The organism is Pseudomonas sp. AC247 (assembly GCF_979258015.1).
In genome coordinates this window covers 5,600,941-5,658,611 of the sequence record NZ_OZ409829.1, presented here as the reverse complement: position 1 = coordinate 5,658,611, position 57,671 = coordinate 5,600,941, and the positions used below count along the sequence as shown (strand labels likewise).

Below are 57,671 nucleotides of genomic sequence, written 5' to 3'. Positions count from 1 at the left end.
GTCCAAGTTTAAGGTGGTAGGCTGAGATCTTAGGTAAATCCGGGATCTTAAGGCCGAGAGCTGATGACGAGTGTTCTTTTAGAACACGAAGTGGTTGATGCCATGCTTCCAAGAAAAGCTTCTAAGCTTCAGGTAACCAGGAACCGTACCCCAAACCGACACAGGTGGTTGGGTAGAGAATACCAAGGCGCTTGAGAGAACTCGGGTGAAGGAACTAGGCAAAATGGCACCGTAACTTCGGGAGAAGGTGCGCCGGTGAGGGTGAAGGACTTGCTCCGTAAGCTCATGCCGGTCGAAGATACCAGGCCGCTGCGACTGTTTATTAAAAACACAGCACTCTGCAAACACGAAAGTGGACGTATAGGGTGTGACGCCTGCCCGGTGCCGGAAGGTTAATTGATGGGGTTAGCTAACGCGAAGCTCTTGATCGAAGCCCCGGTAAACGGCGGCCGTAACTATAACGGTCCTAAGGTAGCGAAATTCCTTGTCGGGTAAGTTCCGACCTGCACGAATGGCGTAACGATGGCGGCGCTGTCTCCACCCGAGACTCAGTGAAATTGAAATCGCTGTGAAGATGCAGTGTATCCGCGGCTAGACGGAAAGACCCCGTGAACCTTTACTATAGCTTTGCACTGGACTTTGAATTTGCTTGTGTAGGATAGGTGGGAGGCTTTGAAGCGTGGACGCCAGTCTGCGTGGAGCCAACCTTGAAATACCACCCTGGCAACTTTGAGGTTCTAACTCAGGTCCGTTATCCGGATCGAGGACAGTGTATGGTGGGTAGTTTGACTGGGGCGGTCTCCTCCTAAAGAGTAACGGAGGAGTACGAAGGTGCGCTCAGACCGGTCGGAAATCGGTCGTAGAGTATAAAGGCAAAAGCGCGCTTGACTGCGAGACAGACACGTCGAGCAGGTACGAAAGTAGGTCTTAGTGATCCGGTGGTTCTGTATGGAAGGGCCATCGCTCAACGGATAAAAGGTACTCCGGGGATAACAGGCTGATACCGCCCAAGAGTTCATATCGACGGCGGTGTTTGGCACCTCGATGTCGGCTCATCACATCCTGGGGCTGAAGCCGGTCCCAAGGGTATGGCTGTTCGCCATTTAAAGTGGTACGCGAGCTGGGTTTAGAACGTCGTGAGACAGTTCGGTCCCTATCTGCCGTGGACGTTTGAGATTTGAGAGGGGCTGCTCCTAGTACGAGAGGACCGGAGTGGACGAACCTCTGGTGTTCCGGTTGTCACGCCAGTGGCATTGCCGGGTAGCTATGTTCGGAATAGATAACCGCTGAAAGCATCTAAGCGGGAAACTAGCCTCAAGATGAGATCTCACTGGAACCTTGAGTTCCCTGAAGGGCCGTCGAAGACTACGACGTTGATAGGTTGGGTGTGTAAGCGCTGTGAGGCGTTGAGCTAACCAATACTAATTGCCCGTGAGGCTTGACCATATAACACCCAAGCAATTTGAGTCGAAAGGCCAGATTGCGGTGTGTGAAGACGAAACGAACCGAAAGTTCGATGTTCACAAACACCGAAAGCTGTCACATACCCAATTTGCTGAAGCGAGGCCATCTGGCCACGACTCAGTACCCGAATTTCTTGACGACCATAGAGCGTTGGAACCACCTGATCCCATCCCGAACTCAGCAGTGAAACGATGCATCGCCGATGGTAGTGTGGGGTTTCCCCATGTGAGAGTAGGTCATCGTCAAGATTAAATTCCGAAACCCCAATTGCGAAAGCAGTTGGGGTTTTGTTTTAGTAGAAGTATCCGTTTTTGCTGGCCTGTTACCGTGTTGACGGGCCAGATACAGAATTTCTTGACGACCATAGAGCGTTGGAACCACCTGATCCCATCCCGAACTCAGTAGTGAAACGATGCATCGCCGATGGTAGTGTGGGGTTTCCCCATGTGAGAGTAGGTCATCGTCAAGATTCAATTCCGAAACCCCTGTCTGCGTAAGCAGACAGGGATTTTGTCATTTCAGGTTCACTAAAACACACGGTCAAATGGCTTTACGAGCCTTGCTGATGCGTCGAGCCTGCCACTTGCGCCACCAGATGTAGACGCCAGTCCCTGACAATCCCGCAATTAAAATGCCTAGCAGCGCAATCATTATTTGCCCGGTGATACCTATGATCCGTCCACCGTGTATCGGTAACTGCAACCGGTAAAACTGTTCCCCCAACGTTCCCTGCCCTGCAATCTCCTGCCCTAACAATCGCCCGTCCGTACCGTGAAAGAACAACCAGGATTTGCCATGTGCCTCTGTGTCGTGCTGTCCGAATCCTGCCCCGTAGAAGTTGTACTCAAAGCTGTAATACAACTCCCCGATCGCCGCTGTCAGCCCTAGCCTTTCACCCTCCTGTAATGCCCTTTCGTACGCCTGTTGATAACTCAGTTGGGTCACCCCAACCTCACTGGCAGGTATTCGCCCTCGGGCTTCATAGACGCTCGGTTCAATGGGTGAAAACAGCGACACCACAGGTTTGAACACTTGGCTCGGCAAGTTCATCGCCACACTGCTGACAGCGATCGGCAGCAACAAAAGCCATAACCACAATCCGCCAGCCCGATGCAGATCGAAGTTAAGCCGATAGGCGTGTCCGCCCTTGACCTTCCACGCCGTCGACCACTTCTTCCAGAATGGTTTGCCGCGCGGCAAGGTCAGCCACAACGCCACAAAGCAATCGATCACCCAAGCGATTGCAACCAGGCCCATCAACAGCAATCCCCAGTTGCCTGGCAACGTCAGGTTGTAATGAAATTCCAGAATGAACGGGACAAAGTTCTCCCGCTGAAAACAGCACTCACCCCAATAACGCTGACCCTTCTGTTCAGCCGTCAGCGGATCGAGATAGAACACCTGATTGCGCTCATCGAACGGCTTGCCGGTCGCTGGGTCATTGCGCGGCACCGCCGCCAACAGCGCCGTGTGGCCAGCCTCATGCGGATACTCCATGTACCAGACCTGCATCTTCGGATGCGCAGACTGCACCGCGTCGACCAACTCGCCCGGAGGCAATCGTGAACCCTGCGCAGACGCTGAGTAGAACTGTGGATTGAGCCACTCATCCAGCTCATGATTGAACGCCAGAATGCTTCCGGTAATCCCGGCCAACAGCAAAAACACCGCCGTGGCCAAGCCGATATAGCGATGCAACAACACCAGAAACGCACGCATTAAAATTTCCCCACTGAAACGACAAAGCCAGCCCCTGACATTTCAGGGGCTGGCTTTTTTATGCACAGGACAAAGGTTTAGAACTGATAGCTGACCGTCGCCGCGACGTTGCGCTCTTCGCCCATGTAGCAGAAGTTCAGGCTGGCACAGGAAGCCACGTAGGACTCGTTGGTCAGGTTGTTTGCATTCAGCCGTACATCGACGCCCTTCAGGCCAACCTTGCCCAGGTCATACCCGATCGATGCATCGAACAGCGTGTAAGACGGCACCTTCAAGGTGTTTTCCGCATCCGCCCAGCTATAGCCGACATAACGCACACCGCCGCCCAGACGCAGGCCATCCAGCGCCGCGCTGTCGAACTTATAGTCGGCCCACAGCGACGCCATGTGCCGCGGTGCCTGAGTCGGCGAGTTACCTTTGTTCTCGATCACATCGGTCGGGGTGCTCAGCGTGCTGACCATCGACTTCGAATATTCGATGTCGGTGAAGGTGTAGCTGCCGAGCACTTTCAGGTTGTCGGTCAGTTGCATGTGCGCTTCCAGTTCCAGGCCTTGGGAGCGGACAGCACCGACAGCGCGATAGAAGTTTTCCTGCGGCAGTTTGGTCGCCAGGTTTTCCTGATCGATGCGGAACAGCGACGCGGTGAACAGGTTGTCGGTGCCCGGCGGCTGATACTTCAAGCCCATTTCCCACTGCGTGCCATCGGTAGGCGCCAATGGATTGCCGGCGCTGTCGGCATAGGAGTTCGGGTTGAACGATTCGGAATAGCTGACGTAGGGCGCCAGACCGTTATCAAACAGATACAGGGCGCCAGCGCGGCCGGTCAATTTGGTGCGACGGTCATTGATTTCGGTGCCCAGCGGACGCCCCGCTTCGGCAATGCGGTTTTCATCCGACGTCTCGACCCAGTCCTGGCGCAGACCCAGCGAGAAACGCCATTTGTCCATCTCGATCAGGTCTTGCAGGTAGACGCCGGTCTGCTCCAGGGGGCGCAGGTAACTGGTCTCGCCGTACATATCGATTGCCGAGTTGCCGTACACCGGGTTGAACGCGTTAATCGGCGCCAGACCGCCGCTGGTCCAGTCGACCACGGTTTTACGCCGCTGATAATCCGCGCCCATCAGCACCGTGTGTTTGGTCGCGCCGGTGAAAAATTCCGCCTGCAGCATGTTGTCGACGATAAACGCATGCAGACGCTCATCACCGCCGGTGTAATAGCGGTTCAGTTCGTTACTGGTCGGCGTGGTCCAGCCATAGGCGTAGACCTGGTCCATGTTCACCTTGGAATCGAGGTAGCGGAAATTCTGCCGCGCCGTGAAGACATCGTTGAAGCGATGCTCGAACTGATAACCGAACGACTGTTGATCACGTGAATAACCATCGATGCCCGGCTCGCCCTCGAAGAAGTGCGGCGAGATCCGGTTGCCATTGCGCTGATGGATCGTGCCGTCGGCCGGGACGCCGCCGTGATAACCGCCATCCGGGTCATGTTGCAGATACGCCTGCAGGGTCAGCGAGGTGTCTTCACTGAAGTCGATGCTGACGGTCGGCGCCAAGGCAAAGCGTTTTTCCTTGTTGTGGTCGAATTGCGTGTCGGACTGATCCGTTAACCCGGTCAGACGATAGGCAACGCGCTTGTCGTCATCGACCGGTCCGCTGAAGTCAAAACCGACCCCGCGCTGACCTTGCGTGCCGACCGTGGCTTGCACCTGATGGTAAGCCTCGTACAACGGTTTCTTGCTGGTCAGTGCGACGAGGCCGCCGGGCGAGCTGCGACCATACAGAACCGACGAAGGCCCCTTGAGAATGTCCACGCGCTCAAGGAAATACGGGTCGACCTGCATGGTGCTGTAAGTGCCGCTGTCGCCCATCGACTTGAGGCCATCGAGGTAGATGTTGTCCACCGAGCCATCGTTGAAACCGCGCATCGCCACATAGTCGTAGCGATGCGTGGCGCCGTAAGGATTGGTCAGCACGCCGGGGGTGTAGCGCATCGCCTGGGAGACCGTTTGCGAGCCCTGGTCGTCCATTTGCTCACGGGTGACCACGGACACACTTTGCGAAGTCTCCAGCAGCGCGGTACTGGTTTTGGCGGCGATCTGGCTGTGCGTGGCGTTGTAGCCGTCCATGCTGCCCAGCGCGTTGCCGAGGGCAAAGCCTTTGATATCGGTGGTCGGCAAGGCCAGCGCTGCGGATTCAGCGAGCGGGCGCAGGGTGTAGCTGCTGCCATCCTGGCTGACCGCTTCGAGGTCGGAACCACCGAGCAGATGACTTAGCGCCTGATCGGTCGAATACTCGCCCTGTACGCCGGGCGACTGCTGACCCTGAGTTTGTTGCGGCGTCATCGACAAGGTGATGCCCGCCTGACGCGCGAACTGATTCAGCGCCTCACCCAAAGGGCCGGCAGCGATGTTGTAACGATGGCTGACTTCACTGGCAGCGGTTGCGGCCGCCACACTCAGGTTAGGCAACACCGACACGCCCAGCGCGGTGGACAACAACGCAGCGCGAACCGCGTGGCGCAACACGGCCGATTCGGCAGTGAAATTCAGAGAGTTCTTACAGGTGGCGCGGACAGTCATTGTAGGTTTCCGTAGGAAGTCGCAAACGCTTGAATTGAAGTGCTTACTGACCAAGCCGGATTGACCGCGAAAACCCGCCAAAATATTTTCAGACCGCACGTTCCAGCGTCACCCACCAGCGTGTGCGATAGCGCAATTGCACCGGCAAGGTCTGCGGCAGAATCGCCAACAGCTTGTCGGTGTCCTCCAGTCGGAATACCCCGGAAAGACGCAGGTCCGCAGCATCCGCCGCACAATTCAGAAAGCCCTGCCGATAGCGCCCGACTTCACTGAGGAAGTCGCCCAGACGCATATTGCGGGTGACGATCAGGCCGTCGACCCAGGCGCCGACATCCATATCCAGCGCCGGCGCTGGACGCACCTGATGGTGATCGATCAGATAGCTTTGTCCGGCCAGCGCTTCAATCGATGTTCCGCCGGAATGAATGGCCACCCGGCCACTGGTGACACTGAGTTGCGTGCAATCGCTCTGTTGACGCAGGACGAACCGCGCGTCTTGTGGCGCATAAATACCGTGGCGACTTTGTACGCGCAGGGGCCGTTCAAAGGTCGCGCCTTCGTCAGCGCCGCCGCAGGTGACGACGATTTCACCGCGGGTCAGTTTGATCAGGCGCTGCTCTGCGGTGTAATCGAGATCCACTGCACTGGCGGTGTTGAGCTCGATTCGCGTGCCGTCTGGCAACTGAAAACCGCGCCGCTCGCCGGTCGCCGTGGCGTAATCGGCGCGCCACTGCTGCCAGGCAGCGGTGTCTTTCGCCAACCACGCGGCAGAGCCCATCAGCAATGCGCCGGACAACAGCTTCAAGGCCTGACGACGGCCCAGCCCCTGCGCACTGTTTTCCAATGTGTTGAACGCCACATGCGCACCGGGTACCGCGCGCAGGTTGTTGCTCAATTCGGCGTGTAATGACTGCACCCGTTGCCAGGCCAGTTCATGTTCATGATGCTCGGCACGCCACTGCTCGCACTGGCGGTTCAGCCGTGCGTTGCCATGGTTGTTACGCAGGCGCAGCAGCCAGTGAATGGCTTGCTTGACCACCTTCTGTTGCGGTTCGGCGCGCCGGCCCAATGAGAGGTTATCCACAGCCATCAGCTTTCGTACCGCAGCACGTAGCAGTGATACAGCGCGTCGGCGACATAGCGCTCGACCGAACGCAACGATACGTTCATCTGCTCGGCAATCTGTTTGTGGCTCAAACCTTCGCACTGCGCCAGCAGAAACGCCTGACGCACTTTTGGTTTCAGTCCTTCAAGCATGCGCGCGATGTGTTCCAGCAGTTCGATCACCAGTGCCCGGGATTCGGCACTCGGCGTTTCAGCCTCGGGCAAGTGAGCGATGGTTTCCAGATACGCCCGTTCGATCTCTTCACGGCGCCAGTGGTCGATGACCAGACCGCGCGCAATCGTGCGCAGAAACGCGCGGGGTGCTTTCAGCTCCAGGCGTTCGGTGCGTTGCAGCAGACGCACGAACGTGTCCTGCGCCAGATCCGCCGCATCCGCAGCGTTGCCCAGCCGCGCACGCAGCCAGGCATTGAGCCAGCCGTGATGAGTACTGTAGAGCGCCTGTACTGCAAACTCAGGTGAGGACATGAACGCGACAGCCCGAACGTCACAAATGATAATTAGTCGCATTGTCAGCAAGGGTTGGCGAATTTGCAACTGCCACTCGAACATCGCTCGGAAAAAAATCATCAGCGGACGCTCTGGCACGCCGTTCGGCGGGAATTCGGCAGAAATGCCATCCATTTCCTACATAGCCCTAAGATTTCTCCCGCGCGTGCCGACAGACTGGTGAGACATGCGTGCACCAAAGTAGAGCGGCCAGAAGAACGCTGCCTGCGCTGTACATGGAATGTTGCATCCGGAACGCATCCCCACTTTTCGCATAAGAAGTCCCATGAAATGAATCTCAAGTTCAGCCATAAAATCCTGTTGGCCGCCTCGGGCGTCGTGGTCCTGGCGTTCGCGCTATTCACCCTCTACAACGACTATCTGCAGCGAAACACCATTCGCCAGAACCTCCAATCCTCTGTGCAGCAGGCCGGCGATCTGACCGCCAGCAGCGTGCAGAACTGGATGAGCGGGCGAATTCTGGTGCTGGAAAACCTCGCGCAGAACGTTGCCCATCAGGGCAAGGACGCCGATTTCCCGGGGCTGGTCGATCAACCGGCGTTTACCTCGAACTTCCAGTTCACCTACGTCGGCCAGGCCAACGGTGTCTTCACCCAGCGCCCGGACGCGAAGATGCCGGACGGCTACGATCCGCGTCAGCGCCCTTGGTACAAGCAAGCGGTCGTCGCCGACAAAACCATGCTGACGCCGCCGTACATGGCTGCCGTCGGTGGTCTGGTGGTGACGATTGCCATGCCGGTGAAAAAGAACGGCGAGCTGCTCGGTGTGGTTGGCGGTGACTTGAGCCTGGAAACCCTGGTGAAGATCATCAATTCCGTGGACTTCGGTGGTCTCGGCCATGCGTTCCTGGTCAGCGGTGACGGCCAGGTGATCGTCAGCCCGGACAAAGATCAGGTGATGAAGAACCTGAAAGACATCTACCCGAACTCCAGCGTACGCATCGAGAAGGGCAACCAGAACGTCGTGCTCAGCGGTCAGGAACGTATTCTCTCGTTCACCCCGGTCACTGATTTGCCGAATGCCGAGTGGTACATCGGTCTGTCGATCGATCGCGACAAGGCCTACGCCGCACTCAGCCAATTCCGTACCTCGGCGCTGATCGCGATGTTCGTGGCCGTGGCCGCGATCGCATTGCTGCTGAGCCTGTTGATCAATGTGCTGATGCGTCCGCTGACCACCATGGGCCGTGCGATGCAGGACATCGCTCAGGGCGAGGGCGATCTGACCCGCCGTCTGGTGGTTGAGAGCAAGGATGAGTTTGGTGAGCTGGGCAGCGCGTTCAACCAGTTTGTTGAGCGAATTCACGCCTCGATTTCCGAAGTGTCCTCGGCCACTCGCCACGTACATGACTTGTCGCAGCGGGTAATGGCCTCGTCCAACGCTTCGATCGTCGGCTCCGACGAACAAAGTGCGCGCACCAACAGCGTCGCTGCGGCGATCAACGAGTTGGGCGCTGCCACGCAGGAAATCGCCCGTAACGCCGCCGATGCTTCGCAGCACGCCAGCGGCGCGAGCGAGCAGGCTGACGATGGTCGTCAGGTGGTGGAACAAACCATTCTGGCGATGACCGAGTTGTCGCAGAAAATCAGCCTGTCGTGCACGCAAATCGAAACACTGAATGCGAGTACCGACAACATTGGCCACATCCTCGATGTGATCAAGGGCATCTCGCAACAGACCAACCTGCTGGCGCTCAACGCGGCGATCGAAGCGGCGCGTGCCGGTGAAGCCGGGCGTGGTTTTGCCGTGGTCGCGGACGAGGTGCGCAACCTCGCCCACCGTACTCAGGAATCGGCGGAAGAGATCCACAAGATGATCACTTCCCTGCAAGTCGGTTCGCGTGAAGCGGTGAGCACCATGAACGCCAGTCAGGCGTCGAGCGAGCAGAGCGTGGAAGTGGCCAATCAGGCCGGTCTGCGTCTGGTCAGCGTGACTCAGCGCATTGGCGAAATCGACGGCATGAACCAGTCGGTAGCCGCCGCGACGGAAGAGCAGACCGCCGTGGTCGAGACCCTCAACGTCGACGTCAACCAGATCAACCTGTTGAACCAGCAGAGCGTCGCCAACCTCAACGAGACGTTGAAGGATTGTGATGCATTGTCGCAACAGGCCAATCGCCTGAAGCAATTGGTTGATAGCTTCAAGATCTGAGTGAAGGTCGGTTAGATCGCGTTATCGTTCATCGCGAGCAGGCTCACTCCTACACATTAATCGGGTTTCCGGTAGGAGTGAGTCGCGATCTTAGTCTGCGGCTTTGCGGGTTTGTCCGGCAGGGCTGGCCAGGAAACGCGTGATCACTTCGACACCCCGGTTGAGGTGTTGCACCAGCAACGTCACCGAACCCTCGACATCCCCATCACTCGCCGCTTGCAGCAGGGCGCGGTGGTCATCCTGAGAAATCTTGCCCAGGCCCATGGCTTCGAGATTGAAGCGCAGGAACCGCTCCTCTTCATTAAGGCCGTCTTCGACCAGGCGCAGCAGGCGCTTGTTCGGTGCCTTGCTGTACAGGGCCATGTGGAACAAGCGATTGAGCCGACCGATTTCGCTGTAGTCCTGCTGGTTTTCCAGTTCATCGATCAGGTCGGCGGCGCGTTCGAGATCAGCCGCCACCAGCAGCGGAATCGACTGACGCAACGCTGCGGATTCCAGCAGGATCCGCAGCTCATAGGTTTGCGCGGCATCGCCTTGAATCAGCGCGGCTACCACCGCGCCTTTGTGCGCAGTGACATTCAGCAGCGCTTGCGCTTCGAGCTGGCGCAAGGCCTCGCGCACCGGCATACGGCTGACACCGAACAGGTCGGCCAGATCTTGTTGGCGCAGGGCCGTGCCGCACGGCAGGCGACCGTCGAGGATCGCCGCGCGCAAGGTTTCTTCTATGATCGAGCGGGCCAAATGCACGGGAATGGGCCCGTCGACTTTGATGCTGTGCAGCGGTTTGGGCTTCTGTGTCACGACTACGCACCCTGTCTTTCGACTGAATTGGATCCAAATGACACTAGTGATTGCTCTACAGGTTGTCAAACCGTGCAGAGGAATACCGTATTCCACAAGTTTAGCGCGGCGTCGATGATCTCAGGGTGCCATTGTTTTTTACCCGGCTAAGCTTCACCATCAAACGCTTTCCTTCCTGCCCCCGGAAATCTGCTGTGGCGGTACGTTTCGCGATCCCCCGGACTCTGCGCTGGCTAGGCTGCGCACTGCTGCTGGCCGGCGTCATGCTGGGCGGTCTGCATGCCGATTGGGATTTTTCCGCGATCAGCCGCAAGGCTACGGCGCTGTACGGCCCGCTGGGTGCCGGGCAGCAGCGCATCGATGCCTGGCAGAATCTGCTGGCGACGCAGAAGCAAGTCAGCGAAATGGACAAGCTGAAAGTGGTGAACCTGTTTTTCAACAAACAGATGCGCTACGTCGAAGACATCGACCTGTGGCACGAAGTCGACTATTGGGAAACCCCGATCGAGGCGCTGTGGAAAGGCGCTGGCGACTGCGAAGACTATGCGATCGCCAAGTATTTCAGCCTGCGCCACCTCGGGGTTTCCAGTGACAAGCTGCGCATCACTTACGTCAAGGCGTTGCGCCAGAACCGCGCGCACATGGTGCTGACTTACTATGCAACACCGGATGCCATGCCGCTGGTGCTCGACAGCTTGATCGACCCGATCCAGCCGGCGTCGCAGCGAACCGATTTGCTGCCGGTCTACTCTTTCAATGCTGAGGGCCTGTATCTGCCTGGGGCCAAGGGCAACAAGAAGGTCGGTGACACTAAACGTCTGTCACGCTGGCAGGATGTGTTGAAGAAAATGCAGGCCGAAGGTTTTCCGGTCGAAACGATTAACTAGGAGCACGCGCTCAGATGTCTTTGTTCAAACAGCTGTTGATCGCTATCTGTCTGTTCCTGGTGGTCGCCTTCACCGGCAGCTTCATGGTCAGCCTGGAGAGCTCGCGCACTCAATACGTCAACCAGTTGCGCTCCCACGCGCAGGACGCCGCGACAGCGCTGGCGTTGTCGCTGACACCGAATATCGACGACCCGGCGATGGTTGAATTGCTGGTCAGTTCGATTTTCGACAGCGGTTATTACGCGAGCATTCGCGTGGTTGATCTGAAGACCGACCAAACCATCGTCGAGCGCAACGGCATCCCCGCCGTCAGCAATGTGCCGGACTGGTTCGTCAAACTGATTGGCCTGGAACCGGCTGGCGGCGATGCGCTGGTCAACCGTGGCTGGGAACAGGCGGCGCGGGTCGAGGTGGTCAGTCACCCGATGTTTGCCGTGGCCAAGTTGTGGCAGAGCGCGTTGGGCAGCCTTGGCTGGCTGCTGATCTGCGGTGCGGTGAGTGCGCTGCTCGGCGCGCTGCTGTTGCGCCGGCAATTGAAGCCGCTGGATTACATGGTCAAGCAATCCCACGCCATCGCCCGTCGCGAATTTCTCAGCTTGCCCGAATTGCCGCGCACGCCGGAATTGCGTCGCGTCGTGCAGGCGATGAACCAGATGGTCGAGAAGCTCAAGGCGCTGTTTCAGGAACAGGCTGAACGCAGTGAAAAACTGCGTGCCGAGTCTTATCAGGACAACCTCACCGGGCTGGCCAACCGGCGTTATTTCGAGATGCAACTGAACAATCGGGTGAGCAATCCGGAGCAGGCCAGTTCCGGTTATCTGCTGCTGTTGCGGGTCAAGGATCTGGCCGGGCTCAACCAGCGTCTGGGCGGGCAGCGCACCGATGAATTGTTGAAGGCCGTCGGTGAGCAACTGTCGCGCGAGTGCGCCAAATACCCGGAAACTCAGAACCTCGTCACGCGTATTCGCGGTGGTGAATTCGCCGTGCTGGCGCCTGGGCTGGTGCGTGAAGAAGCGCTGCAACTGGCGCAGAACCTCGACAGTGCGCTGAGCAGCTTGCACGCCACAGGGGCGACGGACGTGGCGGCGGTGGCCTCGATCGGTCTGGCACCGTTTGCTCACGGTGATTCGCCGCAGTCGGTGCTCAGTCTCGGTGATCAGGCGCTGGCGCAGGCTGAAGGGCAGGGTGAACAGAACTGGGCCTGCATCGATCAGAGCCTGACCGCAGACGTTGGCGACGATCACCACGCCTGGCATCGCTTGCTCGATCAGGCCTTGAGTCAGCAACGTTTCGAGCTGTATTTCCAACCGGTGGTCGCCGCGCAGGACACGCAACTGGTGCTGCATTACAAAGTGCTTTCGCGCTTGCTCGACGAACAGGGCCAGACCATACCGGCCGGACGTTTCCTGCCGTGGCTGGAGCGCTTCGGCTGGACCGCGCGGCTCGATCGACTGATGCTTGAACGGGTGCTGGAACAAATGAAAGGCCATGAAGATTCGCTGGCGCTGAACCTGTCTTCGGCGACCCTGGCCGATCCGCAGGCGCTGAACAAAGTCTTCGAAATCCTCCGGGCGCATTCCAACCTCGGCGCGCGGCTGACCCTTGAGATTGGCGAAGAGCAATTGCCCGAGCAAGCGGTGCTGGAGCAGTTGACCCGGCGCCTGCGCGAACTCGGCTTCTCCCTCAGTCTGCAACGTTTTGGTGGCCGTTTCAGCATGATCGGCAACCTCGCGCGGCTGGGTCTGGCGTACTTGAAGATCGATGGCAGCTACATCCGGGCGATCGATCAGGAGAGTGACAAGCGCCTGTTTATCGAAGCGATTCAGCGCGCGGCGCACAGCATTGATCTGCCGCTGATTGCCGAGCGGGTCGAGACGGAAGGGGAGTTGTCGGTGATTCGCGAGATGGGCTTGTATGGGGTTCAGGGGCAGTTGTTGGGTGAACCCAAGCCTTGGCAGTAATCTTCAGATTTTAAAGGCGAAAAGATCGTAGCCTTCGGCAGCTCCTACATGGAATGCATTCACCTGTAGGAGCTGCCGAAGGCTGCGATCTTTGCTTTTAGATCAACCCGGTTTCGTCATCATCGATCAACTGACTCAACCCACCCAACGCTTCACGCGCCTGGGTCCGGTCCATCAGTTTGGCCTGGGCCGCCGGCGGCAGGTCGGTGACGCGGATCACGCCTTTCTGGGTCAGCACCTGAATCAGGTCGTCGAGTACCCGAATCATTTCAAAGTCGCTCTGCTTGAGCTGTTTGAGGCTGGTTTCCACGACCTCGTTGGCGAACCAGGCCTGGATTTCATGGCTGTCGGCCGGCAGCGTTTCCGTGGCTTCGGCGTAGGCCGCGGCTTCCACGCGAATCAACAGACCTTGCGCATCGCGTTGCACGTAAAACATTGAGCATCCCTCAGAAATGAACCAGCGTCATGCTGTCAGCAGCATAGCCAACTGCGCGCAAGTATGCGGTGCGCCGATGCAATCGTCACCGTTGCGGTGACTGCAAACGTGACGGCCGCCCGAGAAGGGCGGCCGTTGTGTTCACGCATCAGCTGTTGTTGTGGTCGACCTTGATGGTCGGGTCGCTCCCGGCAATCAGGTTATGAATGTTGGCGCTCGACCAGTTGTTGCCTTCCAGTTTGATCGTCACGTCCGGGGTTGCCGCCGCAGCGTCGCCGGAGTTGAACTTGCCCGCCGAGCTGACTTGCAGCGACGACGTGCCGTCGACCGTGGTGATCTTCAGGAAGTTATCGATGGTGCTACCGGTCTCGCCCTGCAGCAAATCGCGCAGGTCGATGCGGTCACCTTCGCTGGCCTTGAAGTCCTTGATCACGTCGTTGCCGGTGTCGCCTGCCTTCCAGACGAAGGTGTCGGCGCCGGAACCACCAATGAGGATGTCGTTGCCCTGACCGCCGATCAGCGTGTCGTTGCCGGTGCCGCCGAGCAGGATGTCATTGCCTTTGCCGCCATCGAGCCAGTCGTTGCCGCCCGAGCCGAAGAGGATGTCATTGCCCGCACCACCCAGCAGCGTGTCATTGCCGTCGTGCGCGCCGGACACATCGAACGCCTGATAGTGCTCGGTGATGTATTGGTGCACGTTGCTGGTAGTGACTTTGCTGACGTCGACGCCGGTTTCCTTGGCCACGAACGCCTGCATGGCCTGATAACCCTCGCCGGCGATGCCGTTGAAGCTCACCAGATCGCCGAACAGGATGTCGTTACCGTCGCCACCGCTGACGGTGTCATTGCCCGGCAGCGTCGCTTCGGTGTGGCCGATGATCGAGTTGGCCAGATCCTTCGGATCGATGTTGGTCTGTGGCGTTTTATCCGAATCGTACGGCTTCAGATCGTTGAGGCTGACGCCGTTGTTGAGGCCGATGGCCTCGACGTTCGACAGACCGCTGAGCAAGGCAAAACTGCTGGTGGAGTTGTCAGTGGTGGTCGTGCTGGTGCTGCTGCCGCTGCCCGCCAGACTCGACAACTCGTAAGTGCCGTCGCCCTGCGCGTGGACGGTACCCAGATTGGTAGTGCTCCAGCCGTAGCGGTTGGTGTAGGTCTGCAACTGGGCGAAACCGCTGGCGTTGATGCTCAGGTAATGCGTGTTGTCGATGTAGGTGCTGAAGGTGTCGCCCAGCTTGTAGTTGCTGGTCGTCACCACGCTATCGAACTTCACGCTGCCGTACAGCGTCGGGTTGGTCTGCTCGCCGCTCTGGTAGTAGGTCGGCTGGCCATCGGTGATGAAGTACGTGAGGTTCTTCGCCCCGGTGTTGGCCACAGCTTCTGTGCTCTGGAACCAGTTGGCCGTGGTCTTGAACACGTCCTCGTAGTTGGTGCCGCCGCCGGAACTCATCGAATCCAGAACTGCTTTGAGCAGGGTCAGCGCATTCGGGTCGTTGAGGTTCACCGACACCGACTTGTTGACCTGGGTATCGAAGTCCACCAGGAAGATATTCACCGTGCCCGAGTTGCTGCCGCCCAGGCTCTGCTTGAGGGTGTTGAACACCGCGGTCAGCGAGTCCTTCGCCGCGTTGATCGACGAACTGCTCATACTGCCGGAACTGTCGACCATGAACGCGATGTTGTAGTTGGTGCCTGGCACCACGGTCAGACCACCGATGTCGGCGACGATGATGTCGTTGCCATCGGTACCGGTGACGGTGTCATCGGCCGAGGTGGCGACAATGGCGTTGTAGACCGCCGGCACCACGGTGACCGGAATGGTCGCCGTGCTGCTCGCCGAGCCGCCAACCTGTTCGGTGGAGGTCGAGGTCACGGTCAGGTTGAACTGGCCGTTGTAGTACGGCGGTGGCGTCACGGTCAGGCTGCCGAGGTTCCAGCCGGTGACGTTGGCGTCGCCGCTGCTGGCGGTGACGGTGAAGGTGTGCCCTGCGCCATCGCTGAGTACCGAGCCGACCGGTGCACCGCTGATCTTCACGCTCAGGGTTTCCGAACCGTCGGTATCGGTCAGCGCGGTGCTGACGGCCGACAGTTTCACGGTGGTGCCTTCGGCGCCAGTGTTGAGCTTGTAGCCGTCGTAATAACCTTCACCGTTGGTGCCGTGCAGATCGGAAACGGTCACGCCCGAGTTCACCAGATCCTGCACGCCGGTGTAGATCGGCACGCCGGCGCTGCTCAGGTCGATCGGCGTGCTGCCGTTGACCGACAGGTTGACGTCGTAGCTGCCCGGGCCGCTCTGGTTGTGGTGGTAGATGTCCAGGGTGTAATAGCCGCTGGTGGTCGGGGTGAACGAACCGTTGAGGTTGCCGCCCGCGCCCCACGTGGTCGATGCCACGCTCTTGCCGCCAATGGTCACCAGCAGGCTGTCATCGCCGATGCCGCTGAAGGTGTAGGTCTTGCCGGCTTCCAGATAAATCAGCCCCGAGGTTTTCGACGCGGTACCGGCGGTCACGCTGCCGTCGGACTGCACGTTGTTGACGTTGGTGCTGGTGTTCGGAGTGCCGGCACCGTCGATGACGTTTTTCAACGTGGTCGAATCCGCGCCGTTGCCGTTGGTGCCAAGGCCTGACAGACCAGTCCAGACTTCCTTGATCAGCCCGGTGGACTTCACGCTGTTGTCGGCCACGCTCACGGTCGGCGCATCCGCCACTGGCGTGATGTCGATCTTCACGGTGCCGGTGTTGCCCAGCAGTTGGCCGTCGGTTGGCTGGAACTTGATCTGCGCGTAGTCAGCCTGGTTGTTACCCAGACCTGTGCCACCGTAACCGTTGACGCCCGACTCGTTGGCATCCGGCATGAAGCGCAGCTTGCCAGCGTCGATGTCCGCTTTGCTGAAAGTCTGGTTGTTGGCGACGTCTTTCCAGGTCGAGCCATCCAGGTACTGCAGTTTGCCTTCACCCGGCAGCTGGGTGATTTTGATCCCGAGGCTGCTGGCCGGGCTGTCGACGTCAGTCACACCGAAGGTCGACCAGCCGAGGATCAGCGGCGTGTCTTCCGTGCCGGTGACGTTGACTGGTGCTGCAACCGGCGCATCGTTGACTGCCACGACGTTGACCGTAGTGGTCGCCACGTTGGAGTAGTTGCCACCATCGGTCACGGTCACCGTGATGATGCGTGGCACGGTGCTCGGGTCTTCACTGCTGTTGGTGAAGCTGATGTTCTTGATCGCCTGCATGTAGTCGGCCAGCGTCGCGTTGCCCGACAAGGTCAGGGTCACGGTGCCGTTGGTGCTGTTGGCATTGATGGTGATGCCGTTGACGCTGTTGCCGAGGTTCAGCGCATCGCCGTCCTGACGGTTGGTCAGTACCACGGTGGCGCCGGTCAGCATGGTGCTGTCCGGGTCGGTGATCTTGATATCGGTGTCGGCAATCGACACGCCCGCGCCCGGGGTGTTTTCGGTGAACGTCACCTTGTAGTCGGCACCGGTGGCGCCGCTGGAATTGTTGGCGTCCAGGTCGATGACTGGCGGCGCATCGTTGTCGATGATCGAGGTGCTGACGCTGCCATTGGTGCTGCTGACCGCGAGGTTCTCGAAGTTGCCACCGGTGGCCGAATCAATCTTGACCACGAAGTTCTCGGTGCCTTCGGTGATCTTGTCATCGATGGTGGCGACGTTGAACTGCGCGCTGCTCGCACCTGCCGGGATCTTCACGGTGTACACGCCGGTGAAGTCCGAACCGTCGGCGGCGGTACCGCTGTAGACGATTTTCAGGGTCACTTCGGTTTGCGCCGGGTGGTTCAGGCTGACGGTGTAGCTGGCAGTCTGGCCTTCGGTCACCGAGGTGCTGCCGGTGATGCTGACGGTGGTGGTGTCGATGGTGTCGGTGACGTTGGTCACGGCTGGCGCGGTGTTGGTCACCAGGTTTTCGAAGTTGCCGCCCGTTGCATTGCTGATCGTGGCTTGAACGGTGCCGGCGTCTTTGTAGACGTCGTCAGCCGGGGCCGCAACAGTCACGGTGCCAGTGGTTTTGCCGGCGTCGATGGTAATGACGGCGCCGTTGCTCAGGGTCACGGTGACTGGCGAGCCAGCGGCGTTGGTCAGGGTCGCGGTGTAGGTGATCTGGCCACCTTCGGCCACGGTGCCGGTCGCGGACAGCGTCAGGTTGGTGGTGTCGACGGTGTCGGTCACGGTAGTGCTGACCGGGGTTTTGTCGGCGACGAGGTTTTCGTAGTTACCGCCGCTGACATTGGTGATCGCGTTGGTCAGTGGTGCGTGGCCAGTCAGCGCATCGTTCGGTGCGATGGTGGTCACGGTGCCAGTGGTTTTGCCGATGTCGATGGTGATGGTCTGACCGTTCGACAGGGTCACGACAACCGGCGCGCCGGTCACCGGCGCACCGACAGTCGCTGTGTAGACGACGTTGCCGCCTTCAGCCGCAGAGCCTGTCGCGGTCAGTTTCACCGTCGTGGTATCGATGGTGTCGGTGACGTTGGTTACGGCTGGCGCAGTGCTGGTCACCAGGCTTTCGAAGTTGCCGCCAGTGGCGGTCTTGATTGTTGCCTGAACGTTGCCGGCATCTTTGTAAACGTCGTCGGCTGGCGCTGCAACGGTCACGGTGCCGGTGGTCTTGCCCGCATCGATGGTGATAACGGCGCCGTTGCTCAGGGTCACGGTGACTGGCGAGCCAGCGGCGTTGGTCAGGGTTGCGGTGTAGGTGATCTGACCGCCTTCGGCCACGGTGCCGGTCGCGGACAGCGTCAGGTTGGTGGTGTCGATGGTGTCGGTCACGGTGGTGCTGACCGGGGTTTTGTCGGCGACGAGGTTCTCGTAGTTACCGCCCGTTACGTTGGTGATCGCGTTGGTCAGTGGTGCGTGACCGGTCAACGCGTCGTTAGGCGCTGTGGTGGTCGCGGTGCCGGTGGTTTGGCCAACGCCAATGGTGATGGTCTGACCGTTCGACAGCGTTACCACGACCGGCGAGCCCGTCACAGGTGCGCCGACCGTCGCGGTGTAGACGACATTGCCGCCCTCTGCCGCTGTAGCCGTTGCCGTCAACTTCACGGTGGTGGTGTCGATGGTGTCGGTGACGCTGGTGATGGCCGGCGTCGTGCTTGGCACCAGGTTTTCGAAGTTGCCACCGGTGGCGGTGCTGATCGTTGCCTGCACAGGGCCGGCATCTTTGTAGACATCGTCGGCTGGCGCTGCAACGGTCACGGTGCCGGTGGTTTTGCCGGCCTCGATGGTGATCACGGCGCCGTTCGACAAGGTCACGGTAACTGGCGAGCCAGCGGCATTGGTCAGCGTTGCGGTGTAGACGATCGAGCCGCCTTCAGCGACCGAGCCCGTCGCGCTCAGCGACAAGTTTGTGGTGTCGACCGTGTCGGTCACAGTGGTGCTGACCGGCGTCTTGTCGGCCACGAGGTTTTCGTAGTTGCCGCCGCTAACGTTGGTGATGGCATTGGTCAACGGAGCGTGGCCAGTCAACGCGTCGTTCGGCGCGGTGGTGGTCGCGGTGCCGGTGGTCTGGCCAACTCCGATGGTGATGGTCTGACCGTTCGACAGGGTCACGACAACCGGCGAGCCGGTCACCGGCGCACCGACAGTCGCTGTGTAGACGACGTTGCCGCCTTCAGCCGCAGAGCCTGTCGCGGTCAGTTTCACCGTCGTGGTATCGATGGTGTCGGTGACGCTGGTTACGGCTGGCGCAGTGCTGGTCACCAGGCTTTCGAAGTTGCCGCCAGTGGCGGTCTTGATTGTTGCCTGAACGTTGCCGGCATCTTTGTAAACGTCGTCGGCTGGCGCTGCAACGGTCACGGTGCCGGTGGTCTTGCCCGCATCGATGGTGATAACGGCGCCGTTGCTCAGGGTCACGGTGACTGGCGAGCCAGCGGCGTTGGTCAGGGTCGCGGTGTAAGTGATCTGGCCACCTTCAGCCACGGTGCCGGTCGCCGACAGCGACAGGTTGGTGGTGTCGATGGTGTCGGTGACAGTGGTGCTGACAGGCGTCTTGTCGGCCACGAGGTTTTCGTAGTTGCCGCCGCTGACGTTGGTGATGGCGTTGGTCAGCGGTGCGTGGCCAGTCAATGCGTCGTTAGGCGCAGTGGTGGTCGCGGTGCCTGTGGTCTGGCCAACTCCGATGGTGATGGTCTGACCGTTCGACAGGGTCACGACAACCGGCGAGCCGGTCACTGGAGCGCCGACAGTTGCGGTGTAGACGACGTTACCGCCCTCTGCCGCAGTGGTCGTTGCCGTCAACTTCACGGTGGTGGTATCGATGGTATCGGTGACGCTGGTGATAGCCGGAGTCGTGCTCGGCACCAGGTTTTCGAAGTTGCCACCGGTGGCGGTGCTGATTGTCGCCTGCACGGTGCCGGCGTCTTTGTAGACGTCGTCGGCTGGCGCTGGAACGGTGACGGTGCCAGTGGTTTTACCGGCGTCGATGGTGATCACGGCGCCGTTCGACAGGGTCACGGTCACTGGCGAACCAGCGGCGTTGGTCAGCGTTGCGGTGTAGACGATCGAGCCGCCTTCAGCGACCGAGCCCGTCGCGCTCAGCGACAAGTTAGTGGTGTCGACCGTGTCGGTCACAGTGGTGCTGACCGGCGTCTTGTCGGCCACGAGGTTTTCGTAGTTGCCGCCGCTGACGTTGGTGATGGCGTTGGTCAGTGGTGCGTGGCCAGTCAACGCGTCGTTCGGCGCGGTGGTGGTCGCGGTGCCGGTGGTCTGGCCAACTCCGATGGTGATGGTCTGACCGTTCGACAGGGTCACGACAACCGGCGAGCCGGTCACTGGAGCGCCGACAGTTGCGGTGTAGACGACGTTACCGCCCTCTGCCGCAGTGGTCGTTGCCGTCAACTTCACGGTGGTGGTATCGATGGTATCGGTGACGCTGGTGATAGCCGGAACAGTGCTCGGCACCAGGTTCTCGAAGTTGCCGCCACTAGCAGTCGAAATCGTCGCTTCGACTTTGCCGGCGTCTTTGTAAACGTCATCGGCCGGCGCTGCGACGGTTACGGTGCCAGTGGTTTTGCCCGCTTCGATGGTGATGACGGCGCCGTTGCTCAACGTTACGGTCACTGGCGAACCAGCGGCGTTGGTCAGCGTTGCGGTGTAAACAATCGAACCGCCTTCGGCCACAGAACCGGTCGCGGACAGCGACAGGTTGGTGGTGTCGACGGTGTCGGTCACAGTGGTGCTGACCGGGGTTTTGTCAGCCACGAGATTTTCGTAGTTGCCGCCGGTAACACCGGTAATCGCGTTGGTGATCGGCGCATGACCAGTCAATGCGTCGTTAGGCGCGGTGGTGGTCGCGGTGCCGGTGGTCTGGCCAACTCCGATGGTGATGGTCTGACCGTTGGCCAGCGTCACGGTGACTGGGGAGCCGGTGACCGGAGCGCCAACAGTGGCGGTGTAGGTGACGGTGCCACCTTCAGCAGCCGATTCGGTGGCGGTCAGTTTGACGGTGGTGGTATCGATGGTGTCGGTCACATTAGTGACGGCCGGAACAGTGCTCGGCACCAGGTTCTCGAAGTTGCCGCCAGTAGCAGTCGAAATAGTTGCTTCGACTTTGCCGGCGTCTTTGTAAACGTCGTCGGCCGGCGCTGCGACGGTTACGGTGCCGGTGGTTTTACCGGCCTCGATGGTGATCACGGCGCCGTTGCTCAACGTTACGGTGACTGGCGAGCCAGCGGCGTTAGTCAGCGTCGCGGTGTAAACAATCGAACCGCCCTCGGCCACAGAACCGGTCGCGGTCAGCGACAGATTGGTGGTGTCGACGGTGTCGGTCACGTTGGTCGAAACAGGGGTCTTGTCCGCTACCAGGTTCTCGTAATTGCCGCCGCTGACGCCGGTGATCGCATTGCTGATCGGCGCATGGCCGGTCAACGCGTCGTTCGGTGCAGTGGTGGTCACGGTGCCGGTGGTTTTGCCGACTTCGATGGTGATGTTCTGGCCGTTGGCCAAGGTCACGGTCACCGGAGCACCGGTCACTGGCGCGCCCACTGTCGCGGTGTAAGTAACAGTGCCGCCCTCAGCCGCCGACTCGGTCGCGGTGAGTTTGACGGTGGTGGTGTCGATGGTGTCGGTGACGTTGGTCACGGCTGGAACGGTGCTCGGCACCAGGTTCTCGAAATTGCCACCGGTGGCGGTCGCAATGGTCGCTTCGACTTTGCCGGCGTCCTTGTAGACGTCATCGGCTGGCGCCGCAACGGTCACAGTACCGGTGGTCTTGCCGGCCTCGATGGTAATCACCGCGCCGTTCGAAAGGGTCACGGTCACCGGCGTGCCGGCCGGGTTGGTCAGGGTTGCGGTGTAAACGATCGAACCGCCTTCAGCTACCGAATCGGTTGCGGTCAGGTTCAGGTTGGTGGTGTCAGTGGTGTCGGAAACCGCGGTGTCCGCGGACTTGCCGTCGACCACGAGTTTTTCGTAGTTGCCGCCGGTGGCGCCATCGATGGTCACGCTCAGCGAGCTGCCGCCGGCCAATGGGCTGTTCGGTGCCACAAAGTTTACCGAACCGCTGGTTTCACCGACGGCGATGGTGATGGTCTGGCCATTGGACAGGGTCACGACCACCGGCGTGCCAGTCACTGGCGCGGTCACGGTGGCGGTGTACACCACGGTTTCGCCTTCGGCGACGTTGGCGGTGGCAGTCAGCGACACGGTGGAGGTGTCGATGGTGTCGTTGACGGTAGTGACGGCCGGGACAGTGCTGGTGACGAGGTTTTCGAAGTCGCCACCGGTCGCGCCCTTGATGGTCGCTTCAACAGTGCCGGCGTCCTTGTAGACGTCGTCTTTCGGAGCGTCGACAGTCACGGTGCCGGTGGTTTTACCGGCCTCGATGGTGATCACCGAGCCGTTGCTCAGGGTCACGGTGACTGGCGAACCAGCAGCGTTGGTCAGGGTCGCGGTGTAGGTGATCTGACCGCCTTCGTTCACCGCGCCGGTCGCCGTCAGCGACAGATTGGTGGTGTCGACGGTGTCAGTCACGGTGGTGCTGACCGAGGTTTTGTCGGCCACGAGATTTTCGTAGTTACCGCCGGAAACGTTGGTGATCGAGTTGGTCAGCGGCGCATGCCCGGTCAACGCATCGTTCGGTGCCGTGGTGGTCACGGTGCCGGTGGTTTTACCCACTTCAATGGTGATGTTCTGACCGTTGGCAAGGGTCACCACAACCGGCGAACCGGTGACTGGCGCGCCGACAGTCGCGGTGTAAGTGACGGTGCCACCTTCAGCAGCAGACTCGGTCGCGGTCAGTTTGACCGTCGAGGTGTCGATGGTATCAGTGACGTCAGTAATGGCTGGCGTGGTGCTCGGCACCAGGTTCTCGAAGTTGCCGCCAGTCGCATCCTTGATGGTTACTTCGACTTTTCCGGCGTCTTTGTAGACGTCATCGGCTGGCGCAGCAACGGTCACGGTGCCCGTGGTTTTGCCCGCTTCGATGGTGATGGTCGAACCGTTCGACAGAGTCACTGTCACCGGCGTGCCGGCCGGGTTGGTCAGCGTCGCGGTGTAAACAATCGAACCGCCTTCGGCCACGGTGCCGGTCGCGCTCAGCGTTAGATCGGTGGTGTCGACGGTGTCGGTGACGGTGGTCGAAACCGGGGTTTTGTCGGCAACCAGATTCTCGTAATTGCCGCCGCTCACGTCGGTGATCGCGTTGCTCAGCGGTGTGTGGCCGTTCAGCGCATCGTTCGGTGCGGTCGTCGTAACGGTGCCGGTGGTTTTGCCGACTTCGATGGTGATGTTCTGGCCGTTGGCCAGGGTGACCACGACTGGCGAACCGGTTACCGGAGCGCCAACAGTGGCGGTGTAGGTGACGGTGCCACCTTCAGCAGCCGACTCGGTAGCGCTCAGCTTCACGGTGGTGGTGTCGATGGTATCGGTGACATCGGTCACGGCTGGAACGGTGCTTGGCACCAGGTTCTCGAAGTTGCCGCCAGTAGCGTCCTTGATGGTCACTTCGACTTTGCCGGCGTCCTTGTAGACGTCATCGGCGGGCGCAGCAACGGTCACGGTGCCGGTGGTTTTACCCGCTTCAATGGTGATCACCGAGCCATTCGAAAGCGTCACGGTCACCGGAGTACCGGCCGGGTTGGTCAGGGTCGCGGTGTAGGTGATCGAACCGCCCTCGGCGACCGAGTTGGTGGCGCTGAGGGACAGGTTGGTGGTGTCGACGGTGTCGGTGACACTGGTCGAAACCGGTGTCTTGTCGGCCACGAGGTTCTCGTAGTTGCCGCCGCTGACGCCGGTGATCGAGGTGTTCAGCGACGCCTGACCGTTCAGCGCATCGTTCGGCGCGGTGACGGTCACGGTGCCGGTGGTTTTACCCACTTCGATGGTGATGCTCTGACCGTTGGCCAACGTCACCACGACAGGCGAACCGGTCACGGGGGCACCGACGGTCGCCGTGTAAGTGACGGTGCCGCCTTCTGCCACGGTGGTGTCGGCCGTCAGTTTGACGGTTGTGGTGTCGATGGTGTCGGTGACGTCAGTGACCGCAGGCGTGGTGCTCGGAACGAGGTTCTCGAAGTTGCCGCCGGTGGCGTCCTTGATGGTGACTTCGACCTTGCCGGCGTCTTTGTAGACGTCATCGGCTGGCGCAGCAACGGTCACGGTGCCAGTGGTCTTGCCTGCTTCGATGGTGATCACCGAACCGTTGGAAAGGGTCACGGTGACTGGCGTGCCTGCCGGGTTGGTCAGGGTCGCGGTGTAGACGATCGAACCGCCTTCAGCCACAGACCCGGTTGCGCTCAACGTCAGGTTGGTGGTGTCGACGGTGTCGGTGACCGACGTCACGGCCGGGGTTTTATCTGCGACGAGGTTTTCGTAGTTGCCGCCGCTGGCGCCGTCGATTTTCACGCTCAGCGTGTTGCCGCCAGCCAGTGCATCGTTCGGTGCGGTGAAGTTGACGCTGCCGCTGCTGGCGCCGACCGGGATGGTGATAGTCTGGCCGTTGGAGAGGGTCACCACAACCGGCGCGCCGGTAACTGGCGCGGTCACGGAAGCGGTGTAAACCACTACGCCGCCTTCAGTAGTGCTGGCGGTGGCAGTCAGGGAAACGGTGCTGTTATCGATGGTGTCGGTCACGTCGGTGACGGCCGGGGTCTTGTCGACCACCAGGTTTTCGAAGTTGCCGCCCGTGGTCTTGGTGATGCTCGCATCGACCTTGCCGGCGTCCTTGTAGACGTCATCGGCCGGTGCTGCGACGGTCGCGGTGCCGGTGGTCGCGCCCTTGGCGATGTTGATTACTGCGCCATTGCTCAGGGTCACGCTCATGGCCGTGCCGGCCGGGTTGGTCAGCGTTGCGGTGTAGACGATCGAGCCGCCCTCGGCGACCGACCCGGTGGCGCTCAGGCTGATATTGGTGGTGTCGACCGTGTCGGTAACGGTGGTGACCACGGCCGAGCGGTTGGCATCGACCAGCTCGAAATTGCCGCCGCTGTGGCTGGCAATCGCGGTCTGTACCTTGCCGCCGTCGATGTACGGAGTATTGGCAGGCGCGGCGAAATTCACCGAACCGCTGGTGGCGCCGGCAGCGATGTTGATCACCGCGCCGTTGGCCAGGGTCACGGTCATGGCGGTGCCGGCCGGATTGCTCAGGGTCGCGGTGTAGGTGATCTGGCCACCTTCGCTGACGGTGTCGCTGGCGCTGAGGGTCAGCGTGGTTTTGTCGACGGTGTCATTGACGGTGGTGCTGACCGGGGTCTTGCTGACGTCGAGTTTCTCGAAGTTGCCGCCAGTGGCATCGGTCATGGTCACGGTGAGCTTGCTGACGTCTTTGTACACGTCATCGCTCGGCGCGGCGATGGTCACCGAACCGCTGGTTTTGCCAGCCTCGATGGTGATGGTCTGACCGTTGCTCAGGTTGACGGTCACCGGCGTTTGCGCTGCGTTGGTCAGGGTCGCGGTGTAAGTGATCGAGGTGCCTTCGAGCACATAGCTTTCAGCGCTGAGGGTCAGGTGCGTGGTGTTGATCGTGTCGGCGACGTTGGTCACTGCTGGCGTCGGATTGGCCACCAGGTTTTCGAAATTGCCGCCGGTGGTTTCCTTGATGGTCACTTCGACTTTGCCGGCGTCTTTGTAGACGTCATCGGCAGGCGCAGGAACGGTCACGGTGCCGGTGGTCTTGCCGGCGTCGATGGTGATGGTCGAACCGTTGCTCAGGGTCACGGTCACCGGGGTGCCGGCCGGGTTGGTCAGCGTCGCGGTGTAGACGATCTGCCCGCCTTCGTTGACGTTGCCGGTGGCGGTCAGCGAAACGGTGGTGGTGTCGACGGTATCGGTCACGGTGGTGCTGACCGGGGTTTTGTCGGCGACCAGATTTTCGTAGTTGCCGCCGCTGACGTTGGTGATCGCGTTGGTCAGCGGTGCATGGCCGGCCAGCACATCGTTCGGTGCGGTGGTGGTCACGGTGCCGGTGGTTTTGCCGACTTCGATGGTGATGCTCTGACCGTTGGCCAGGGTCACGACGACAGGCGAACCGGTCACTGGCGCACCAACAGTCGCGGTGTAGGTGACGGTGCCGCCTTCAGCAGCGGTTTCGGTGGCGGTCAGTTTCACCGTCGAGGTGTCGATGGTGTCAGTGACGTCGGTCACCGCTGGAACGGTGCTTGGTACCAGGTTCTCGAAGTTGCCGCCGGTGGCGTCCTTGATAGTGACTTCGACTTTGCCGGCGTCTTTGTAAACGTCATCGGCCGGTGCTGCGACGGTCACGGTGCCGGTGGTTTTACCGGCTTCGATGGTGATCACCGAGCCATTGCTCAAGGTCACGGTCACCGGGGTGCCGGCCGGGTTGGTCAGGGTCGCGGTGTAAACGATCGAACCGCCTTCTGCCACGGTGCCGGTGGCGCTGAGCGTCAGGTTGGTGGTGTCGACGGTGTCGGTGACGGTGGTGCTGACCGGGGTTTTATCGGCAACGAGGTCTTCATAGTTGCCACCGCTGACGCCGGTGATCGCGTTGGTCAACGGTGCATGGCCATTCAGCGCATCGTTGGGTGCGGTGGTGGTCACGGTGCCGGTGGTTTTACCCACTTCGATGGTGATGTTCTGGCCGTTGGCCAGAGTCACGACCACAGGTGAACCGGTGACTGGCGCACCCACGGTAGCGGTGTAGGTGACGGTGCCGCCTTCAGCCGCAGTCTCGGTTGCAGTCAGCTTAACGGTCGAAGTGTCGATGGTGTCGGTGACGTCGGTCACCGCTGGCGTGGTGCTTGGCACCAGGTTCTCGAAGTTGCCGCCGGTGGCGTCCTTGATAGTCACTTCGACTTTGCCGGCGTCTTTGTAGACGTCATCGGCAGGTGCAGCGACAGTCACGGTGCCTGTGGTTTTACCGGCCTCGATGGTGATCACCGAGCCATTGCTCAGGGTCACGGTGACCGGGGTGCCGGCCGGGTTGCTCAAGGTCGCGGTGTAAACGATCGAACCGCCTTCAGCCACAGTGCCGGTGGCGCTGAGGGTCAGGTTGGTGGTGTCGACGGTGTCGGTGACCGTGGTCGAAACCGGAGTTTTGTCTGCAACGAGGTCTTCGTAGTTGCCACCGCTGACGTTGGTGATCGAGTTGGTCAGCGGTGCATGACCATTCAGCGCATCGTTCGGTGCGGTGGTGGTCACGGTGCCGGTGGTTTTGCCGACTTCGATGGTGATGTTCTGGCCGTTGGCCAGGGTGACCACGACTGGCGAACCGGTGACCGGCGCGCCGACAGTGGCGGTGTAGGTGACGGTGCCACCTTCAGCAGCCGACTCGGTGGCGGTCAGTTTGACGGTGGTGGTGTCGACGGTATCGGTGACGTCGGTCACTGCCGGAACGGTGCTCGGCACCAGGTTCTCGAAATTGCCGCCCGTTGCATCCTTGATGCTGACTTCAACTTTACCGGCGTCTTTATAGACGTCATCGGCTGGCGCTGCGACGGTCACGGTGCCGGTGGTTTTACCCGCTTCGATGGTGATGACAGAACCATTCGAGAGTGTCACGGTGACAGGCGAACCTGCTGCGTTGGTCAGAGTCGCGGTGTAAGTGATCTGGCCGCCTTCAGCCACAGAACCGGTGGCGCTCAGCGACAGGTTGGTGGTGTCAGCAACATCGGTAACAGTGGTTGAAACCGGCGTCTTGTCGGCCACCAGATCTTCGTAATTACCACCCGTAACACCGGTGATCGAGTTGGTCAGCGGCGCATTGCCGGTCAACGCGTCATTTGGCGCGGTGGTGGTCACGGTGCCTGTGGTTTTGCCGACTTCGATGGTGATGCTCTGGCCGTTGGCCAGAGTCACGGTGACCGGCGAACCGGTGACTGGCGCGCCAACGGTGGCGGTGTAGGTGACCGTGCCGCCTTCAGCGACGGAGGTATCGGCAGTCAATTTAACGGTCGAGGTGTCGATGGTATCGGTGACTTCGGTCACGGCTGGAACGGTGCTCGGCACCAGATTCTCGAAGTTGCCGCCCGTTGCATCCTTAATGATCACTTCGACTTTGCCGGCGTCTTTATAAACGTCATCGGCCGGTGCAGGGACGGTCACAGTGCCGGTGGTCTTGCCCGCATCGATGGTGATCACCGAGCCGTTGCTCAGAGTCACGGTTACCGGTGTGCCGGCAGGATTGGTCAGGGTTGCCGTGTAAACGATCGAACCACCTTCGGCCACAGTTCCGGTCGCTGTCAGCGACAGGTTGGTATCGTCGATCGAGTCGGTAATGGTCGTGGTCGCTGGCGTGGTGTTCGGCACCAGGTTTTCGAAGTTGCCGCCGCTGGTACCGGTAATCGTGGTGCTGACGGTGCTGCCATTGTTGTAGACGTCATTGGCCGCAGTCGGCACGTTGACGCTGCCGGTGGTTTTGCCGGCCTCAATGGTGATGGTCGAACCGTTCGACAGGGTGATCGTCACCGGCGTTTGCGCCGGGTTGGTCAGGGTCGCGGTGTAAGTGATCTGGCCACCTTCGACGACAGTACCGGTAGCGGTCAGGCTCACACTGGTGGTGTCGATCGAATCGGTAACGGTGGTAGTCGCTGGCGTCGTGTTCGGCACCAGGTTCTCGAAGTTGCCGCCGGTTGCACCGGTAATCGTGGTGCTGACGGTGCCGCTATTGTTGTAGACGTCGTTCGCTGCGGTCGGCACGTTGACGCTGCCGCTGGTCTGACCCGCGCCGATGGTGATGATCGAACCGTTCGACAGGGTGACGGTCACCGGTGTCTGTGCCGGGTTGGTCAGCGTTGCGGTGTAAGTGATCTGGCCACCCTCGACCACTGTGCCGGTGGCGGTCAGGGTCAGGTTGGTGGTGTCGATCGAGTCGGTGATGGTGGTCACCGCTGGCGTCGGGTTCGGCACCAGGTTCTCGAAGTTGCCGCCAGTGGCACCGGTGATGGTGGTGGTGACGGTACTGCCGTTGTTATAGACGTCGTTGGCCGGCGTCGGCACGTTGACAGTGCCGGTGGTCTGGCCTGCGCCGATGGTGATGGTCGAGCCGTTCGACAGGGTGACGGTCACCGGCGTCTGCGCCGGATTGGTCAGGGTCGCGGTGTAAGTGATCTGCCCGCCTTCGGTGACACTCGGCCCCGCCGTCAGGGTGACGGTGGTGGTGTCGATGGTGTCGGTGACCTGCGTCGTCGCCGGAGTGGTCGGCGGGGTCACGGTGATGCCGTTGCCGCCCGTGGTGCCGGTGACGGTCACGTCGATTTGGGTCGGGTCGTTATAAACCGTGTCGTTCGGCGCCAGCGGCACGTTGACGGTGCCGGTGGTGGAACCGGCCGGAATCACGATCACCGCGCCGTTGGACAGGGTGATGGTCAGGTCGGTCAGCGGTGCCTGGGTCAGGGTCGCGGTATACACCAGCACGCCGCCGGCTTCGGTGATGGTCGGCGTGGCGCTGAGGCTCAGGGTCGACTCACGCAGGGCGTTGGTGGTGGTATCGGTGGTCTGCCCGCCGGTGATGTTTTGCGCGGCCTGACCTGCAGAGTTAATGCCTGCGGTCGGGAAGCCAATGGTCGGGTCGACGCGGCCAGCGGTGGCGTCGAGCATCACGAAGCTGTGGCCACCCCCGGCGGCACCGCCAGTGCCTGCGGCGCTCGGGCCGGCAGCGGTGGCTTCAAGGGCGGTGGTCGGGTCGACACCGGCGGCGATGGCTTGCTGCAGTTCTGCTACCGACGGCGCAGCCTGCGCGGTGGCTTCAGCCAAGTCGGTGCTGGAGTCGGGCGCGCTGGCGCTCCACTGGGTTTCGCGGCCCAGGTCGAGTGTGCGGCCATCCGCCAGCTCAAGCGACACGGCGCCGGAGAGGCCGGTGTCGATCTGGTCGCCGACATACAGGCGATCGCCTTCAACGAGTACGCGACGTACGCCCTCTGGAGACACCACGAATACCTGACCAACAATGCTTTTGACGATGGCAACAACACTGCTCATTGAAGACTCTCCGGGGTGTCACGTTCAGTTGACTTCCATGGACCTGATGGCATGGGCGCCGATTCAGTCTGGACGTACTTTAAAAATTTGCGAAACAAGTTTGACGCGTCTATTCGTCAATAATTTGGCTAGATTCTTTCGCTATTAACTTTATGCCAAACTATTGACCTTATGGGTGCCATCCTAAACAATCGCCCCACTAATGTCACATTGATATTTCCGCGGCGACCTGTCCTTCAGCGTGTGATCCAGTTCCTGTTTTGAACTTTCCGACATACGGTCAATCTGGTTGCCATCATCCGACGCAGCGCCACGTTTTGCTGTGATTCAAGACAAGAAGTTCTGGGAAATTCCTACCATGCGTTCGCCCCTGTTTCTGGCTGTACCTTTCGCTCTCGCCGCCTCTTTTGTACAAGCACAATCCTTACCAGAAGCCATGCAACAGGCATTGGATGTCCATCCGGAAATCCAGGCAGGGGTCAACAGTCGTTTGGCCGCGGATTATCAATTAAAGGCAGCGAAAGGGGGATACCTGCCCAAGGTCGATCTGCTCGGCGGTTATGGCCGTGAAGGCACCGACAGCGTCACCACCCGTGCCGCCGGTAACAACAACCACTGGGAAACCCTGAACCGCAGCGAGTCAAGTTTACGTCTCTCGCAAATGGTTTTTGACGGTTTTGCCACGTCCAGCGAGGTCGGGCGTCAACAAGCCACCGTCAACTCCCGCGCTTATTCCTTGCTCGGCACTTCCGAGCGCACCGCGCTGACCGTTGCCCAGGTCTACCTGGACGTGCTGACCCGTCGCGAATTCGTGCGTCTGGCCGAAGAAAACCTCAAGAGCCACCAGCGCATCTACGACCAGATCCAGTTGCGCACCCAGCGCGGCGTCGGCAGCGGTGCCGACCTTGATCAGGCCGAAGCGCGGATGGCCCAGGCCCGCAACAACCTGATCACCGAGCAGACCAACCTCGCGGACTCGGAAACCAATTTCCTCAGCGCCGTCGGCCAGATGCCCGATCAACTGGAGCGTCCGGCGCCGTTCATCGCGATGATGCCGGCCAACCTCAATGAAGCGCGTACGCAGATGCTGGAAAACAGCCCGATCCTGCGTTCGGCCGAGTCCGACATCGCCGCTGCCGAGAAGCAGTACGAAACCGCCAAGTCGACCTTCTACCCACGTTTCGACGCCGAACTGGGCCGCACCGCCGATAACGACCTCGATGGCCAGAACGGTCACAACAACGAGTGGCAAGCCATGCTGCGCATGCGCTTCAACCTCTATTCGGGCGGCAGCAACAAGGCCGATCTGGAATCCAAGTCGTACCTGTCGAACCAGGCGCTGGACATCCGCAACAACGCCCTGCGCCAGTTGAACGAAGAGCTGGGCCTGGCTTGGAACGCCTTGAACAATGCCAACGCGCAGGTGCCGATCGCGCAGCAATACGTTGATCACAGCACCGCCGTGCGCACCGCTTACCAGCGTCAGTTCAGCCTCGGCGAACGCACCCTGCTCGATTTGCTCGACAGCGAAAACGAGTTGTTCACCGCGTCGCGGCGTCTGGCTGACATCAAAAACATTCAGTTATTTACTCAGTACCGAATCAAGGCGACCATGGGCGAATTGCTCAGAAGCCAGGGAGTGGTCGCACCGTTGGCATCCGTTGTGCAGAACGACGTGAAGCCCAAGGTTCAGCTGCCTGGGATGAATTGAGTTGTCCCTTTTCAACTGTTAAGAGTGTCGAGCGTGGAATCAGAAGTCAGTCGAGTTCATCTCAGTCATGATCCACGCGCGTTGCACGACGATCCGTTACTGGACGGTCTGCTTGCCCTTTGCATGCTGCACCAGAAGCCTGCCAGCGCGGCGATGTTGACAACCGGCCTGCCGCTGCCCAAACAACGCTTGAGTGTCGAGTTGCTGCCCCGCGCGGCGGCTCGCGCCGGCCTGCAAGGTCGAGTGCTGCAGCGCAAACTGGAAGAAATTCCGGCGATCGCCATGCCCGCGTTGCTGCTGCTCAAGGATGGCCGCAGCGCCGTCCTGCTCGGTTGGCAGGGTGACAATGAAGCGCGGGTGTTGCTCAGCGAAACCGACGGCGGCGAGTCCATCGTCAGCCGTGAGCTGCTCGCCGACGACTACACCGGCAAAGTCTTCTTCGCCCAGCCGCAACACAAATTCGACGTCAACCACGGCACGCTGATTCCGCGCGCCCGCTCGTGGTTCCGCGACACCCTCAAGCGTTCGCGCTGGCTGTACGCCGATGCGATTGCCGCGAGTTTCCTGATCAACATCATTGCGATGGCCGCGCCGCTGTTCGTGATGAACGTCTACGACCGCGTGGTGCCGAACCAGGCCGAAGCGACGTTGTGGGTATTGGCCCTCGGTATTACTGGCGCCTATATTTTCGACCTGATCCTCAAGAGCCTGCGCAGCCTCTGCCTGGACCTGGCCGGGAAGAAAACCGACCTGATCATCTCGGCGACGCTGTTCGAACGCATCGTCGGCATGGCGATGAAATACCGCCCGGCGCGGGTCGGCAGCTTTGCGCAAAACATCCACGAGTTTCAGAGCCTGCGCGACTTCCTTGCCTCGCTGACCCTGACCAGCCTGATCGATCTGCCGTTCACTATCCTCATCTTTATTGTCATCGCCATTCTCGGCGGGCATCTGGTGTGGATTCCGGTGTTGGCGTTCCCGATTGCCCTGGCCATCGGCTACGCGTTGCAGAAACCGCTGGTGGCAACCATGGAACGCACCATGGCCCTCGGCGCCGAGCGCCAGTCGAGCCTGATTGAAACCCTCGCCGGCCTCGACGCGGTCAAGGTCAACAACGCCGAGAGCGAGCGTCAGTACCAGTGGGAGCAGACCATCGGCACCCTCAGCCGCCTCGAACTGCGGGTGAAAATGCTCTCCGGCCTGGCGATGAACATCACCTTGCTGATCCAGCAACTGGCCGGGGTGATCATGATCGTCTTCGGCGTGTACCAGATCATTGATGGTCACTTGAGCATGGGCGGTCTGATTGCCTGCTACATGCTCAGCGGTCGCGCGCTGAGCCCGTTGGCCTCGCTGTCCGGTCTGCTCACGCGCTATCAACAGGCGCGGGTGACCATGACTTCGGTCGATCAAATGATGGAGCTGCCGCAAGAGCGCAATTTCGAAGAGCGTCCGCTGAGCCGCAAGGTGTTGCAGGGTGCCATCGAATGCCGCCAGCTCAACTTCACCTACCCGGAACAACAGAACCCGGCGCTGAAGAACATCAACCTGGTGATCCGTCCCGGCGAAAAAATCGGCATCATCGGCCGCAGCGGCTCGGGCAAAAGCTCGCTGGCCAAACTGCTGGTGGGCCTGTATCAGCCGGACGACGGCGCGCTGTTGGTCGACGGTGTGGACATCCGCCAAATCGACGTCAGCGAACTGCGCTACAACATCGGCTACGTACCGCAAGACATCCAACTGCTGGCGGGCACCCTGCGTGACAACCTGGTGTCCGGCGCACGCTATGTAGAAGACGAGTTGGTGCTGCAAGCCGCCGAACTGGCTGGCGTCCACGAATTCGCCCGTCTGCACCCGCAAGGCTATGAGCTGCAAGTCGGTGAGCGCGGGCAGAATCTGTCCGGTGGCCAACGACAAAACGTCGCGCTGGCCCGAGCGCTATTGCTCAATCCGCCGATCCTGTTGATGGATGAACCCACCAGCGCGATGGACAACACCGGCGAAGAACGCCTCAAGCAACGCCTCGCCGCCGTGATCGAAAACAAGACCGTGGTGCTGGTCACGCACCGGGCTTCACTGTTGTCGCTGGTCGATCGTCTGCTGGTGATCGACCGTGGACAAATTCTCGCCGATGGCCCGAAAGCCGCCGTGATGGAAGCGTTGAAGAAGGGGCAGATCAGTGTTGCTTAAGTCGGGTTTCAAGGATTCGATTCGTCGCTACTTCAAGGGCTCGGCATCGTTGCAGGGCCAGCCACTGCCGGAGGTCAACAAGGCGCTGATCGAGGACGCCCCGCGCGTCGTGCGCCTGACCATCTGGGCGATCATCGGCTTCTTCGTCTTCCTCATGCTCTGGGCCAACTTCGCCGTGATCGACGAAGTGACCAAGGGCGACGGCAAGGCGATTCCGTCGTCGAAGATTCAGAAAATCCAGAACCTTGAGGGCGGGATCGTCTCTGAACTGTTCGTCAAGGAAGGCCAGATCGTCGAAGCCGGCGCACCGCTGATTCGTCTCGACGACACGCGATTTGCTTCCAACGTCGGTGAAACCGAGGCCGATCGCCTGTCGATGCTGCTGCGCGTTGAGCGTCTGAGCGCCGAAGTCGATGATCGTCCGCTGAATTTCCCCGAGGACGTGCTCAAGGCTGTGCCGGGACAGGCGAAAAGCGAAGAGTCGCTGAACATCAGCCGCCGTCAGCAGTTGCACGACGAGATCGGTGGTTTGCAGGAGCAGTTGATTCAGCGTCAGCAAGAGCTGCGCGAATTCGCTTCCAAGCAAGCGCAGTATCGTCAGCAACTCGGCTTGCAGCGTCAGGAAATCAACATGTCCGAGCCGCTGGTGGCGCAGGGTGCGGTGTCCCCGGTGGAAGTCTTGCGTCTCAAGCGTGCCGAGGTGGAAACCCGTGGTCAGCTCGATGCAACGACGCTGGCGATACCGCGTGCCGAATCGGCGATCAAGGAAGTGCAGCGCAAGATCGACGAAACGCGCGGCAAATTCCGCAGCGAAGCGCTGACCCAACTCAACGAAGCGCGCACCGACCTGAACAAGGCCAGCGCCACCGGCAAGGCGCTGGAAGACCGCGTCAGCCGTACGCTGGTGACCTCGCCGGTGCGCGGTATCGTCAACAAGTTGCTGGTCAACACCATCGGCGGCGTGATCCAGCCGGGCAGCGACATGGTTGAAATCGTACCGCTGGATGACACCTTGCTGGTCGAAGCGAAGATCCGTCCGCAGGACATTGCGTTCCTGCACCCGGGGCAGGAAGCGATCGTCAAATTCACTGCGTACGACTACACCATTTACGGCGGGCTGAAGGCCCAGCTGGAGCAGATCGGTGCCGATACCATCACCGACGAAGACAAGAAAACCACTTACTACATCATCAAGGTGCGCACTGAACGCAGCCACCTCGGCACGGACGAGAAGCCATTGCTGATCATCCCGGGGATGGTCGCGTCGGTGGACATCATCACCGGCAAGAAGTCGGTGTTGAGCTACCTGCTCAAACCGATCATCCGCGCGCGGGCCGAGGCGTTACACGAACGCTGATCCCCCAATAATCCTGTAGGAGCTGTCGAGTGGAACGAGGCTGCGATCTTTTGATCCTGTTTTTTAACAGCAGAATCAAAAGATCGCAGCGTGCCGCAGCTCCTACAGGGATGTCCGCAAAGTGTGAATAAGTGACAAAAACCGTCACTCACCATCCAGTCCATTCCGCCATATCGTTATTCATTAACGGTATTTAATTTCCAATTCTTATAGCTATAAAGTCATCCCCTGCGTACCTGCCGACCAATCGGCGCGCCGCACGACCTGAACCAACACGCAATCCAGCGTGAGTGTCTGATCGACGAGCGCGCCCGTGAGCGCGCCGTGCGTGGGAGATGGAAAGATGTCCGCAGCTACTGCTTCCCCTGGCGTCGCGACCGCCGCGCCGCAAACCTTCGAGATTCGTCCCTTCAGCGGTGCCGTTGGCGCCGAGATCATTGGCCTTGACCTCACCCGGCCGATCAATGATCAGGACTTTGCGCGCATCCATCGCGCGCACCTTGATCACCACGTCGTGGTGTTCCGCGACCAGCAGATCACCCCGCAACAGCAGATCGACTTCAGCCGCCGCTTCGGTGTGCTGCAGATCCATGTGCTCAAGCAGTTCCTGCTGGCCGACCACCCGGAAATCCTCATCGTTTCCAACATCATCGAAAACGGCCAGAACATCGGCCTCGGCGATGCCGGCAAATTCTGGCACTCCGACCTCTCCTATAAATCGCTGCCAAGCCTCGGCTCGATGCTTCACGCACAGGAGTTGCCAGAGGAGGGCGGCGACACGCTGTTCGCCGACATGCACAAAGCCTGGGACAACTTGCCCGAAGCGTTGCGCAAAGCGGTCGAAGGCCGCAGCGCCGCGCACTCCTACACGGCGCGTTACAGCGAGACCAAATTCGAAGGCAACTGGCGCCCGACCCTGACCCCGGAGCAACTCGCCCAAGTCGCGGAAGTGGTGCACCCGGTGGTGCGCACGCACCCGGAAAACGGCCGCAAGGCGCTGTTCGTCAGCGAGGGTTTCACCACGCGCATCGTCGGCCTGCCGGATGACGAAAGCCAGCAACTGCTGAGCGAGCTGTACGCCCACAGCGTGCTGCCGCAAAACATCTACCGCCACCAGTGGCAGCCCCACGACCTGGTGTTCTGGGACAACCGTTCGCTGATTCACCTTGCCGCCGGTTGCCCCGCGCACCTGCGCCGCAAGCTGTATCGCACGACCATTCAGGGCGACGCGCCTTTCTGATTCGCCGGAGATTGATCACATCATGAACGCTCCCTTGCCAGGCCACGCGGCCAGCAACCCGGTCGCCCGCAGCGAAGCGCTGCTGGCCGTCGATCACGTCAGCCTCGAATACCGCACGCCGCAACGTGTGGTGCGCGCCACTCACCAAGTCAGTTTTGAAATCGACCCGGCCGATCGCTACGTGCTGCTCGGCCCGTCCGGCTGCGGCAAATCTACCTTGCTCAAAGCGGTCGCCGGGTTCATTCAGCCATGTGAAGGCGAGATCCGTCTGCAAGGCCAGCGCGTCGACGCGCCGGGGCCAGACCGGATTGTGGTGTTTCAGGAATTCGATCAACTGCCGCCGTGGAAAACCGTCAAACAGAACGTGATGTTTCCACTGCTGGCCTCGCGCACGCTGAAGAAAAAAGAGGCCGAAGACCGTGCGCTGCACTATCTGGACAAGGTCGGTCTGGCGGCGTTTGCCGACGCTTATCCGCATACGCTGTCCGGCGGCATGAAAGCGCGCGTGGCAATTGCCCGGGCGTTGGCGATGCAGCCGAAAATCCTCTTGATGGACGAACCGTTCGCCGCACTCGATGCGCTGACCCGCCGCAAGATGCAGGAAGAATTGCTGCTGCTTTGGGAAGAAGTGCGCTTCACCTTGTTGTTCGTCACGCACTCGATTGAAGAGGCGTTGGTAGTCGGCAATCGCATCCTTTTGCTGTCGCCACATCCGGGGCGGGTGCGCGCCGAAGTGCACAGCCATCAATACGATTTGCACAGCCTCGGTGGCGTGGCGTTTCAGGAATCGGCGCGGCGCATTCATCGTTTGCTGTTCGATGAAGGCCAGTCGCCGGAAACCGAGCGTGACCACGACTTCAACGACATTCGCATCGCCTATTGAGCGGCCAGGAGGACTACCCGATGAGCCATTCATCATCTGTGCGTGAAGAGTTCGAAATTGTTTTAGAGCCGCTGACCGAAGTGCCGGTCGAGCGAGAGCTGTCGCTCGGCACGCGGCTGTGGCAACAGGGCTGGCTGCGTAAAAGTCTGATCCTGATTGTGCTCGCTGTCGTGTGGGAAGTGGTCGCGCGGATTCAGAACAACGACCTGATGCTGCCGAGTTTCCTGCAGACCAGCCATGCGCTGTTCGATGGTGTGCTCAGCGGTGAACTGCTGGCCAAGGTGTGGATCTCGTTGGTGGTGCTGATCAAGGGTTATCTGATTGGCATTGTGCTGGCGTTTGCCTTGACCACCTTGGCGGTGTCGACGCAGTTGGGCCGCGATCTGCTGAGCACGATGACCTCGATGTTCAACCCGCTGCCGGCGATTGCCTTGTTGCCCTTGGCGCTGCTGTGGTTTGGTCTGGGGCAGAACAGCCTGATTTTCGTGTTGGTGCATTCGGTGTTGTGGGCGCTGGCGTTGAACACTTATGCAGGGTTTCTCGGGGTTTCCGAGACGCTGCGCATGGCTGGGCGCAATTACGGTTTGAAGGGTTTGCGGCTGGTGTTGTTCATCCTGATCCCGGCGGCGCTGCCGTCGATTCTGGCCGGGTTGAAAATTGGCTGGGCGTTCGCCTGGCGCACGTTGATCGCGGCGGAGTTGGTGTTTGGCGCGACCAGTGGCAAGGGTGGGCTGGGCTGGTACATCTTCCAGAATCGCAACGAGCTGTACACCGACAAGGTGTTTGCCGGGTTGGCGGTGGTGATTCTGATCGGGTTGCTGGTGGAGAATCTGGTGTTCGACACGCTGGAACGCGTGACCGTGAAGCGTTGGGGGATGCAGCGCTGACCTGAAAAGATCGCAGCCTTCGGCAGCTCCTACAGGGGATCGCATTCCATGTAGGAGCTGCCGAAGGCTGCGATCTTTTGATCTGCTAGCATTGCACCCAGATCAATCCTGATTAGCCATGAGTGCTCAGCATGCAACTCCCGGACATGAACCTTCTGGTCGCCCTCGACGCGTTGCTCGACGAGGGCAGTGTGGTCGGCGCCGCGCGGCGGATGAACCTCAGCCCGGCCGCCATGAGCCGCACCCTGACGCGGATCCGCGAAGCCATCGGCGACCCGATTCTGGTGCGCGCCGGCCGCGGCCTGGTGCCAACCCCCAAGGCGCTGGAGTTGCGCGAACAGGTGCGCGACGTGGTCGAGCAGGCTGCGTTGCTGTTTCGCTCGGCCGATGCGGTGGAGTTGGGCACGTTGCGCCGGCGTTTCAGCATTCGCGCCAATGACTTTTTCATTGGCGTATATGGCGGCAAGCTGTTCGACACGCTGGATCAACTGGCGCCGCATTGCGAGCTGCGTTTCGTCCCGGAGGGTGATGGCGATGATGAAGCGCTGCGTGAAGGGCGCATCGACCTGAGCGTCAGCAACACTCGCCCGGTCTCCCCGGAAGTGAAAGTGCAGAACCTGTTTTCCACGCATTTCGTTGGCTTGGTGCGTGAAGATCATCCGTTGCTCGATGGCGAAATTACCGCCGAACGCTACGCCGGGTTTTCGCACATCAGCATGTCGCGACGCGGTATCGCCCGTGGCCCGATTGATACCGCGCTGAACGCGTTGGGCCTGGAGCGGCGGGTGGCGGTCATCGCGCCGAGTTTCCATGCGGCGATGTTTGCTTTGCCTGATTCCGATCTGATCTTGCCCGTACCTAAAGAGGCGCTGCTCAGCGTACGCCGGCTCGGATTGAAGCTGCGTTCGTTCGACCTGCCAATCCCGTTGCCGACGTTGATGCTGACTCAGGCCTGGCATCCGCGCTTTGATAAAGATCCGGCGCACCGCTGGTTGCGAGAGACACTCAAGGCCTGCTGCGACGAGACGTGGCTGGCGGCACAACCCTGAAGATCAAAAGATCGCAGCCTGCGGCAGCTCCTACATTGGAATGCATATTCCTGTAGGAGCTGCCGCAGGCTGCGATCTTTCGCTTTTAATGATTGCGTCTGGCGCACTTATAAGCTGCCAATAAGTCAATTTTCGTCATTGCCAAGCCCGACTAAGATGCTCCGGTATTTTTCCCTCCGGAGTGTGTATTCATGACATCCCTGACGGCGGCAGCGTCCATCGCTGCGGCCAGCCCGGCGAAGGCGGTGACGCCACCGGAGTTCGGGGCGCGGATCATCATCGGCCTGGTCGGCGTGCTGCTGGCGGTATTGGTGTCGGGCCTCAACGAGATGGTGACCAAGGTTGCCCTCGCCGACATTCGCGGTGCGTTGCACATCGGCTACGACGAAGGCACTTGGCTGGTCGCCAGCTACACCGCCACCTCAGTCGCGGCCATGGCCTTCGCGCCGTGGTGCTCGGTGACCTTCTCGTTGCGCCGCTTCACCCTCTGCGCGATCGGCTTGTTCACCTTGCTCGGCGTGCTGTGCCCGTTCGCACCGAACTACGAAAGCCTGCTGCTGATGCGCATCCTGCAAGGTCTGGCCGGCGGCGCATTGCCGCCGATGCTGATGACCGTCGCCCTGCGCTTTTTGCCAGCGAACATCAAACTGTACGGCTTGGCCGGCTATGCATTGACGGCGACATTCGGCCCGGGCCTCGGTACGCCGCTGGCCGGTTTGTGGACTGAATACGTCGGCTGGCAGTGGACGTTCTGGCAAATCATCGTGCCGTGCCTGATTGCCATGGCCGCCGTCGCGTATGGCTTGCCGCAGGATCCGCTGCGCCTGGAGCGCCTCAAGTCGTTCAACTGGAAAGGCCTGCTGCTGGGTTTTCCGGCGATCTGCATGCTGGTGATCGGTCTGTTGCAGGGCAATCGACTGGACTGGTTCGAGTCGAGCCTGATCTGTGGATTGCTCGGTGCCGGCTCGCTGCTGTTGGTGGCGTTCCTGATCAATGAATGGTCGCAGCCGATTCCGTTTTTCAAGTTGCAGATGCTCGGTATCCGCAACCTGTCGTTCGCCTTGATGACCCTGGCCGGGGTGCTGATAGTTCTGCAGGCGGTGGTGTTGATTCCGTCGAGTTATCTGGCGCAGGTGCAGGGTTATCGGCCGGCGCAGACTGCCCCGATCATGCTGATCGCTGCATTGCCGCAACTGATTGCGCTGCCGATGGTGGCAGCGTTGTGCAACCTGCGCTGGGTCGACTGCCGCTGGGTGCTTGGCATCGGTTTGAGCATGTTGACGTTGTCCTGCCTGGGCGGATCGCTGCTGACTTCTGAATGGATTCGCGACAATTTCTACGTCCTGCAATGGCTGCAGATCTTCGGTCAACCGATGTCGGTGTTGCCGCTGTTGATGTTGTCCACCGGCAGCATCCAGCCGCAGGACGGGCCGTTCGCCTCGGCGTGGTTCAACACGGTAAAAGGCTTGGCGGCCGTGGTCGCTACCGGGGTGATCGAAGCGCTGACCACCGCGCGTCTGCATTTCCACTCGACCATGTTGGTCGACAACCTCGGTAATTCGCCGCTGGCCGATCACAGCGATCCGGGCCTCGCCCATCGCCTGCACGAACAGGCTGTGGTGCTGACTTCTTCCGATCTCTATGTGTGCATGGCTGGCGTCGCAGTGGCGCTGATCCTGCTGATTTTCTGGCTGCCGACGCGGATCTTTCCGCCACGCGCGCCGACCTGATTGCTTCACTGAAACAGAAGGTTTTTATGACGACTCAAGCAAAGCAAAAACTCGCGGTGGCCATCGCCGCCGCACTGGCGGTCGGCGTGCTGGTGTACCTGGCGCTGCCCGGCGTGTTTGGCAAACGTACTCAGCAAAACACCAACGATGCCTTTGTCTCCGCCGATTACACGCTCGTCGTGCCGCGCGTGGCCGGGTTCATCAAGGAAGTCTTGGTGGAGGACAACCAGCAAGTGAAGGCGGGCCAGTTGCTGGCGCTGATCGATGATCGCGACTTGCGTGCTTCAGCCGAGGCGGCGGATGCGCAGACACTGGTCGCGCGGGCGCAGTTGCAGAACGCCAAAGCGACGCTGGAACGCCAGACGTCGGTGATCGCCCAGGCGCAAGCTTCGGTGGTGTCGGCCAAGGCTGAAATGGCCTTCGCCCAGCAGGAGTTGAATCGCTACAACCATTTGGCCGGCGTTGGTGCCGGCACGGTGCAAAACGCGCAACAGGCACGTACTCGCATCGATCAGGCCACGGCTCATCTCGACACCGCCACGGCAAAACTGGCGGCTGAGCGCAAGCAGGTCGACATCCTCACCGCTCAGCGTGACGCGGCTGAAGGCAGCTTGAAACATGCGCAAGCGGCGCTGGAAATTGCCAGTTTTGAACTCTCCTACACGCGCATCACTGCGCCGCAGGATGGAATGATTGGCGAGCGTGCAGTGCGCGTCGGCGCGTATGTGACGCCGGGCAGCAAGCTGCTGGCGGTGGTGCCATTGAAGCAGGCCTATGTGGTGGCGAATTTCCAGGAGACGCAACTGACCGACGTGCAGCCAGGGCAAGAGGTGCAAGTACGCGTCGACAGCCTGGGTGGCGAAGCGTTGAGTGGCCGTGTCGAGAGTATCGCCCCGGCGACTGGCGTGACCTTCGCAGCAGTCAAACCGGATAACGCCACCGGCAACTTCACCAAGGTAGTGCAGCGGATTCCGGTGAAGATCATGCTGGAACCGGGTCAGCCGCTGGCCGAGCGGTTGCGTGTGGGGATGTCGGTGGAGGCGAGTATTGATACGCGCAGCTCGGCGACGTCGGTGCGTGAGGTGACTCAGCGATGATTTGTGGTAATTCGACTGGCCTCATCGCTGGCAAGCCAGCTCCCACAGGGGTTCTCGGTGGGACTAGAGTTTTCGCACAACCTGCAAAGTCCCTGTGGGAGCTCGCTTGCCAGCGATGGGGCCAGTGGCAGCCACTGATTTTCAGTGCCTTGGTGACAGCAAGCCTCAGCGCCTGCACCGTCGGCCCGGACTTCCAGAAACCCGAAGCCACACAAATCGCCGACTGGGCCAAACCGGCCAAGTCCGCGCCCAGCCAAGCCGTCAACGAACCGTTGAACGAACGTTGGTGGGAAGTCTTTCATGACCCACAACTCTCCGCGCTCACCCAGCGCGCCGTCCGCAGCAACCTTGACCTGCAACTGGCCAGCAGCCGCCTGCAACAAAGCCGCGCCGCCCGCCAAGTGATCACCGCCGACCGCTATCCGAACACCGCCGCCACCGGCAGTTACGGCCGCGAGCGCAACAGCGGCAAAGGTCTGAGCGATCCGTCCGGACACAACGGCGATTCCGCGTTCAATCTGTGGGACGGCGGTTTCTCCGCGTCATGGGAACTGGATTTCTGGGGCCGCGTGCGCCGCGAAACCGAAGCCGCCGACGCCAATCTCGAAGTTGCCGAAAACGACCGGCGCGGTGTACTGCTGGCGGTGCTTGCCGACACCGCGCAGAACTACATCCAGTTGCGCGGCGTACAGAACACTCGCGCCGTCACTGAGCAGAACCTCGACGTCGCCCGGCACAGCCTGAAACTCTCGCAACTGCGCCTGGCCGATGGCGTGGCAACTGACCTCGATGTCGCTGAAGCCGCCGCGCAAGTCGCCGCCATCGAGTCGCGCTTGCCGGCACTGGAGCAACGCCAATCACAGTTGATCAACGCGATCAGCCTGTTGATGGGCGAACCACCGCAAGCCTTGGCCAAAGACTTATCCACCGACGCCGCCGTGCCGCAGTCGCCGCTGCAAGTCGCTATCGGCTTGCCGTCGCAACTGGCTGAACGCCGTCCGGACATCCGCCAGGCCGAAGCGCGCCTGCACGCGGCCACTGCCAATATCGGCGTGGCCAAGGGTGATTTCTATCCGCGCATCACCCTGTCCGGCAACCTCGGCTCGCAAGCCATGCAACTCAGCGACTTTGGCTCGTGGGGCTCACGCGCCTTCGGCATCGGCCCGCAATTCAGCCTGCCGCTGTTCGACGGCGGACGCCTGCGCGGCGTGTTGCAATTGCGCGAAGCTCAACAGCAGGAAGCCGCCGTCACCTACCAGCAAACCGTGTTGCGTGCCTGGCACGAAATCGACGATCAACTGACTGCTTACAACGCCAGCCAACGCCGCCGCGACAGCCTCGCCGAAGCCGTACGCCAGAACCAGATCGCCCTGCGCACCGCGCAACAGCAATACGTCGAAGGCGTGGTTGATTTCGTCAACGTTCTTACTGTGCAAGGCGCGTTGCTGGCGACGCAGGAACAGTGGGTGGAGAGTTCGACCGGTGTTTCGCTGGCGATGGTCGGGTTGTATAAGGCGTTGGGTGGGGGATGGGAGTCGGTGTATCCGGCAGGAGGGATGGCGCAGCTTTGAGGTTTCCCCTAGAGGACGAATTTGGCTAATAGAGCATTTCAACGGCTGAGTGAGTGGAACCTCAGCCTGCGAAATTTTCGATTTTGATTTGTCCGTCGGGAAACGTCGCGATGATTTCAAGTTCTCCGCCCATTGCACGGATGTAATTACGCAGTGTGCTGATGTACATATCCGTACGTCGCTCCATCTTCGAAATCGCTGCCTGATTGACATGCAACGTTTCGGCAAGCGTTGCCTGACTCAGCGCTTTGGCCTGTCGCAGCTCGTTCAGCGGCATTTCCTTGATGTGTTGTTCGTAGATCGAATGGGCGCGCTCCCGGGCTTCGGGGGTCATGCGCGCCTCGAGTTCGGCAAATTTCTTAGCCATTTTTACAACCCTCTTTGCGCAATGTTTCGAGATGCTCATCGTACAGTTGATCGGCGATCGGGACGTTGACTTCATACCAGCGATCCTGACCGGTTTTATCTCCACCGATCAATAGCAGGGCGCAGCGCCTGGGATCAAACGCATACAGTATCCGGTACGGTCTTCCGGCATGTTGAACACGCAGTTCCCTTAAATGCCCATGCCGCGCGCCATTGATTGCGCTGCTGTGCGGAAAGCGTAATCCTGGGCCAAATTGACCCAGCAGTTTCACGCTCGCAGCCACCGAGCTCTGCTCGTTTTCAGTCAGATCTTCCCACCAGTCGCCGAACTCGTCGGTGTATTCGATATCCCAATTCATGGGTATCGAATATGAACGTTATGGAATATTCCATCAAGGTTATATTTTCGATAGGTTGACCATAGCTCTTCACTCGCGCTACAGCAAGGATTGCGATGCAATGATGGCCTTTCGCTTGACGCTAACCCCCGCTGTCGTAGACTCCGCACATCCGTCAGGGAGTAGCGGTTATGCAGCGTTTTCGTGGTTGGGTTGTCGGATTGACCTTAGTTACGTGTGCAGTTCAGGCGCAAACGCCCGGGCCAGACGATCCGCTGCTGGATAATCCGGGGACGGCGGCGGCCACCGTGAGCAGTGAGGCGCGCGGGGTGTTGCGGGCGCGTGATCAGGCGACGCTGGCCAGTGAGCTTTCCGGGCGGATTGTTGAGTTGCCCTTCAGCGAGGGCGAGTCGTTCAAGAAGGGCGATACGCTGGCGAAGTTCGATTGCTCGGCCTATCAGGCGCAACTCAATGCCGCGCAGGCGGCCAGTCGTGGTGCCGGTGAAGAGCTGGCGCACAACAAGCAGTTGGCCGCCCTCAATTCTGTCGGCCGATTCGAAGTGGCGCGGGCCGAGGCCAAGGTCAGCGAAACCCAGGCGCAATCCCAGGTTTATCAAGTGCAGGTCAAGCGCTGCAGCGTGGTCGCGCCGTTCGACGGGCAAGTGGTCGAACGCAAAGTGCAGCGCTATGAAAGCGTGCCGGCCGGCGCACCACTGCTTGATGTCGTCGATAACCGTACCCTCGAAATTCATTTGCTGGTGCCGTCACGGTGGATGGCACGGCTCAAGCCCGGCCAGACCTTCAGCTTCGTTCCCGATGAAACCGGCCAGCCGATCGATGCCACGGTCAAGCGCCTGGGCGCGCGAATCGATGAGGGCAGTCAGACCCTGTTGCTGGTCGCCACACTTCCCGAAGCCAAAGGCTTGCTGGCCGGCATGAGCGGCACGGCACGTTTCCCGGAGCTTAAGTGAACGCCCCGGTGAGCGGCGGCGCCGAGCAGGTATTCGCCAGGTTTCTTGACCTGGAACGCCAGACCCGCGCTGCCCGCGACGCCTCGCAACTGGCCTACAGCCTGGTCAACGATGGCCAGGCGCTGTTCGGCTTTCGTCATGCGGCGTTGTTGATTGCCGGCAAGGTGCAGGCGGTCACCGGGGTCAGTGCGGTGGAGCCGAACGCGCCGTTCGTGGCGTTCGTCGAGCAGGCCGTGGCGCAGTTGTTCAAACAGGGTGTGCTGCAGCAGGCGCGGGTGATTGCCCCGGAATTGCTGAATGACAGCATCCAGGCTGACTGGCGCACGCTGTCGGCGGCGCAGGTGTTCTGGCTGCCGCTGATCGACCGCGACGCTCAGGTGTTTGGCGGTTTGTGGCTGGCGCGCGATGTGCCGTGGAACCCTTCCGAACAAGTCTTGCTGTCGCAATTGGGCGACACCTACAGCCACGCCTGGCTGGCGCTGCAACCGCGCAAACCGTGGCGGTTGCGCTGGACACGTAAACGCCAAGTGGCGCTGGTCGCGGTGCTGTTGCTCGGGCTGTTGATCCCGGTGCGCCAATCGGTGCTGGCCCCGGCTGAAGTGGTGCCGCTGGGCGGCCGCGTGGTGGCGGCGCCGCTGGACGGGGTGATCGCCGAGTTTCTGGTCAAACCCAATCAAACAGTGAAAACCGGTGATGTGCTGGTGCGTTTTGAAAGCACCACGCTGAAGGCGCAGGCCGATGTCGCCGAGCGTGCGCTGGGCGTGGCCGAGGCGGAATTGAAATCCAACTCGCAGCGCTCGTTTGCCGACGCGGAATCCAGTGCCAAGGTCGATTTGCTCGCCGCCCGCGCCGAACAGAAACGCGCCGAACGCGACTACGCCCGCGAGTTGCTCAACCGCAGCGAAGTGCGCGCCGAACGCGACGGCATTGCGGTGTTCGCCGACGCCGAACGTTTGACCGGCAGACCGGTACAGACCGGCGAGCGCCTGATGGAAGTCGCCGATCCGAGCCAGGCCGAACTGCGCATCGAACTGGCCGTGGGCGATGCGATTGCCCTTGAGCCCGGTGCCGAGGTGGCGCTGTTTCTCGACAGCGATCCGTTGAAGCGCCATCTCGCCACGCTGGAACGCTCGGCTTACGAAGCGCAACCGACGGCGGGCGGGCAACTCGCTTACCGGCTCGACGCCAACTTCGCCGAGGCGCCGCCACGTATCGGCCTGCGCGGTACGGCGAAGATTTTCGGTGATCGCGCGCCCTTGGCGCTGTATCTGCTGCGTCGGCCATTGGCAGGCCTGCGTCAGAGCGTGGGCCTGTAAATGAACCTGCCGAGCCTGCGTGCCGACCTGCAATTGTCGTCCGCGGCGCCGGCCCTGGACGGTTCGCCGCGCTGGACCCTGGCCGATCCGGTGCGCGGACGTTATTTCAAACTCGGCACGGCGGCGATGCGCCTGTTGCGCCACTGGTCGTTGGGCGATGCCGAACAGGTCTTGCGCGCGGCCAATCGCGAACCCGGTCTGCCGCTGGATGGCAGCGAGCTTGAGCAGTTGCTGGAGTTTCTTCGCGGTCACGATTTGATCAGCGCGCTCGATGACCAGCAGCGCGCCAGCTACCGGCTCAAGGCGTTGGCGCAGCAGCAAAGTCTGTGGCAAATCCTTCTGCATCAATATTTGTTTTTCCGCATTCCGCTGTGGCGCCCTGACGCTTTTCTCAATCGTGCCTGGCCATGGCTGCAGCGCTTCGGTCCGCGTCTGCTGCGTTACGGCTTGCCGGCAACGCTGGCGTTGGGCGTATTTCTGGTGTCGCGGGACTGGCAACGCTTTGTCGGGACGTTTCCCCACCTGTTCAGCCTCGGCGGCGCCATGGCGTTCGGTGTGGCGCTGTTTTTCGCCAAGCTCTGCCACGAATTCGGTCATGCGTTCATGGCCAAGCGTGCGGGCTGTCGGGTGCAGAGCATGGGCGTGGCATTCATGGTTTTGCTGCCGATGTTCTATACCGATGTCAGCGACGCCTGGCGGGTCAATGACCGCCGCGCGCGGTTGCTGATCGGTGCCGGCGGTGTGCTCGCGGAATTGCTGTTGGCGTGTATCGCGTTGCTCGCGTGGTCGTTGTTGCCTGACGGTCCCGCCCGCACGGCGGCGTTCATGCTCGCCAGCGCGACATGGATCACCACGCTGGTGGTCAACCTCAATCCGTTCATGCGCTTTGACGGGTATTTTCTGATCAGTGATTTTTGGCAAGTCGACAACTTGCAGGGTCGCGCGTTTGCCCTGTGTCGCTGGCGCCTGCGGGAGTTTTTGTTTGGCTATGGCGCACCCGCGCCGGAGCCTTGGTCGCCGAAGATGCAACGGCGTTTGCTGATCTGGGGGTATGGCTCGTGGTTGTGGCGTGCGGCGTTGTTTTTCGGGATCGCGCTGGCGGTCTATCACCTGTTCTTCAAGGTGTTGGGGATCTTCCTGATGCTGGTGGAACTGGTGTGGTTCATCTTTCTGCCGATCATGCGTGAGTGGCGCCAGTGGTGGAGCCGTCGCGAGCAGGCGCACGCTCCGCGCGTGTTGCTCAGTGCATTGGCGCTGCTCGGGCTGTTGCTGCTGCTGATTGTGCCGTGGCGCAGTTCGGTGGAGCTGCCGACGATGCTTGAGGCCGGACGCGCCAGTGCCTTGCATGCGCCGACGGCAGCGCGGGTCAAAGCAGTGAAGGTGACGGATGGGCAGCAGGTTGCGCAGGGCGATGTGCTGATCGAGCTGGAGTCGCCGGATCTCGAATCGCGTCTGGCGATTGTCCGCCGCGAAATCAAGATTCAGCAGTTGTTGATGCGCCGCCAGGCCAGTCGCAGTGAAACCGCCGCGGACGCCGGCATCGTTGAGCAACGCCTGGCAGAAGCGGTGGCCGAGTACCGTGGCTTGAACGCCCAGCGTGAACGCTTGCTGTTGCGTGCGCCGCATGCCGGCAGCGTGCGCGATCTGCTGCCGAATATGACGGTCGGGCGCTGGTTATCGACCCGCGATGCGCTGGCCCGGGTGGTCGAAGACGGTGCACGGCTGCGCGGATATCTGGCCGAAGCCGAGTTGTGGCGAGTCAAACCGGGGGCCAATGGCCGTTTCATCGCCGATGACCCGATGCACCCGGCGCTCGCCGTGCAATTGAATGAAATCGACACCAACGGCGTGGCTTACGTCGATCAGGAGGCGTTGACCTCCGATCACCACGGGCCGATCGCCGTGCGTCGCGATCAACAGCAGCGGGCGGAGCCGGTGCAGGCGCAATACGGCGTGCGCCTGAGTGTATTGACGACGGCATCGACCCCGACGCAACCGTTGCGCGGCGTGGTGGTGTTGCAGGGCAGCGGCGAATCGCTGCTCGGTGTGGCGTGGCGCCGGGTGGCGGCACTGGGCGTCAGGGAAAGCGGTTTTTAGGGAGAGCAGGATGACGGACAGCGCAGCAGTGGCGGCAGAGGGATTGGTGGTACGGCCTTCGCGGGCAACCGACGGGCCGTTTTTGCAAAGTCTTTATCAAACGGCGCGGCCGGATCTGCAATGGATCGACGGCGAGCCGGAACACGTGCAGCAAGTCGTCGCCCAGCAGTTTCAGGTGCAAGAGCAGGGCATGGGCGACAACTACCCCAACGCCATGCACTACGTGGTGGAAAAACTCGGCACCGCCATCGGCGCGCTGAGCACCGATTTCGGCGCCAATGAAATTCGCGTGTTGTACCTGGCGTTCATCCCGCAGGCGCGCGGCCAGGGCTTCGGCCGTGCCGTATTGCAAGGCGTGCAGAAAGCCGCGCAACAGATTCGTTGCCCGGTGGCGACGGTGGTCTGGACCAGTAATCCACACGCGCGCCGGCATTATCTGGCATTGGGTTTTGCCGTCGAAGAACGCAACCCCGCCGCCGAACGCCTCGTCTGGTACCCCCAATAACCCCCTGTAGGAGCTGCTATTGATGTTGGTTTAACGATGGCCGGGTCAGTTGAAGGTGACGTGGAAGTAAGCCAGTGCCGGGTCGCGCCCCATCGCGGGTACCCGCGAGACGAAGATCCCTTCGACCCGCCCCAGTTCCGGCAGCTCCAGGGCGCACAAACCGTCGACAAATTCAGTCGGTTCCAGGCTGCTCAATTCGACGCAGAATGGCATGCGCTCGCTGTAGCGCATTTTCGCCAGCGGTTTTTCTTCGAGTTCTCCGATGTGGATCTGCAGCGCACTGCCATCGGGCAGATGCAGGGTGCCAACGCGACCCAGCAGTGCCTGGAAATGTTGGCTATGAACCGATTGCAGCATGGTCTCGCTCCAGCAAGGTGAGGTGTCGGGGGAGGTGGCTCCCCCGGCGTTCGGTCAGTTGCGCGAAGGAAAAATGCCGTTCAGCGCGATGCTGAAGTTGAGCACCAGATACGGGTTCATGATCGGCAGGGGCAGGCCATTGCCGGTCGGCGTGATGGTCCCGCTGATGGTGGTGGCTGCGCCTTTGAGCGGTACCGGCGATGCGCCTTGAGCGTCGGAAAAAATATTCGCCAGGCCCGGCCCGGTGCCCGAAGCGCCGATGTAGGCGTTGGTCGCAGTCGGCGCGCCCGCCGGGTTACTCGCCGGGTTGGCCAGTTGCACGGTGGTGGTGGCCGTGAGCCCGGCCAGGGTGTGGGTGTGGTTCGGCAAGTTGTTGAGGGTGGCGGTGACTTGCTCGGCGCCGGAAATTTCCCCCATCACCCTCGGTGTCAGGCCGGGGCCGTTGCCTTGGCAGATCGGCAGGCGGCTTTGCAGGTTGGGCAACCCGAACGTCTGCTGGCCGTTGCCTCCATACACCGTCCCCAGCAGTGCAAACAGCGCCTGGTTCTGGTTGATTCCGATGATCTGACCGTTGCACAAGGCCCAGCCGCTGGGCGCATAGTTGAAGGCAAACGTCAGAACAGTGCCCATGTAAACGTCCATAAAGTCCTCATCCTTCTGATTGGTTGTCGGCGGGCCGCTAGTGAATTCAGGCTGCTGCAGTTGCCTTGGCACTCCGTGGCCAGGTCACGCCACGCCAGAGCGTAGACGCGGATTGGCAAGGTTGCCGGATGTCGTGAAAAGGCAAACCGGCATCGACGGTGCTTGTGCGGCTGACCTAAAGTGACTGGCAGGTTTTTGCGGTTCATACGGTCGTGGCGATGTGGTGCGGCGAGAGGAAACGATGGCGCTGAACAGAGTAACCCCGGTGGGCGACACCCAGGATCCGCACGCGACACCAGGGCCGTGGTTTGCCGGTTTGCGCTTGCTTCGTTGGGCCAGAGAACACTGGCTGCTGCCGATCCTGTTGTTGGCGGCGGCCGTGCGTTTTTACGATCTGACGGCTGCGGCGATCTGGGGCGATGAGGGTTCCAGTCTGCTGCTGGCGCGTTACTCGCTGGGCGAGATCTGGCGCCACGCGGCCTACGATGTGCACCCGCCGCTGTACTTCATGCTGCTGCACGGCTGGATCGATTTATTCGGCGACGGCATTTTTGCCCTGCGCAGTTTCAGCGCCCTCGCCGGGATCGCCGCCGTCGGGTTGGGCATCTGGCTGGTGGATCGACTGGCCACCCGTCGCGCCGCGATCTTCGCCGGCCTGCTGCTGGCGCTGTTGCCGACGGCGGTGCGCTACAGCCAGGAAGTGCGCATGTATGCGCTGCTCGGGCTGTTGCTGATGGCCGCGACGCTGACGCTGGTCTACTGGATCCGGCGCCCGCAGCGTCATGCTTATCTGCTGTTTTACCTGCTGTTGATGACGGCAGCGTTCTACACCCATTACTTCGCCGTGCTGGCGGCGCTGTGCCACTGGATTTATCTGGCGCTGATCCGGGTCCAGCGTGGCTATCGCTTCCGGCATATCCAGCGCCCGGCATGGTGGCTGGCGAATCTGGCCATCGTCGTGTTGTACCTGCCGTGGTTGCCCCATCTGCTCGATCTGACCCAGCACATGGAGCAACTGAAGGTGGGCGGGGACGTGGGCTGGGAGCCGCCGGTGAGCCTCGGCTCGTTGCCGTCGATGATCTGGTCCTGGCTGATTCAGGACGATGGCGAAAACCTGCCGCTGCCGGTGTTCGGCGCCTTGCCTCTGGCACTGTTGACGCTGGCGGCGGTGGCGGTGATCCGTGATCGCAGCGTGTCGCGGGGCAGTGTCCTGCTGGCGTTGTACACCGGCGTGCCGCTGTTGCTGGTGTTTGCGGTGTCGTTCATCACGCCGGTGTTCATCGAACGCTACTTGACCGCTTATGCGCTGGGCCTGCCGCTGTTGGCGGCGCTGGCCATCGACCGTTTGTACAGCCGCGTGCGGGTGTTGGCGCTGGCGGTGCTGGTGTCGCTGGTGGCGGTTGAACTGGTCGGTGTGAACAACAACGCCACGGTCGACAGCAATGACCAGCTCGACCGGGTGGTGAACTACGTCAATCAGCATTTCCAGCCCGGCGATCGCATCGTCACCAGCGACATGCTCTGGTACTTGAGCTACGTCTACTACGATCGCACCGGCGCCTTGGTGCGCCTCTACACGCCGCCGACTGCCGATGGCCGTCCGACGCGGCCGAACGAGTACGGTTTTGGCACGTTGGTGACGCCCGATGTGTACCTAGACAGCCTTGCCGAGCTGATCGGCAATGGCCGGGTCTGGCTGGTCGGGTCGTTCGATGATCCGGCGGAATTTCTGCCGCTGCCGCCTGCCTGGACCGTCGGCGCGGAGGTTCACGCGGGTGGCGTACAAGCACGATTGTTCGTGGCCAGATCGCCGGCCAACTGAGCCGTGACGGGACTAAAACGATTCATCTGCTTATTCGCGATTAAAAGTTAATCAGTTAGTTCTTTTTGCTCTGAGTGATATCAAAACACTACTAGTCGCAGGGTTACTAGTTGAACTACGCTCTGTCGGACAAAAGGACTTCCGATTACGGTGAAGGGATTGCAGCAGTTCCACTTTATCTCCGGCTTGCCGCGCTCAGGCTCGACCCTGCTTTCTGCGATCCTTTTGCAGAACCCGCGCTTTCATGCCGGCATGACCAGCCCGGTCGGTTCTCTGTTCTCCAGTGTCCTTGAACAATGCAGCGCCGGCAGTGAGTACGGCGCGGTGATCGACACTGCCATGCGTCGGCGCCTGCTGCGTGGCCTGTTCGAATCCTTCTATGCCGACAAGGCCGACAAGCCGTTGGTGTTCGACACCAACCGGCAGTGGAGCTCGCGTCTGCCAGCGATCCGCGATCTGTTTCCTCAGGCCAAAGTCATCGCCTGCGTGCGCAACGTGGCTTGGGTGATGGACAGCCTCGAACGCCTGTATCGCGCCAATCCCTACGAAAACACCAAACTGTTCAGCGACGCTGCCGAACGCAACACCGTTTACAGCCGCTGCGAAACCCTGGCCCAGCGCAATCGACTGGTGGGTTTTGCCTGGGCGGCGCTCAAGGAAGCCTATTACGGCGAGCATGCCGAATCGTTGCTGATCGTCGATTACGACCTGCTCAGCCAGGCCCCGGAACGGGTGCTGCGACTGGTCTACGACTTTATTGGCGAGCCGTGGTTCGAGCACGATTTCGAACACCTGGCCTATGACGCGCCAGCGTTCGACCAGGGCCTTGGCCTGGCCGGCCTGCACACGGTCAAACCCAAGGTTGCCTTGCAATCACGGCGCACGATTCTGCCGCCGGATCTGTTCAAGCAATACGCCGATTTGTCTTTTTGGCTCGATGGCTCAGCCAGCGCCGCCAATGTCATTCGTATGAAGTCCGACGCCGCGATCAGTTGATCGCGGCGTTTTTCATTGATGCGTCACGTACCTTCGTTCGAGTTCGGGTGAGCAACATGTGGTGGACCCTTTTTGGTGGGGCAAAGGTCAAGTCTCAGGCAACCGCAGGTCAGCGTCCGCTGGCCTCGCCGCTGATCATGTCGCTGGAGCCGCGCATGCTGTTCGACGGTGCGGTCGCCGCCACCGTGGCCGACACGGCCGCTCAAGCGGACAGCCATGCCCCTACCGCTGCCGATGCGGCCAAGGCGCCGACGGCCGATCACCCGGTCGCGAGCAAAGACACCCACGGTCAGGCTGATGCCGCACCCGCTGCCAGTCCTGTTGCCGTACCGGGCCAGAGCGTGGTCTTCGTCGACTCACGAGTGAAGGATGCTGACGCCCTGCTGCAAGGGATCGCGCCCGGCACGCAAGTGGTCAAGCTCGATGCTACCAAGGACGGTCTGCAGCAGATCGCCGATTACCTTGATCAACATCACGGCGTCAGTTCGGTGCAGATCATTGCCCACGGCAATGCCGGTGATTTGTGGCTGGGCAACAGCTATCTGTCCGCCGACAACGTCGCGCAACGCAGCGCGATTCTTGGCGAGATCGGCAAGGACATGAACGTCGGCGGCGACATCCTGATCTACGGTTGCTACACCGCCGAGGGCGATCGCGGCTTGAGTTTCGTCGACTCGCTGGCGCAGTTGACCGGGCGTGATGTGGCGGCATCGAACAACCGCACCGGCGTGGGTGGCGACTGGGATCTGGAGATCGCCACCGGCACCATCGAGAGCGCCAATGTGCTGTCGAGCAAAGCCATGAGCGAATACCAGTGGGGACTGGCCACGTGGACGGCGACCAACAATCTCAACTCGGGCGTCGGCTCGTTGCGCGCGGCGCTGGCTTCGGCGCAGAACGGCGACATTGTCACGTTCAGTTCGGGCATGACCGTTCAGCTCACTTCGGAGCTGCTGATCAACAAGAACATCACCGTCGATGGCGACCTGAACAACGACGGCGTGGCCGACGTGACCCTCGATGGCCAATACAAAACCCGCGTGGTGGAAGTCACCTCCGGCAGCACCGTGACCCTCGACGGCCTGGTAATCACCAAAGGCCTGGTGGCCGGCAACGGAGGTAACGGCGGCTCGGCGGCGGCGGGCGCCATGGGCGGCGGCATTTTCAACGCCGGCATTCTGACCCTGAACAACGTCACGGTGACTGCCAACGCCGCTTCCGGCGGTGGTGGCGGCGGTGGTGTGACCGGCGGTTATGTCGGCGGTGGCGGTGGCGGCGGTGCGGGTATCGGTGGCCAGACCGGTGGCCATGGCGGTACTTCTGGCCCGGGCACCGGCACCTATGCCGGCGGCGCGGGCGGTGCCAATGCCGGCGGTTATGGCGGTGGTTACAGCCCGACCGACATGGGCGGCCGCGGCGGCACCAGCACCGGTGGCGTCGGCGGCAATGGCGGCAGCGCCGGTGCCGGTTACAGTCATGGCGGCAACGGCGGTTCGGCCAGCAACGGCACGCTGTCCATTGGTGGCGGCGGCGGTGGTTCCGGTTGGGACAAAGTCGGTGGCGTCGGCGGCAATGCGGCCGGCGGTATCTACAACGCTGCAAGCGGCACCCTGAAAGTCATCGGCAACTCGGTCATCAGCAATAACATTGCTGCCGGTGGCGGCGGTGGTGGTGGCGGTGGGGTCGGCAGCAACGGTGCCGATGGCGGGGCTGGCGGTCGCGGCGTCGGCGCGATCTGGAACAACGGCGGCGTGGTGCTGATCACCGCGAGCAACTTTGCCGCGATCAGTGGCAACGGCGCTGCCAGCGGTGGTGGTGGGCTTTCCAACGGCGGTTCGACCGGCACAACGCCGAGCGCACTGGTGGACATCTACAACAACGGCGGTACGCTCAACACCGCTTACGTGGAACCGCCGACTGCCACCATCGTGGTCGCCGACACCGCGTTGAAAATCGGCGAAACCTCGCTGGTGACCATCGCCTTCAGCCGCGCCGTAAACGGTTTTACCAACGCCGACCTGACCATTGCCAACGGCACGCTGACCAATGTGTCCAGCGCCGACGGCGGTATCACCTGGACGGCAACCTTTACGCCGACCAACAACATTACCGACACCACCAACCTCATCACCCTCGACAACACCGGGGTGACGGCGGTGTCCGACAGCGTGGCAGGCGTCGGCACTACCAATTCCAACAATTACGCGATCGATACCCAACGTCCGACCGCCACCATTGTGATGACGGACACCGCCCTGAAAATCGGCGACACCTCGCTGGTGACCATCACGTTCAGCGAGGCGGTGAGCGGTTTCACCAACGCTGACCTGACCATTGCCAACGGTACGCTGACCAACGTCAGCAGCGCCGACGGCGGCATCACCTGGACGGCGACGTTCACCCCGAACGCGAGCATTACCGATGCCACCAACCTGATTACCCTGGACAACACCGGGGTGGCGGATCTGGCCGGCAACGCCGGCAGCGGCACAGCCGATTCGTCCAATTACGCCATCGACACAGTGCGTCCGACCGCCACCATCGTGGTTGCCGACACGGCGCTGACAGTCGGTGAAACGTCGCTGGTGACCATCACCTTCAGCGAAGCGGTGAGCGGTTTCACCGCCGCCGACCTGACGGTGGCCAACGGCACCTTGACCGGACTGAGCAGCAGCGACGGCGGCATCACCTGGACCGCCACGCTGACACCAACCACGAGCGTCACCGACACCACCAACCTGATCACTCTGGACAATACCGGGGTCAATGACCTGTCCGGCAACGCCGGCACTGGCAGCACCAACTCCAACAACTACGCGATCGACACCGCACGGCCGACGGCGACCATCGTGGTCGCCGACAACGCGCTGAAAATCGGTGAAACCTCGCTGGTGACGATTACTTTCAGTGAAGCAGTCAGCGGCTTCACCAACGCCGACCTGAGCATTGCCAACGGCACGTTGAGCGCTGTCAGCAGCGCGGATGGCGGCATCACCTGGACGGCGACGTTCACGCCGACCAGCAGCATCACTGACGCTACCAACCTGATCACCCTGAATAACACCGGGGTCGCGGATCTGGCGGGCAATACCGGCAGCGGCACCACTGATTCCAACAATTACGCGGTCGACACCGTGCGGCCGACCGCCACCGTGGTGTTCACGCAGAGTACCTTGAAAATCGGCGACACCTCGCTGGTGACCATCACCTTCAGCGAAGCGGTCAGCGGTTTTACCAATGCCGACCTGACCATCGCCAACGGCTCCCTGACGGCGGTCAGCAGCGCGGACGGCGGCATCACCTGGACGGCAACGTTCACACCGAGCGCGAACATCACCGATGCTACCAACCTGGTGACGCTGGACAACACTGGCGTCGCCGACCTGGCCGGCAATGCCGGCAGTGGCACCACCGATTCGAACAACTACAGCATCGATACCCAGCGGCCGACCGCCACCATCGTCATCGCCGATCCCGCGCTGAGCGCCGGCGAAACGACACTGGTGACCATTACCTTCAGCGAAGCCGTCAGTGGTTTCACCAACGCCGACCTGACCGTCCCCAACGGCACGCTCACGGCGGTCAGCAGCGCCGATGGCGGCATCACCTGGACGGCGACCTTCACGCCGACCGGCGGGATCAACGACACCAGCAACATCATCACCCTGGCCAACACCGGTATCGCTGACCTGACCGGGAACGCCGGCACGGGCACGACCAACTCCGGCAACTTCACCATCAACACCGTGGCGCCAACCGCGACCATCGTCGTCGCGGACAACAGCCTGACCATCGGCGAAACGTCGCTGGTGACCATTACCTTCAGCGAAGCCGTCACCGGTTTCAACAACGCCGACCTGACGATTGCCAACGGCACGCTGACGGCGGTGAGCAGCAGCGACGGCGGTATCACCTGGACGGCGACTTTCACCCCGACCAGCAACATCACGGACGCGAGCAACCTGATCACCCTCGACAACAGCGGTGTGCAGAACGCCGACGGCAACGCCGGCAATGGCACCACCAACTCCAACAATTACGCCATCGACACCCAGCGCCCGACCGCCACCGTGGTGCTCGCCGATTCAGCGCTGGGCGTCGGCCAGACCACCACCGTGACCATCACCTTCAGCGAGGCCGTCAGCGGTTTGACCCTGGCCGACCTGACCGTGGCCAACGGCACGCTCTCCGGGCTGAGCACCTCGGACAACATCACTTACACGGCGACGTTCACTCCATCGGCGGGCATCACCGACACCAGCAACATCATCACCCTGGACAACACCGGCGTCACTGACATCGCGGGCAATTCCGGCAGCGGCACCACCGATTCCGCCAACTACGTGATCGACAGTCAGCGCCCGACCGCCACCATCGTCATCAGTGATACCGATCTGCGTCCCGGTGAAACCGCGCTCGTCACCATTACTTTCAGTGAGGCGGTCAGCGGATTCGACAACAGCGACCTGAGCGTTGCCAACGGCACGCTGAGCAATGTCTCGTCGAGCGACGGCGGCATCACCTGG

The 57,671-nt window shown here is 61.1% G+C and carries 31 protein-coding genes, 3 rRNA genes and 1 pseudogene (2 of these 35 only partly in view); 24 read left to right on the top strand and 11 right to left on the bottom strand.

Features of this window, described 5'->3' with window-relative positions; all coding sequences use genetic code 11:
• The 3 genes from ACZZ0B_RS25590 to rrf (ACZZ0B_RS25580) all read left to right on the top strand — a co-directional run.
• Positions 1–1,446 (top strand): 23S ribosomal RNA (locus ACZZ0B_RS25590); it begins 1,448 nt to the left of the window's first position.
• A gap of 150 nt (positions 1,447–1,596) precedes the next feature.
• Positions 1,597–1,712: ribosomal RNA gene (gene rrf / locus ACZZ0B_RS25585) — 5S ribosomal RNA — on the top strand.
• 105 nt (positions 1,713–1,817) lie between these two features.
• Positions 1,818–1,933 (top strand): 5S ribosomal RNA (gene rrf, locus ACZZ0B_RS25580).
• A gap of 71 nt (positions 1,934–2,004) precedes the next feature.
• Here rrf (ACZZ0B_RS25580) and ACZZ0B_RS25575 read toward each other — a convergent pair.
• The 4 genes from ACZZ0B_RS25575 to ACZZ0B_RS25560 all read right to left on the bottom strand — a co-directional run bounded on the left by ACZZ0B_RS25575 (position 2,005) and on the right by ACZZ0B_RS25560 (position 7,355).
• Positions 2,005–3,183, bottom strand: coding sequence for a PepSY-associated TM helix domain-containing protein (locus ACZZ0B_RS25575; protein ID WP_463546516.1), 1,179 nt, complete (start codon positions 3,181–3,183; stop codon positions 2,005–2,007).
• Between the two features lie 77 nt (positions 3,184–3,260).
• Complete coding sequence (locus tag ACZZ0B_RS25570) at positions 3,261–5,765, bottom strand: TonB-dependent siderophore receptor (protein WP_463546515.1); 2,505 nt, start codon at positions 5,763–5,765, stop codon at positions 3,261–3,263.
• A gap of 88 nt (positions 5,766–5,853) precedes the next feature.
• Positions 5,854–6,855 carry a FecR domain-containing protein gene (locus tag ACZZ0B_RS25565; protein ID WP_463546514.1) on the bottom strand — a complete coding sequence of 334 codons (1,002 nt, stop codon included), beginning with the start codon at positions 6,853–6,855 and terminating at the stop codon, positions 5,854–5,856.
• Positions 6,855–7,355, bottom strand: coding sequence for a sigma-70 family RNA polymerase sigma factor (locus ACZZ0B_RS25560; protein WP_463546513.1), 501 nt, complete (start codon positions 7,353–7,355; stop codon positions 6,855–6,857). Before ACZZ0B_RS25560 ends, ACZZ0B_RS25565 begins: the two co-directional genes overlap by 1 nt.
• Before the next feature lie 312 nt (positions 7,356–7,667).
• On the opposite strand from ACZZ0B_RS25560, the pseudogene ACZZ0B_RS25555 reads away from it, so the two are divergent.
• Together ACZZ0B_RS25555 and ACZZ0B_RS25550 are read left to right on the top strand one after the other, a co-directional pair.
• Positions 7,668–8,693: pseudogene (locus tag ACZZ0B_RS25555) on the top strand (HAMP domain-containing protein); the annotation flags it as partial.
• A gap of 69 nt (positions 8,694–8,762) precedes the next feature.
• Positions 8,763–9,548 (top strand): methyl-accepting chemotaxis protein, encoded by a 786-nt coding sequence (locus tag ACZZ0B_RS25550; RefSeq protein WP_371857642.1) that lies wholly within the window; start codon positions 8,763–8,765, stop codon positions 9,546–9,548.
• 90 nt (positions 9,549–9,638) lie between these two features.
• Here the strand turns inward: ACZZ0B_RS25550 and ACZZ0B_RS25545 are convergent, their stop codons facing one another.
• Positions 9,639–10,349, bottom strand: coding sequence for a GntR family transcriptional regulator (locus ACZZ0B_RS25545; protein WP_463546512.1), 711 nt, complete (start codon positions 10,347–10,349; stop codon positions 9,639–9,641).
• A gap of 194 nt (positions 10,350–10,543) precedes the next feature.
• Between ACZZ0B_RS25545 and lapG the strand changes: the two genes are divergently transcribed.
• Positions 10,544–11,236, top strand: a complete 693-nt coding sequence (gene lapG, locus ACZZ0B_RS25540; RefSeq protein ID WP_008087033.1) for a cysteine protease LapG — start codon at positions 10,544–10,546, stop codon at positions 11,234–11,236.
• A 14-nt stretch (positions 11,237–11,250) separates the two neighbouring features.
• On the top strand, positions 11,251–13,197 hold the full coding sequence (lapD, locus tag ACZZ0B_RS25535; protein ID WP_463546511.1) for a cyclic di-GMP receptor LapD: 1,947 nt from the start codon (positions 11,251–11,253) through the stop codon (positions 13,195–13,197).
• 97 nt (positions 13,198–13,294) lie between these two features.
• Here lapD and ACZZ0B_RS25530 read toward each other — a convergent pair whose 3' ends face one another.
• Together ACZZ0B_RS25530 and ACZZ0B_RS25525 are read right to left on the bottom strand one after the other, a co-directional pair.
• Complete coding sequence (locus ACZZ0B_RS25530; RefSeq protein WP_158834481.1) at positions 13,295–13,633, bottom strand: tryptophan synthase subunit beta; 339 nt, start codon at positions 13,631–13,633, stop codon at positions 13,295–13,297.
• 148 nt (positions 13,634–13,781) lie between these two features.
• Complete coding sequence (locus tag ACZZ0B_RS25525; RefSeq protein WP_463546510.1) at positions 13,782–30,020, bottom strand: LapA family giant adhesin; 16,239 nt, start codon at positions 30,018–30,020, stop codon at positions 13,782–13,784.
• 358 nt (positions 30,021–30,378) lie between these two features.
• On the opposite strand from ACZZ0B_RS25525, the gene ACZZ0B_RS25520 reads away from it, so the two are divergent.
• The 10 genes from ACZZ0B_RS25520 to ACZZ0B_RS25475 all read left to right on the top strand — a co-directional run bounded on the left by ACZZ0B_RS25520 (position 30,379) and on the right by ACZZ0B_RS25475 (position 43,735).
• Positions 30,379–31,731: a TolC family outer membrane protein gene (locus ACZZ0B_RS25520; RefSeq protein WP_440096775.1), complete on the top strand. Its 1,353-nt coding sequence runs from the start codon at positions 30,379–30,381 to the stop codon at positions 31,729–31,731.
• Between the two features lie 33 nt (positions 31,732–31,764).
• Positions 31,765–33,921, top strand: coding sequence for a type I secretion system permease/ATPase (locus tag ACZZ0B_RS25515; protein WP_463546509.1), 2,157 nt, complete (start codon positions 31,765–31,767; stop codon positions 33,919–33,921).
• Positions 33,911–35,278, top strand: a complete 1,368-nt coding sequence (locus ACZZ0B_RS25510) for an HlyD family type I secretion periplasmic adaptor subunit (RefSeq protein ID WP_463546508.1) — start codon at positions 33,911–33,913, stop codon at positions 35,276–35,278. The genes ACZZ0B_RS25515 and ACZZ0B_RS25510 overlap by 11 nt, the downstream gene beginning before the upstream one ends.
• Before the next feature lie 343 nt (positions 35,279–35,621).
• Positions 35,622–36,518 carry a TauD/TfdA dioxygenase family protein gene (locus ACZZ0B_RS25505; protein WP_463546507.1) on the top strand — a complete coding sequence of 299 codons (897 nt, stop codon included), beginning with the start codon at positions 35,622–35,624 and terminating at the stop codon, positions 36,516–36,518.
• A gap of 22 nt (positions 36,519–36,540) precedes the next feature.
• A complete protein-coding gene (locus tag ACZZ0B_RS25500) occupies positions 36,541–37,401 on the top strand; it encodes an ABC transporter ATP-binding protein (RefSeq protein ID WP_463546506.1) in 861 nt (286 codons plus the stop codon).
• 20 nt (positions 37,402–37,421) lie between these two features.
• Positions 37,422–38,288, top strand: a complete 867-nt coding sequence (locus ACZZ0B_RS25495; protein ID WP_440096769.1) for an ABC transporter permease — start codon at positions 37,422–37,424, stop codon at positions 38,286–38,288.
• 131 nt (positions 38,289–38,419) lie between these two features.
• Positions 38,420–39,337, top strand: a complete 918-nt coding sequence (locus ACZZ0B_RS25490; RefSeq protein ID WP_008080355.1) for a LysR family transcriptional regulator — start codon at positions 38,420–38,422, stop codon at positions 39,335–39,337.
• Positions 39,338–39,528: 191 nt separating this feature from the next.
• Positions 39,529–41,067 (top strand): MFS transporter, encoded by a 1,539-nt coding sequence (locus ACZZ0B_RS25485; protein WP_463546505.1) that lies wholly within the window; start codon positions 39,529–39,531, stop codon positions 41,065–41,067.
• 26 nt (positions 41,068–41,093) lie between these two features.
• On the top strand, positions 41,094–42,164 hold the full coding sequence (locus tag ACZZ0B_RS25480) for an HlyD family secretion protein (protein ID WP_463546504.1): 1,071 nt from the start codon (positions 41,094–41,096) through the stop codon (positions 42,162–42,164).
• Positions 42,161–43,735, top strand: a complete 1,575-nt coding sequence (locus tag ACZZ0B_RS25475; protein WP_463546503.1) for an efflux transporter outer membrane subunit — start codon at positions 42,161–42,163, stop codon at positions 43,733–43,735. Before ACZZ0B_RS25480 ends, ACZZ0B_RS25475 begins: the two co-directional genes overlap by 4 nt.
• 61 nt (positions 43,736–43,796) lie before the next feature.
• Here ACZZ0B_RS25475 and ACZZ0B_RS25470 read toward each other — a convergent pair whose 3' ends face one another.
• Positions 43,797–44,102, bottom strand: a complete 306-nt coding sequence (locus tag ACZZ0B_RS25470) for an XRE family transcriptional regulator (protein ID WP_008080340.1) — start codon at positions 44,100–44,102, stop codon at positions 43,797–43,799.
• Positions 44,095–44,460, bottom strand: a complete 366-nt coding sequence (locus tag ACZZ0B_RS25465) for a type II toxin-antitoxin system RelE/ParE family toxin (protein ID WP_158834413.1) — start codon at positions 44,458–44,460, stop codon at positions 44,095–44,097. The genes ACZZ0B_RS25470 and ACZZ0B_RS25465 overlap by 8 nt, the downstream gene beginning before the upstream one ends.
• A gap of 170 nt (positions 44,461–44,630) precedes the next feature.
• Here ACZZ0B_RS25465 and ACZZ0B_RS25460 point away from each other — a divergent pair, with 170 nt between their 5' ends.
• The 4 genes from ACZZ0B_RS25460 to ACZZ0B_RS25445 are packed head-to-tail and all read left to right on the top strand — an operon-like array spanning position 44,631 to position 49,328.
• Entirely contained in the window at positions 44,631–45,410 is a 780-nt protein-coding gene (locus tag ACZZ0B_RS25460) for an efflux RND transporter periplasmic adaptor subunit (RefSeq protein WP_038367377.1), read from the top strand.
• A complete protein-coding gene (locus ACZZ0B_RS25455) occupies positions 45,407–46,726 on the top strand; it encodes an efflux RND transporter periplasmic adaptor subunit (protein WP_008080331.1) in 1,320 nt (439 codons plus the stop codon). The genes ACZZ0B_RS25460 and ACZZ0B_RS25455 overlap by 4 nt, the downstream gene beginning before the upstream one ends.
• Complete coding sequence (locus ACZZ0B_RS25450; RefSeq protein ID WP_463546502.1) at positions 46,727–48,823, top strand: biotin/lipoyl-binding protein; 2,097 nt, start codon at positions 46,727–46,729, stop codon at positions 48,821–48,823.
• 10 nt (positions 48,824–48,833) lie between these two features.
• Positions 48,834–49,328, top strand: coding sequence for a GNAT family N-acetyltransferase (locus ACZZ0B_RS25445; RefSeq protein WP_008080328.1), 495 nt, complete (start codon positions 48,834–48,836; stop codon positions 49,326–49,328).
• A gap of 45 nt (positions 49,329–49,373) precedes the next feature.
• Here ACZZ0B_RS25445 and ACZZ0B_RS25440 read toward each other — a convergent pair whose 3' ends face one another.
• Both ACZZ0B_RS25440 and ACZZ0B_RS25435 read right to left on the bottom strand, forming a co-directional pair.
• Complete coding sequence (locus tag ACZZ0B_RS25440) at positions 49,374–49,685, bottom strand: DUF6916 family protein (protein ID WP_463546501.1); 312 nt, start codon at positions 49,683–49,685, stop codon at positions 49,374–49,376.
• Positions 49,686–49,739: 54 nt separating this feature from the next.
• Positions 49,740–50,327: a phage tail protein gene (locus ACZZ0B_RS25435; protein ID WP_008080324.1), complete on the bottom strand. Its 588-nt coding sequence runs from the start codon at positions 50,325–50,327 to the stop codon at positions 49,740–49,742.
• 241 nt (positions 50,328–50,568) lie between these two features.
• Here ACZZ0B_RS25435 and ACZZ0B_RS25430 point away from each other — a divergent pair, with 241 nt between their 5' ends.
• The 3 genes from ACZZ0B_RS25430 to ACZZ0B_RS25420 all read left to right on the top strand — a co-directional run.
• Entirely contained in the window at positions 50,569–52,149 is a 1,581-nt protein-coding gene (locus ACZZ0B_RS25430; RefSeq protein WP_463546500.1) for a glycosyltransferase family 39 protein, read from the top strand.
• Positions 52,150–52,299: 150 nt separating this feature from the next.
• On the top strand, positions 52,300–53,145 hold the full coding sequence (locus ACZZ0B_RS25425) for a sulfotransferase family protein (protein WP_008080322.1): 846 nt from the start codon (positions 52,300–52,302) through the stop codon (positions 53,143–53,145).
• A gap of 56 nt (positions 53,146–53,201) precedes the next feature.
• Positions 53,202–57,671: the 5' portion of an Ig-like domain-containing protein gene (locus tag ACZZ0B_RS25420; RefSeq protein ID WP_463546499.1), read on the top strand. The gene runs 1,956 nt beyond the window's last position; the window shows 4,470 of its 6,426 coding nt (coding positions 1–4,470); the start codon lies at positions 53,202–53,204; the stop codon falls past the right edge of the window.

Bases quoted from the DNA above. Each gene is read 5' to 3' on its own strand.
- ACZZ0B_RS25450 (WP_463546502.1), top strand. From the start codon at position 46,727: ATGAACCTGCCGAGCCTGCGTGCCGACCTGCAATTGTCGTCCGCGGCG.
- ACZZ0B_RS25570 (WP_463546515.1), bottom strand. From the start codon at position 5,765: ATGACTGTCCGCGCCACCTGTAAGAACTCTCTGAATTTCACTGCCGAA.
- ACZZ0B_RS25475 (WP_463546503.1), top strand. From the start codon at position 42,161: ATGATTTGTGGTAATTCGACTGGCCTCATCGCTGGCAAGCCAGCTCCC.
- ACZZ0B_RS25505 (WP_463546507.1), top strand. From the start codon at position 35,622: ATGTCCGCAGCTACTGCTTCCCCTGGCGTCGCGACCGCCGCGCCGCAA.
- ACZZ0B_RS25435 (WP_008080324.1), bottom strand. From the start codon at position 50,327: ATGGACGTTTACATGGGCACTGTTCTGACGTTTGCCTTCAACTATGCG.
- ACZZ0B_RS25465 (WP_158834413.1), bottom strand. From the start codon at position 44,460: ATGAATTGGGATATCGAATACACCGACGAGTTCGGCGACTGGTGGGAA.
- ACZZ0B_RS25440 (WP_463546501.1), bottom strand. From the start codon at position 49,685: ATGCTGCAATCGGTTCATAGCCAACATTTCCAGGCACTGCTGGGTCGC.
- ACZZ0B_RS25430 (WP_463546500.1), top strand. From the start codon at position 50,569: ATGGCGCTGAACAGAGTAACCCCGGTGGGCGACACCCAGGATCCGCAC.
- ACZZ0B_RS25445 (WP_008080328.1), top strand. From the start codon at position 48,834: ATGACGGACAGCGCAGCAGTGGCGGCAGAGGGATTGGTGGTACGGCCT.
- ACZZ0B_RS25575 (WP_463546516.1), bottom strand. From the start codon at position 3,183: ATGCGTGCGTTTCTGGTGTTGTTGCATCGCTATATCGGCTTGGCCACG.
- ACZZ0B_RS25520 (WP_440096775.1), top strand. From the start codon at position 30,379: ATGCGTTCGCCCCTGTTTCTGGCTGTACCTTTCGCTCTCGCCGCCTCT.
- ACZZ0B_RS25490 (WP_008080355.1), top strand. From the start codon at position 38,420: ATGCAACTCCCGGACATGAACCTTCTGGTCGCCCTCGACGCGTTGCTC.
- ACZZ0B_RS25500 (WP_463546506.1), top strand. From the start codon at position 36,541: ATGAACGCTCCCTTGCCAGGCCACGCGGCCAGCAACCCGGTCGCCCGC.
- ACZZ0B_RS25560 (WP_463546513.1), bottom strand. From the start codon at position 7,355: ATGTCCTCACCTGAGTTTGCAGTACAGGCGCTCTACAGTACTCATCAC.
- ACZZ0B_RS25470 (WP_008080340.1), bottom strand. From the start codon at position 44,102: ATGGCTAAGAAATTTGCCGAACTCGAGGCGCGCATGACCCCCGAAGCC.
- ACZZ0B_RS25480 (WP_463546504.1), top strand. From the start codon at position 41,094: ATGACGACTCAAGCAAAGCAAAAACTCGCGGTGGCCATCGCCGCCGCA.
- ACZZ0B_RS25525 (WP_463546510.1), bottom strand. From the start codon at position 30,020: ATGAGCAGTGTTGTTGCCATCGTCAAAAGCATTGTTGGTCAGGTATTC.
- ACZZ0B_RS25495 (WP_440096769.1), top strand. From the start codon at position 37,422: ATGAGCCATTCATCATCTGTGCGTGAAGAGTTCGAAATTGTTTTAGAG.
- ACZZ0B_RS25530 (WP_158834481.1), bottom strand. From the start codon at position 13,633: ATGTTTTACGTGCAACGCGATGCGCAAGGTCTGTTGATTCGCGTGGAA.
- lapD (WP_463546511.1), top strand. From the start codon at position 11,251: ATGTCTTTGTTCAAACAGCTGTTGATCGCTATCTGTCTGTTCCTGGTG.
- ACZZ0B_RS25460 (WP_038367377.1), top strand. From the start codon at position 44,631: ATGCAGCGTTTTCGTGGTTGGGTTGTCGGATTGACCTTAGTTACGTGT.
- ACZZ0B_RS25565 (WP_463546514.1), bottom strand. From the start codon at position 6,855: ATGGCTGTGGATAACCTCTCATTGGGCCGGCGCGCCGAACCGCAACAG.
- ACZZ0B_RS25485 (WP_463546505.1), top strand. From the start codon at position 39,529: ATGACATCCCTGACGGCGGCAGCGTCCATCGCTGCGGCCAGCCCGGCG.
- ACZZ0B_RS25550 (WP_371857642.1), top strand. From the start codon at position 8,763: ATGGCCTCGTCCAACGCTTCGATCGTCGGCTCCGACGAACAAAGTGCG.